Source organism: Nitrospiraceae bacterium, assembly GCA_020632595.1.
Taxonomy (GTDB): Bacteria; Nitrospirota; Nitrospiria; order Nitrospirales; family UBA8639; genus Nitrospira_E.
The window spans coordinates 173,014-230,414 of sequence record JACKFF010000001.1; the positions used below are offsets into that span (position 1 = coordinate 173,014).

At 51.7% G+C, this 57,401-nt stretch carries 60 protein-coding genes (2 of these 60 only partly in view); 44 read left to right on the forward strand and 16 right to left on the reverse strand.

The features are described 5' to 3' along the window. The 5 genes from H6750_00775 to H6750_00795 form a co-directional block, all read left to right on the forward strand. Positions 1-93, forward strand: the end of a protein-coding gene (locus H6750_00775; protein MCB9772844.1) for an archease. Its footprint begins 342 nt before the window's first position; the window shows 93 of its 435 coding nt (coding positions 343-435); its start codon lies off the left edge, out of view; its stop codon occupies positions 91-93. A 250-nt stretch (positions 94-343) separates the two neighbouring features. Then, positions 344-1,774 (forward strand): RtcB family protein, encoded by a 1,431-nt coding sequence (locus H6750_00780; GenBank protein ID MCB9772845.1) that lies wholly within the window; start codon positions 344-346, stop codon positions 1,772-1,774. A 74-nt stretch (positions 1,775-1,848) separates the two neighbouring features. Next, positions 1,849-2,232, forward strand: coding sequence for a hypothetical protein (locus H6750_00785; protein MCB9772846.1), 384 nt, complete (start codon positions 1,849-1,851; stop codon positions 2,230-2,232). 52 nt (positions 2,233-2,284) lie between these two features. Next, entirely contained in the window at positions 2,285-4,696 is a 2,412-nt protein-coding gene (gene ppsA, locus H6750_00790) for a phosphoenolpyruvate synthase (GenBank protein ID MCB9772847.1), read from the forward strand. A gap of 102 nt (positions 4,697-4,798) precedes the next feature. Then, positions 4,799-5,113, forward strand: a complete 315-nt coding sequence (locus H6750_00795) for a phosphoribosylpyrophosphate synthetase (GenBank protein ID MCB9772848.1) — start codon at positions 4,799-4,801, stop codon at positions 5,111-5,113. Between the two features lie 220 nt (positions 5,114-5,333). Here H6750_00795 and H6750_00800 read toward each other — a convergent pair whose 3' ends face one another. Beyond that, complete coding sequence (locus H6750_00800; GenBank protein ID MCB9772849.1) at positions 5,334-5,723, reverse strand: cytochrome c; 390 nt, start codon at positions 5,721-5,723, stop codon at positions 5,334-5,336. Positions 5,724-6,610: 887 nt separating this feature from the next. Here H6750_00800 and H6750_00805 point away from each other — a divergent pair. Next, entirely contained in the window at positions 6,611-7,108 is a 498-nt protein-coding gene (locus tag H6750_00805; protein MCB9772850.1) for a PDZ domain-containing protein, read from the forward strand. A gap of 428 nt (positions 7,109-7,536) precedes the next feature. Here H6750_00805 and H6750_00810 read toward each other — a convergent pair whose 3' ends face one another. Then, positions 7,537-7,977: a helix-turn-helix transcriptional regulator gene (locus H6750_00810; GenBank protein ID MCB9772851.1), complete on the reverse strand. Its 441-nt coding sequence runs from the start codon at positions 7,975-7,977 to the stop codon at positions 7,537-7,539. Positions 7,978-8,081: 104 nt separating this feature from the next. Between H6750_00810 and H6750_00815 the strand changes: the two genes are divergently transcribed. The 3 genes from H6750_00815 (at position 8,082) to H6750_00825 (ending at position 11,052) form a co-directional block, all read left to right on the forward strand. After that, positions 8,082-8,309 (forward strand): hypothetical protein, encoded by a 228-nt coding sequence (locus H6750_00815; GenBank protein ID MCB9772852.1) that lies wholly within the window; start codon positions 8,082-8,084, stop codon positions 8,307-8,309. Positions 8,310-8,501: 192 nt separating this feature from the next. Next, positions 8,502-10,157, forward strand: coding sequence for a sigma-70 family RNA polymerase sigma factor (locus H6750_00820; protein ID MCB9772853.1), 1,656 nt, complete (start codon positions 8,502-8,504; stop codon positions 10,155-10,157). A gap of 694 nt (positions 10,158-10,851) precedes the next feature. Further along, positions 10,852-11,052: a hypothetical protein gene (locus H6750_00825; GenBank protein MCB9772854.1), complete on the forward strand. Its 201-nt coding sequence runs from the start codon at positions 10,852-10,854 to the stop codon at positions 11,050-11,052. A gap of 222 nt (positions 11,053-11,274) precedes the next feature. Here H6750_00825 and H6750_00830 read toward each other — a convergent pair whose 3' ends face one another. After that, a complete protein-coding gene (locus H6750_00830) occupies positions 11,275-11,685 on the reverse strand; it encodes a hypothetical protein (protein MCB9772855.1) in 411 nt (136 codons plus the stop codon). Positions 11,686-11,909: 224 nt separating this feature from the next. On the opposite strand from H6750_00830, the gene H6750_00835 reads away from it, so the two are divergent. Beyond that, positions 11,910-13,298, forward strand: coding sequence for a nodulation protein NfeD (locus tag H6750_00835; GenBank protein MCB9772856.1), 1,389 nt, complete (start codon positions 11,910-11,912; stop codon positions 13,296-13,298). A gap of 164 nt (positions 13,299-13,462) precedes the next feature. Here H6750_00835 and H6750_00840 read toward each other — a convergent pair whose 3' ends face one another. Beyond that, the gene (locus H6750_00840) at positions 13,463-14,923 is read right to left on the reverse strand and encodes a hypothetical protein (GenBank protein MCB9772857.1); all 1,461 of its coding nucleotides are present in this window, start codon (positions 14,921-14,923) and stop codon (positions 13,463-13,465) included. A 341-nt stretch (positions 14,924-15,264) separates the two neighbouring features. Between H6750_00840 and floA the strand changes: the two genes are divergently transcribed. From floA to H6750_00860, 4 genes are all read left to right on the forward strand, one after another. Continuing rightward, positions 15,265-16,242 carry a flotillin-like protein FloA gene (gene floA / locus H6750_00845; GenBank protein ID MCB9772858.1) on the forward strand — a complete coding sequence of 326 codons (978 nt, stop codon included), beginning with the start codon at positions 15,265-15,267 and terminating at the stop codon, positions 16,240-16,242. A gap of 7 nt (positions 16,243-16,249) precedes the next feature. After that, on the forward strand, positions 16,250-16,603 hold the full coding sequence (locus H6750_00850; protein ID MCB9772859.1) for a hypothetical protein: 354 nt from the start codon (positions 16,250-16,252) through the stop codon (positions 16,601-16,603). Positions 16,604-16,983: 380 nt separating this feature from the next. Then, a complete protein-coding gene (locus H6750_00855) occupies positions 16,984-18,369 on the forward strand; it encodes a TrkH family potassium uptake protein (GenBank protein ID MCB9772860.1) in 1,386 nt (461 codons plus the stop codon). Next, on the forward strand, positions 18,366-19,073 hold the full coding sequence (locus tag H6750_00860) for a TrkA family potassium uptake protein (protein ID MCB9772861.1): 708 nt from the start codon (positions 18,366-18,368) through the stop codon (positions 19,071-19,073). The genes H6750_00855 and H6750_00860 overlap by 4 nt, the downstream gene beginning before the upstream one ends. 171 nt (positions 19,074-19,244) lie before the next feature. Here the strand turns inward: H6750_00860 and H6750_00865 are convergent, their stop codons facing one another. Beyond that, positions 19,245-19,529: a hypothetical protein gene (locus tag H6750_00865; protein MCB9772862.1), complete on the reverse strand. Its 285-nt coding sequence runs from the start codon at positions 19,527-19,529 to the stop codon at positions 19,245-19,247. A 68-nt stretch (positions 19,530-19,597) separates the two neighbouring features. Here H6750_00865 and H6750_00870 point away from each other — a divergent pair, with 68 nt between their 5' ends. Both H6750_00870 and H6750_00875 read left to right on the forward strand, forming a co-directional pair. Continuing rightward, complete coding sequence (locus H6750_00870; protein ID MCB9772863.1) at positions 19,598-20,350, forward strand: DUF72 domain-containing protein; 753 nt, start codon at positions 19,598-19,600, stop codon at positions 20,348-20,350. Positions 20,351-20,428: 78 nt separating this feature from the next. Continuing rightward, a complete protein-coding gene (locus tag H6750_00875) occupies positions 20,429-20,788 on the forward strand; it encodes a hypothetical protein (protein ID MCB9772864.1) in 360 nt (119 codons plus the stop codon). Positions 20,789-20,890: 102 nt separating this feature from the next. Here H6750_00875 and H6750_00880 read toward each other — a convergent pair whose 3' ends face one another. Continuing rightward, the gene (locus H6750_00880; GenBank protein ID MCB9772865.1) at positions 20,891-21,205 is read right to left on the reverse strand and encodes a hypothetical protein; all 315 of its coding nucleotides are present in this window, start codon (positions 21,203-21,205) and stop codon (positions 20,891-20,893) included. Between the two features lie 214 nt (positions 21,206-21,419). On the opposite strand from H6750_00880, the gene H6750_00885 reads away from it, so the two are divergent. The 3 genes from H6750_00885 to H6750_00895 all read left to right on the forward strand — a co-directional run bounded on the left by H6750_00885 (position 21,420) and on the right by H6750_00895 (position 25,736). After that, entirely contained in the window at positions 21,420-22,706 is a 1,287-nt protein-coding gene (locus tag H6750_00885) for an MFS transporter (protein ID MCB9772866.1), read from the forward strand. Positions 22,707-22,795: 89 nt separating this feature from the next. After that, complete coding sequence (gene polX, locus H6750_00890; protein MCB9772867.1) at positions 22,796-24,523, forward strand: DNA polymerase/3'-5' exonuclease PolX; 1,728 nt, start codon at positions 22,796-22,798, stop codon at positions 24,521-24,523. Between the two features lie 34 nt (positions 24,524-24,557). After that, complete coding sequence (locus H6750_00895) at positions 24,558-25,736, forward strand: site-2 protease family protein (GenBank protein ID MCB9772868.1); 1,179 nt, start codon at positions 24,558-24,560, stop codon at positions 25,734-25,736. Positions 25,737-27,220: 1,484 nt separating this feature from the next. On the opposite strand, the gene H6750_00900 is transcribed toward H6750_00895, so the two are convergent. Both H6750_00900 and H6750_00905 read right to left on the reverse strand, forming a co-directional pair. Next, positions 27,221-27,787, reverse strand: a complete 567-nt coding sequence (locus H6750_00900; protein ID MCB9772869.1) for an HPF/RaiA family ribosome-associated protein — start codon at positions 27,785-27,787, stop codon at positions 27,221-27,223. Between the two features lie 114 nt (positions 27,788-27,901). Beyond that, positions 27,902-28,819 carry a phosphorylase gene (locus H6750_00905; GenBank protein MCB9772870.1) on the reverse strand — a complete coding sequence of 306 codons (918 nt, stop codon included), beginning with the start codon at positions 28,817-28,819 and terminating at the stop codon, positions 27,902-27,904. Positions 28,820-29,324: 505 nt separating this feature from the next. Here H6750_00905 and H6750_00910 point away from each other — a divergent pair. After that, entirely contained in the window at positions 29,325-29,744 is a 420-nt protein-coding gene (locus H6750_00910) for a CBS domain-containing protein (GenBank protein MCB9772871.1), read from the forward strand. A 244-nt stretch (positions 29,745-29,988) separates the two neighbouring features. On the opposite strand, the gene H6750_00915 is transcribed toward H6750_00910, so the two are convergent. Then, positions 29,989-30,531 carry an acyloxyacyl hydrolase gene (locus tag H6750_00915; protein ID MCB9772872.1) on the reverse strand — a complete coding sequence of 181 codons (543 nt, stop codon included), beginning with the start codon at positions 30,529-30,531 and terminating at the stop codon, positions 29,989-29,991. Positions 30,532-30,875: 344 nt separating this feature from the next. Between H6750_00915 and H6750_00920 the strand changes: the two genes are divergently transcribed. The 4 genes from H6750_00920 to H6750_00935 all read left to right on the forward strand — a co-directional run bounded on the left by H6750_00920 (position 30,876) and on the right by H6750_00935 (position 34,171). Further along, entirely contained in the window at positions 30,876-31,235 is a 360-nt protein-coding gene (locus H6750_00920; protein ID MCB9772873.1) for a response regulator, read from the forward strand. Positions 31,236-31,277: 42 nt separating this feature from the next. Beyond that, complete coding sequence (locus H6750_00925; protein ID MCB9772874.1) at positions 31,278-31,559, forward strand: DUF2892 domain-containing protein; 282 nt, start codon at positions 31,278-31,280, stop codon at positions 31,557-31,559. A 376-nt stretch (positions 31,560-31,935) separates the two neighbouring features. Further along, positions 31,936-32,853 carry a universal stress protein gene (locus tag H6750_00930; protein MCB9772875.1) on the forward strand — a complete coding sequence of 306 codons (918 nt, stop codon included), beginning with the start codon at positions 31,936-31,938 and terminating at the stop codon, positions 32,851-32,853. 61 nt (positions 32,854-32,914) lie between these two features. Then, complete coding sequence (locus H6750_00935) at positions 32,915-34,171, forward strand: 6-phosphofructokinase (GenBank protein ID MCB9772876.1); 1,257 nt, start codon at positions 32,915-32,917, stop codon at positions 34,169-34,171. A 183-nt stretch (positions 34,172-34,354) separates the two neighbouring features. Here the strand turns inward: H6750_00935 and H6750_00940 are convergent, their stop codons facing one another. The 4 genes from H6750_00940 to H6750_00955 form a co-directional block, all read right to left on the reverse strand. Continuing rightward, positions 34,355-34,708 (reverse strand): hypothetical protein, encoded by a 354-nt coding sequence (locus tag H6750_00940; protein MCB9772877.1) that lies wholly within the window; start codon positions 34,706-34,708, stop codon positions 34,355-34,357. A gap of 81 nt (positions 34,709-34,789) precedes the next feature. Continuing rightward, positions 34,790-35,437 carry a CBS domain-containing protein gene (locus tag H6750_00945; GenBank protein ID MCB9772878.1) on the reverse strand — a complete coding sequence of 216 codons (648 nt, stop codon included), beginning with the start codon at positions 35,435-35,437 and terminating at the stop codon, positions 34,790-34,792. A 108-nt stretch (positions 35,438-35,545) separates the two neighbouring features. Continuing rightward, positions 35,546-36,823, reverse strand: a complete 1,278-nt coding sequence (locus H6750_00950; GenBank protein MCB9772879.1) for a pentapeptide repeat-containing protein — start codon at positions 36,821-36,823, stop codon at positions 35,546-35,548. 141 nt (positions 36,824-36,964) lie between these two features. Next, on the reverse strand, positions 36,965-37,873 hold the full coding sequence (locus tag H6750_00955; GenBank protein ID MCB9772880.1) for a universal stress protein: 909 nt from the start codon (positions 37,871-37,873) through the stop codon (positions 36,965-36,967). Positions 37,874-38,280: 407 nt separating this feature from the next. Here H6750_00955 and H6750_00960 point away from each other — a divergent pair, with 407 nt between their 5' ends. From H6750_00960 to H6750_01030, 15 genes are all read left to right on the forward strand, one after another. Then, the gene (locus H6750_00960; GenBank protein MCB9772881.1) at positions 38,281-38,853 is read left to right on the forward strand and encodes a universal stress protein; all 573 of its coding nucleotides are present in this window, start codon (positions 38,281-38,283) and stop codon (positions 38,851-38,853) included. Then, a complete protein-coding gene (locus H6750_00965) occupies positions 38,854-39,225 on the forward strand; it encodes a hypothetical protein (GenBank protein MCB9772882.1) in 372 nt (123 codons plus the stop codon). A gap of 59 nt (positions 39,226-39,284) precedes the next feature. After that, positions 39,285-40,271, forward strand: coding sequence for a cation:proton antiporter (locus H6750_00970; GenBank protein ID MCB9772883.1), 987 nt, complete (start codon positions 39,285-39,287; stop codon positions 40,269-40,271). Next, entirely contained in the window at positions 40,272-40,475 is a 204-nt protein-coding gene (locus H6750_00975; protein MCB9772884.1) for a hypothetical protein, read from the forward strand. A 185-nt stretch (positions 40,476-40,660) separates the two neighbouring features. Next, positions 40,661-42,139 (forward strand): F0F1 ATP synthase subunit beta, encoded by a 1,479-nt coding sequence (locus H6750_00980; GenBank protein MCB9772885.1) that lies wholly within the window; start codon positions 40,661-40,663, stop codon positions 42,137-42,139. Positions 42,140-42,177: 38 nt separating this feature from the next. Continuing rightward, a complete protein-coding gene (locus H6750_00985) occupies positions 42,178-42,582 on the forward strand; it encodes a F0F1 ATP synthase subunit epsilon (GenBank protein MCB9772886.1) in 405 nt (134 codons plus the stop codon). Further along, complete coding sequence (locus H6750_00990; GenBank protein MCB9772887.1) at positions 42,575-42,913, forward strand: AtpZ/AtpI family protein; 339 nt, start codon at positions 42,575-42,577, stop codon at positions 42,911-42,913. Before H6750_00985 ends, H6750_00990 begins: the two co-directional genes overlap by 8 nt. After that, positions 42,906-43,217: an ATP synthase subunit I gene (locus H6750_00995; protein ID MCB9772888.1), complete on the forward strand. Its 312-nt coding sequence runs from the start codon at positions 42,906-42,908 to the stop codon at positions 43,215-43,217. The genes H6750_00990 and H6750_00995 overlap by 8 nt, the downstream gene beginning before the upstream one ends. Next, entirely contained in the window at positions 43,207-43,908 is a 702-nt protein-coding gene (locus H6750_01000) for a F0F1 ATP synthase subunit A (protein ID MCB9772889.1), read from the forward strand. Before H6750_00995 ends, H6750_01000 begins: the two co-directional genes overlap by 11 nt. 34 nt (positions 43,909-43,942) lie before the next feature. After that, positions 43,943-44,224 (forward strand): F0F1 ATP synthase subunit C, encoded by a 282-nt coding sequence (locus tag H6750_01005; GenBank protein MCB9772890.1) that lies wholly within the window; start codon positions 43,943-43,945, stop codon positions 44,222-44,224. Positions 44,225-44,228: 4 nt separating this feature from the next. Beyond that, complete coding sequence (locus H6750_01010) at positions 44,229-45,038, forward strand: F0F1 ATP synthase subunit B (protein ID MCB9772891.1); 810 nt, start codon at positions 44,229-44,231, stop codon at positions 45,036-45,038. Continuing rightward, on the forward strand, positions 45,031-46,584 hold the full coding sequence (locus H6750_01015) for an alternate F1F0 ATPase, F1 subunit alpha (protein MCB9772892.1): 1,554 nt from the start codon (positions 45,031-45,033) through the stop codon (positions 46,582-46,584). Before H6750_01010 ends, H6750_01015 begins: the two co-directional genes overlap by 8 nt. Continuing rightward, a complete protein-coding gene (locus H6750_01020; GenBank protein MCB9772893.1) occupies positions 46,581-47,513 on the forward strand; it encodes a F0F1 ATP synthase subunit gamma in 933 nt (310 codons plus the stop codon). The genes H6750_01015 and H6750_01020 overlap by 4 nt, the downstream gene beginning before the upstream one ends. Before the next feature lie 13 nt (positions 47,514-47,526). Next, complete coding sequence (locus H6750_01025) at positions 47,527-48,396, forward strand: polyphosphate kinase 2 family protein (GenBank protein ID MCB9772894.1); 870 nt, start codon at positions 47,527-47,529, stop codon at positions 48,394-48,396. Between the two features lie 95 nt (positions 48,397-48,491). Continuing rightward, a complete protein-coding gene (locus H6750_01030; protein ID MCB9772895.1) occupies positions 48,492-49,187 on the forward strand; it encodes a VIT family protein in 696 nt (231 codons plus the stop codon). A gap of 354 nt (positions 49,188-49,541) precedes the next feature. On the opposite strand, the gene H6750_01035 is transcribed toward H6750_01030, so the two are convergent. Beyond that, complete coding sequence (locus tag H6750_01035) at positions 49,542-49,688, reverse strand: hypothetical protein (GenBank protein ID MCB9772896.1); 147 nt, start codon at positions 49,686-49,688, stop codon at positions 49,542-49,544. Between the two features lie 157 nt (positions 49,689-49,845). On the opposite strand from H6750_01035, the gene H6750_01040 reads away from it, so the two are divergent. Next, positions 49,846-50,715: a cation transporter gene (locus H6750_01040; protein MCB9772897.1), complete on the forward strand. Its 870-nt coding sequence runs from the start codon at positions 49,846-49,848 to the stop codon at positions 50,713-50,715. 101 nt (positions 50,716-50,816) lie between these two features. Here the strand turns inward: H6750_01040 and H6750_01045 are convergent, their stop codons facing one another. After that, positions 50,817-52,772: a PAS domain S-box protein gene (locus H6750_01045; GenBank protein MCB9772898.1), complete on the reverse strand. Its 1,956-nt coding sequence runs from the start codon at positions 52,770-52,772 to the stop codon at positions 50,817-50,819. A 180-nt stretch (positions 52,773-52,952) separates the two neighbouring features. Next, positions 52,953-54,320, reverse strand: coding sequence for a sigma-54-dependent Fis family transcriptional regulator (locus H6750_01050; GenBank protein ID MCB9772899.1), 1,368 nt, complete (start codon positions 54,318-54,320; stop codon positions 52,953-52,955). A gap of 475 nt (positions 54,321-54,795) precedes the next feature. On the opposite strand from H6750_01050, the gene H6750_01055 reads away from it, so the two are divergent. The 4 genes from H6750_01055 to H6750_01070 form a co-directional block, all read left to right on the forward strand. After that, positions 54,796-55,659, forward strand: a complete 864-nt coding sequence (locus H6750_01055) for a universal stress protein (protein MCB9772900.1) — start codon at positions 54,796-54,798, stop codon at positions 55,657-55,659. A gap of 235 nt (positions 55,660-55,894) precedes the next feature. After that, positions 55,895-56,350 (forward strand): Hsp20/alpha crystallin family protein, encoded by a 456-nt coding sequence (locus tag H6750_01060; GenBank protein MCB9772901.1) that lies wholly within the window; start codon positions 55,895-55,897, stop codon positions 56,348-56,350. Between the two features lie 195 nt (positions 56,351-56,545). Next, a complete protein-coding gene (locus H6750_01065) occupies positions 56,546-56,899 on the forward strand; it encodes a hypothetical protein (protein MCB9772902.1) in 354 nt (117 codons plus the stop codon). Between the two features lie 70 nt (positions 56,900-56,969). Then, a protein-coding gene (locus H6750_01070) for a universal stress protein (protein ID MCB9772903.1) crosses the window boundary here: on the forward strand, positions 56,970-57,401 show its 5' portion. It continues 567 nt past the right edge of the window; only the first 432 of its 999 coding nucleotides appear in the window; it begins with the start codon at positions 56,970-56,972; the stop codon falls past the right edge of the window.

The window sequence follows — 57,401 nt, forward strand, 5'->3', positions numbered from 1 at the left end:
GCCGTAGAAATCAAAGGGGCCACCTATACCGCCTTATCTGTCAGGAAGATTGAGGGAAACGGCTGGGTTGCCCAATGTGTCGTGGATGTCTAGGAGCCTTTCGGACTTAGGAGATCGAAAGCGAAAAACGGCTGAGCGAGCCCAGATTTTGACGGTTTTGCAGCCCCCCACAGTGGGACTATAGGCCAAGAAAGCGGTGGAATATGGACCGCCGAGGCACTTTTGTAGCCGATTCTTCCGAAGTCCGACAGGCTCCTGGTCTTGTCCGTTGAACATAGCATGCATGCTGAGCCGACGCTGTCAACGTACCCATTGATTCACCATTTTTTGTCCGACAAACCGTATGGACCTGAATCTCTTATCCCGTGTCTCTGCGTATGAGTGGCACATTCCTCAGAAGGGAATTATGCGCGTGCCGGGAATTATCTATGCAGATGAGTCACTCATCCGTGACATGGATCTGAAGGTGTATGAACAAGTCGTCAATGTGGCCACACTCCCGGGAATTGTCCAGGCCTCGTTTGCCATGCCCGATGCTCACTGGGGCTACGGGTTTCCCATAGGCGGAGTCGCCGCCTTCGATCCGCAACAGGGTGGTGTGGTATCTGCCGGCGGTGTGGGGTTTGATATTTCCTGCGGCGTACGGGCCCTCTATACCGGTCTACGTGCGGACGATATCACGCCTGTGAAAGACAAACTGGCAGACCTCTTATTTGCACAGGTGCCCGCTGGTGTGGGGAGTACCGGTCGATTGCATCTGAAACCCAAGGAAATGGATGACATGCTCGCCGGGGGCGCCCAATGGGCGGTTCACCGGGGCTATGGGACGGCAACAGATTTATCGCACATTGAAGAGCACGGCTGCATGACAGGGGCAAAACCCGCGTACGTATCTGATCAGGCCAAGAAACGCCAGCAGGACGAAATGGGCACGCTAGGATCAGGGAATCATTATTTGGAAATTCAGGAGGTCGTGGAAACTTATCACGATCCTCTGTCGGAAAAGCTCGGTATTCATTCCGGGGACATCCTGGTCAGCATTCATTGCGGATCTCGAGGGCTTGGGCATCAAATCGGCACCGAATACCTCAAGAAAATGGTGGTGGCGGCAAGCCGGTTTGGCATTACGTTGCCGGACCGCGAACTGGCCTGTGCCCCGATCGACTCCCCCTTGGGCCAGGAATATTTAGGGGCCATGCGAGCGGCGATCAATTGTGCCTTAGCCAATCGTGAAATCGTCACGCATTTAGTGCGTCAAGCCTTCTCGGAGATCTTTCCTCAGACATCCCTACCGCTGCTCTACGATGTGTCACACAACACCTGCAAAATGGAGGAGCATCAGATCGGCGGCCGGATTCGGCGCGTCTTTGTCCATCGAAAGGGTGCCACGCGTGCGTTTGGTCCGGGACATGCGGCCATCCCTCCTGATCTCCAAGCCTTCGGTCAACCGGTTCTTATCGGTGGAACCATGGGTACAGCCTCTTATCTTCTGGTCGGAACGGAGGAAGGCATGGATCTGGCCTATGGGTCCGCCTGCCATGGAGCAGGACGCAGTATGAGTCGACACCAAGCCACCCGACAATGGAAAGGTCAGCGGGTGATTCAAGAATTAGCGGCTCAGGGAATCCTGATCAGAAGTCCATCCGCACGAGGGGTCGCCGAGGAAGCCCCGGGTGCCTATAAAGACGTCACCGCCGTGGTCGATGCGGCTGAACAGGCGCACTTGGCCCGCAAGGTAGCGAAAATGCGCCCCTTAATCTGTATAAAAGGATAAGGACTCGACAATCTCAAACGACTACAACCAGGGCATCGCATTCGCATCATTCATCAACACAAAGGGAATTTGTTATGGATCACGCTCAACGAGAACAGAGTCTTCTCAAGATCTTAGAAGCCTTCACGAAAGGGTTGACCACCTTAAAGGAGGCGATTGCCCTCGTCCATTCCGCGAACAATCAACTGCCGGCAGGCGAACCACGAAAAGCCATTCAAAAAAAGATTGAAGAAGCGGAACGGACGATCCAGGTTGGTCATGCGGCTATGGGGCAATCCCTCGGCTTTCAACTCTGTCACTGCACATGGCCCCCTCAGGTGATGGCAAGCAGCCACTATTCAAATGAAACGAAGGTTGAACAATTCACCTGTCCCAATTGCGGGAAAAAGCTTTCGCTTTCCGGTCGGCCGGCACCGGGTACGGCTATGGCCGCCTTTGACCCTTATGATGTGTATTAAGGGGCAGTACCCTTTTATTGGTTTTGAAATATAAACAAGGAACGTCCCTGGTATGAAACCGCCTGCCTCAACAACTGAATCCTACATCCTCTGGTTTGAAGAAATTGGCTTACAGGATATCAATCGAGTGGGAGGCAAAAATGCCTCTCTTGGCGAAATGTACCGGGAGCTGACTCCCCAGGGGGTCAGGATTCCCAACGGGTTCGCCATCACGGCTGAGGCCTATCGCTATGTGCTTCGTCAGGCCGGACTCGACTCAAAAATACAACAGATCCTGGGCGATCTGGATACCGGGGATATGTCCAACCTCCGTCAACGAGGGCGACAAATCCGACAGGCGATTATTGGTGCCACCCTTCCTCCAGCATTGGAACAGGCCATCGAAGAGGCCTATGACCGATTAAGTACCCCATCAACCGGAGGAGCCGACGTCGCCGTACGGAGCAGCGCGACAGCGGAGGATTTACCGGATGCCAGTTTTGCCGGACAACAAGAAACTTATCTCAATGTGCAAGGCCATCAGGCGCTCCTTGAAACCTGCAAGCGATGCTTTGCGTCCTTGTTCACCGACCGGGCCATTTCTTATCGAGTCGATAAAGGGTTCGACCATCTCCAAATCGCGCTGTCTATCGGCGTGCAACAAATGGTGCGCTCCGATCTGGCCACAGCAGGCGTGCTCTTCACGATTGATACGGAAACGGGATTCCCCGATGTCGTTCTAATCAACGCCTCCTATGGGCTTGGGGAAAATGTCGTGCAAGGCGCCGTTAATCCTGATGAGTATTATGTCTTTAAGCCCACCCTCAAGCAGGGGTTTCAACCGATTCTTCATAAAATTGCGGGAAGCAAGGAATTCAAACTGATTTATGATATCGGAGGGAGCAAAATGGTCAAAAACGTGCCGGTCTCCCCCGATGACCGCAACCGTTTTGCCATGAACGATGAGGAAATTCTGACGTTGGCCCGATGGGGGTGCCTCATTGAAGACCATTATAGCGCGAAGAAAGGCCGGGTTTGTCCCATGGACATCGAATGGGCCAAGGACGGACAGACGGGAGAGCTGTTTATTGTTCAAGCCCGGCCCGAAACGGTTCAGTCCAGAAAAGATCCCGATGTGATGGAAACCTATCACCTGACCAAGCGAGGACAGGTTCTCATTGAAGGCCGGAGCGTGGGAGAGAAAATCGGGCAGGGCCCGGTTCGGGTCATCACCCATGTCCAACACCTTCAGGACTTTCGAGCAGGAGACGTGTTGGTTACGGACAAAACCGATCCGGACTGGGAACCGATCATGAAAAAAGCGTCGGCCATCGTGACCAATCGAGGAGGACGAACCTGCCATGCGGCCATCGTCAGTCGGGAACTCGGCCTTCCGGCTATTGTCGGGGCAGAGCGGGCGACCGACGCCCTCAAGAACGGGCAATCGGTGACGGTGTCTTGTGCGGAAGGGGACACCGGCTTCGTCTATGAAGGCCGGCTCCCGTTTGATGTCGAGCGGGTTTCTTTAAAAAATTTGGGTCACCCCCGCACCAAAGTCATGATGAATATCGGAAATCCTGAAGAAGCCTTTTCGCTTTCCGGCATTCCCAATGACGGCGTCGGGTTGGCACGCCTGGAATTTATTATCAGCACCTTCATAAAAATCCATCCCTTGGCCTTGCTGGAGTATGGCCACATAAAGGATGCCGCCGTGAAAGCTGAGATTGATCGTCTCACCACTGCGTATCCCGACAAAAAACAATACTTCATCGACAAACTCTCTCAAGGGGTCGGCATGATCGGGGCAGCCTTTTATCCGAAAGACGTCATTGTCCGCATGAGCGACTTTAAGTCGAACGAATATGCAAATTTAATTGGCGGCCAGAAGTACGAACCGACAGAGGAGAACCCCATGCTCGGATTTCGTGGCGCATCCCGCTACTACGATCCCCGTTACCGGGAGGGCTTTGCCTTAGAATGTCAGGCCATGAAAAAAGTCAGGGAGGAGATGGGGCTCACCAACGTGAAGCTGATGATTCCATTTTGCCGGACAGTTGAGGAAGGCAAAAAGGTTCTCGAGGAGATGGCCAAACACGGACTGAAGCGTGGCGACAAGAGTCTGGAAGTCTATGTAATGTGCGAAATTCCGAGCAACGTGATTCTGGCCGAAGAATTTGCCGGGATCTTCGATGGGTTTTCCATCGGCTCAAATGATTTGACACAGTTGGTGCTGGGAGTGGACCGGGATTCAGAAATCGTGGCCCATGTGTTTGATGAGCGTAACCCCGCAGTCAAAACATTCATCGCCCAGGTCATAAAGGCCGCCAAAACCAAAGGGCGAAAAATCGGCATCTGCGGCCAGGCCCCCAGTGACTATCCCGAGTTTGCGCAGTTCCTTGTGGAGCAGGGCATCGACAGCATCTCCTTGAATCCCGATGCTATCCTCAAAACCACGGTCAAAATTCTGGAAATGGAACAGGCTTGAGATAAGAATTGATCCAAAGGCGCCTCCTTCGAAATGGTGACCCAAGAACGGGGCTATCACTCCCCCACGTAGCCACGAAAAGAGAAAGGAGCCATAGAACCCATGTCACATCCTGAATATATGACCATGACCGAAGCGTTAAAGGGACTAAGGAGCCGGGGCTTTACCACCAACTTTGCCTTTCTTCATCATGCCTTTTGTGCTGTCGAAAGCGGAAAGACATTCAAACCGGAAGAACTCACAATCCGTGAGCATCATCGGTTTGAAGGCATCAGTGATCCCGATGATGAGTCGGTGGTGTATGCCGTCGAAACGCATGATGGTTTGCGGGGAACCATTGTCGATGCCTATGGCATCTACGCCAATTCGGAACTTGAGGCGTTTTTGGAAAAGGTCAACATGCGTGAAGAACGGTAACAAGGCTTCCGAACGGAATGACCGTCATTCCACTTGGCCCTCCACCTTTCGTAGGTGCAATTAGATTTTGACTATGCCCCCTCCAGGTCTTCACTAGATCAACCTCATTGACCTATCCGATTGCGCATTCAACCGGATTGCAGTCATGTAGGAAACGGAATCTACGTGAATCGGGTGCCCCTCTCCTTAACACTTGGGAAATGGCCTGAGTGCTTCCCTCTTAAGACGGGTCCGCAGCACAGGCGTTTTGGCACGCGTCAAGCTGATACTGCACAATGGCCCATATTTGCTCATCTGAAAGCAGATAGGTAAAAGGCATATGGGATGTCCCTGGCACACCGAATTTAATTATGGAAAAAAGTTCTTGTCGGGTGAGGGGACGTCGCAAAGGGGTCTGACCATGACAATGGACGCACCGGGCAAGCCCCTCATATAAGGCCTTACCCTGTTGTATGCGTTCTAATGGCGGGGCCGAAGGGGTCGTCCTTTCGATTTCCTGTGCAGTTGTGATCTTGCCGGGTTCAACGATACAAAAAGCCACCATCAACACAAAAGCCAGCATTCCCCCAAAACCGTTTTGACCCATCCCGCCCATTTTGATCAATCCCATCAGAGTATTTTCCAACTGAATCACCCAACGTCAAGTTCGTCATACAGGCTTCGAAAATTGGAGTTAGCCATCTGGTCAACCATCCTGCCCTCGAAGAATCAGTGCATTCCTCTAATCGATCCGCCAAGTTTTTAGCGACATACCGGACCTGTGCCGTTTGAGCCGTCTAGTCCGACCTACCCGTTCTTATGCCACCGGTCCGGAGGCCCTATCGTCGAATTTCCCGGCTCCGCAGAAGGGAACCCAGTTAACATTAAAAGGACTTTCAGGAGATTTCCATTGGTTACTTTATAGTACCTACTTTACTTTAGTAACTAGTTACTTATCTTAACCAATAAAGAGGGCCGAGACAAAATGTTTATAATTTAACTGAAGGTGACAAAATGGGAGAATGCGAACGCTGCAGAGGATTCATGGTGAGAGACAGTGTTTTTAACGTGGACGGGCAATTTCTAGAAATTGAAATAGGGAGATGTCTCAATTGTGGCCATGTTGTTGATCTCAATCTTCTGAAAACCCGACAAATGGAAAAGAGTAATATGACTTCTAATCAAGAAGAGGTCTTGGTCTAGACACCTCATTCTTCTTATCATTTCGAGTGGTCTCATGAAAACCGGAAAGGGAATTGCCGATGGTAGAAATTTTCGGAGAACTTAGCTTTCAGTACTTACTCATGGCCATGATCCTGGCCGGCTTCTTTTGCGGACCGTGCTTGGCCGCCAGGATGATTCCGTTATTCAGGCGTAGACTAACGCAACATCCCCATGGATTCCGGTGATTCGTGTGCCTAAAAACAGCGCCCTTCATGAATTTGATCAAGAAGTAAAATTCTTTTTTATTTGGGTAAACCAATTCGTGCAGGAATCTGTCCGGCTATAAGGGAGGTAATGATGAACATGATTCGTCCGACTATCCAACCTCGAATCCACCGGCTCGGCAGACGATTTGTTCACGTCGGTCAAGGGGTGATTGTGAGCATGATCTTGGCTTTCTCGTTGGGAACCCCCTATCTGCTTCACGCTGAAACCGCTTCTCACACCATGACCAAGGAACAGGCTATAAAACTGGGAGAAGATTTCGGCATCATCGTCGGAGAAGTGGACGAGGAAATACGAGATTTTCTGGGCTTAGAGCGCGCAAAAGGCGTGGTCGTCTTTGAGGTGATCGGGGGAAAGCCTGCGGCCCTTGCCGGCATAAAACCCCGGGCCCTCATCAAGGAAATTAATTCTGTCGAGGTGACCACCCTGGAGGATTTCGGCCTGGCTCTAAAGGACGCGTTGCCCACAGAAAATTTTTCCGTGGCAACCTATGAACCGTCTGACCCCGACAACCAGGGTATCAGCGGGGGAATTAACTTTCACTTTGTCCGGGTTGAAAAAAGCTAAACCGGCTAGGATTCCTTCCTGAAATCAGGAGCGGACTTCACACTTCAAAAACCGGAGTTGGCAGGATTTCAAAAACAAGATAAGTACTTTTCTATCCGGATTCCTTCATCTCTCTCCCTTTCGATTTTATCAGCTGCATTCCTTTTTTTCTGTGAGAATCATCAACTCAGGAAGATTTCCAGCGAAAGCTGTCCGGGTCTGGCCCGATATACATGCCCTCGATTTGAGGTAAATCACCTTTCCACGACACTCAAAGCCCCACGAGGATATTACGCATTCCTTCCAGCAAGTGATTGTGTGAGGAGGCTTACTCGGCAGATAACTTTCAGAATGATTTTACTGAGAGTTGTCTCACATTCCCGCGGAAAATTTTTCATGTCCGGTTGAATGCCAAGACCAAAAGAATCTTTGGAGAAAATAATGTGTACCTATTTTTTCCGTTCAGTTTTTTCCTTTTGGGAGGGAGGAATCCTGGAATACTGAGTTACCGTTTTTCTTCCTTTTGTCTCTTTCCCCTGAATGTTGGTGTTTGCAGTCTTTTTGGTCTCAAGATCCTGCCATCGGCCGGCTAATGTATTAATTTGATCAAGAATCGTGGTGAGTTCCCGGCCTTCTGGCGTGAGCCCATAGGTCACCTGGGGAGGAATGGTCGGGGCTTGGTGACGAAAGATAATTTCAGCCCTTTCCAACGATCGCAACCGCTCCGTCAACATTTTTGAGGAAATGCCCGGCATTTGGCGCTTGATCTCGCCAAAACGGGTTTCCCCATTGTTATGCAGGCGGCAGAGGATGTAAATCGTCCACGGTCCGGCGAGAACACGAAGAAGGGAATCCAACGGACATCCGAAGGAACTGGGAGGCAATTTCATGGTTACTTTATAGTACCTACTTTACTTTTGTAACTAGTTACTTATCATAACTAGCATGAGGGTCAAGGTGCAAGTAAACGTTTCCAAAAGGAGGGAACAATTTTATGACAACTGAACAGATGGGTTCAGAGATGATGAAATGCCAACGCTGTAATGGGCTGTTAGTACGAGATAGCATTTATAATCTCGAGGGGCAGTTTCACCTTCTAGAAGTATTGAGGTGCCTCAACTGTGGAGAAACGGTAGATACGACTATTCTCAGAGCCCGGGGAATAGAAATTAACCGGAGTGGGAAAAAGGAACTCCAGTTTGCCTCAGGGCACGTCAATTGAGAGAAATGTTTGACGGGATCCGACTGGGGGAGGACGACTCTGAATCCAAACTGGAAAAGAAACCGGAATCAAGGGATTTTTGGATATGGGCGTGGAGTATGAGTGGAATGACCAGTGCGAAGGATTTGCATCATGCGCCAGGTACGAATGGCTTTCGAGTGATTATTAAGCGCAGGAGAAAGCGAGGCCACCATGGCATCAAATGAATTGTTACATCGACCCTTGCAACCCTCGGAAAAGAAAAACCGGACCTTAAAAAATTACTCCCTCCAGCAGGATGGCCTGATGCATTCATCCGGTGCTTCTATGGAATTATCTGCCTCATTTCAGTCTTTTCCCTCCTCTTCTTTTGTGGAAAGGGACCGAAAGACCGGCATGAAGATGCCAGACTCCTATCCTGATGAATTCATGGATCCTACTCATCAACATCATGAGGACCCCCTCACCGCCAACATGACGATCCCTCTCTTCTTGAAAGACATTGGTCGAGTTCCGCTGTTGACACGAGAGACCGAACTCCAGCTTGCTCGACAGATCAAAGAGGGTGCCAATAACCTGGTCGCCACTCTTTTCAGTTTACCCGTCATCCTTATTCGTCTCCTGGGTTTTCGAGATCAATTGCACACCGGAGATCTCCGCGTCAGTGATCTGGTCATCATGAGTTCCGAAGCTGGGTCAGAAGGCGAAACTCCTGCATCCGGAACCCGACACGAGGCAGGACAAAATTTCCACAAGACTCTCAAGCATCTTGATGCGATCGCTCGGTTAGCCAAACCATTTCTGTCCCATTTTGCGCAACGTCCGGCCATGCATGGTACCGCGCCCGATAATTTCCGTACCTCTGCTTCCTTTAAAAAACCTATTCAACAATTGGTAAAAAGAATAGCTGCCCTGAACCTGCGCCCGGACATACAGGAAAGCCTGATTCAGGGAATTCAAGGGATTAAAGAAGAGATTCTTACCCACCAACAGATCCTGGATACCAGCCGCCGCAAACAACCCGGGAATGCCTCCAGAGAAGCTCTGGCACGTCTTCGGGAGATCGAGAAGTCTCTTATTTTGATGCCGTACCAGGAATTTTTGCGATCCTGTGAAATCCTTGATCAGACCGTCGCCCAGGTTCATCAGGCAAAAGCACAAATGGTTGAAGCCAATCTGCGATTAGTCGTGAGTGTGGCCAAGCATTATACGAACCGCGGGTTACATTTTTTGGATTTAATCCAAGAGGGCAACATCGGGTTGATGAGAGCGGTCGATAAATTTGATTATGCACGTGGCTATAAGTTTAGCACCTATGCCACATGGTGGATTCGACAGGGCATTACCAGAGCCATTGCCGAAAAAGGGAACACTATTCGAAGGCCCGTGCATATCTATGAAATTACCCAAAAAATCAAGAAGACCTCCCAGCATCTTACTCAACGGTTAAGACGGACGCCGACTCTTCAAGAACTGGCGGAAACCACCGGGCTACCTGTTGCAAAAGTGCAAGGAATCTTGGAGGGCTCCTATGATTCCGTTTCCCTGGACTCCCCGTTGGATGAACAGGGTGAGGGTACACTCGGAGATATTCTTGAGGATCACGAAGCGCCTTCGCCGTTAAAGATTTCGGAGGAATACAGCTCGAAAGCCGCCATCTCCCGCCTCCTTAAAGCGTTGAACCCACGTGAAGAACGCATTCTTCGCATGCGGTTTGGCATCGGGTACGACGAAGAATCCACATTGGAAGAAATCGGACAAACCTTAGGGGTTACTCGAGAACGGATTCGGCAGATCGAAACCATCGCCTTAAAAAAATTGAGGGAACCGGTTGTTCGACAACATTTAGAGAGTTTACTAAACAATTAAGCGTATTGATTTCATTTCACACCGGACCAATTCCCTCTATCCACGTTAGGGAAAAAGCATACACATGTCATTCCCATAAAGGCGAGAAACCGGATCACCGTTTACGTTTCAAGCTTTCTTGTCCAGACCTCACATCGAAAATATAACCTCGTACACGCGGTCAGTGACCTCCGTAATTTTCAAGCAAGAGATTTTTTTGATGATAGTGAAGGTGCGCCCTATACCCTGCTTAATTGTGACACTTCATGTGTGCCCACACTTGGTAATCAGGCGTTAGCTCCTCTCCTCTCCTTTCCTTTGACTTGCTTGGGGAGCCTTACACCAGAAAAGGCCATTTCCCCCCTCAAGGTAAGCATTCTTGCCTATCATCTGGGAATTTTCGGCGATGCCATTTTTGTGAGGATTTTTTCTTGTTGGGGAATACGGACAATTCCGACCAGTGAAATTCCATACAACCCATGGCCTTCCATAATGGATCGATTTGGCCACACGACAACGTTCTCATTACCTCAGTGATGAGTCGCTATGGATGGACACAAGGTGTTGACCGACTCTGGGAGGAGAGTTTGATCTAAGTATTCCTGCGGATCTTCATCGACTCCCTGAGTTGATCTGCAGGTTTTCTCGGAAACCTGGAGAATGTCCAATCCTCTATCCAGTCACCCGTGCTCCTCAAACATGAGCAGCCGGGGCAGTGATTTTACGGTTGCAGGCCTGTCTGGGCATTCCCTTTCACGGTACCGATCGGGAAATACGATTCATTCATCCCTCTTTTCCCGAATTTTTACCGGCCATCCAGATTGAAATTTTTCGCATAGGAAATGTTTTGGCTGATCTGGAAATTACACGGACAGAATCAGATGTCATGATCAATGTGACGCGACAAGATGACTGAGCATTGTGACAGTCAGATGACACGATTTCTGTTTAGTATTCCATTCAGTAATTGAACATACGCGTAAGGGCAAAGGATCACCATAATTTTGGACAACATGAAATCTTCTCACCAGAGACTATGGTTTGCAGTTCACCACAAAATGCAGGTAAAAATCCTGACTTTGCTCGCTTATAGTCTGCTTCTCCCCTTTTATATGAGGTAGGTGAATGCGATCCTTACTCATTCTTTTCCACATTTGATTTTCAATGATTCAATGTTATCAGACATGTCTAAATCCCCTAAATCACTGTTTCGTTGATTTGCTACAAAGACGACTTCGGGTCCGGAAAAATCTGGCTCCTTATACGCATAAACCATAGCATTAGGTCCTACAATCAGACTTTCAATTTCATTATTCCAACTCTGGCCTGCGACATCTTCTAATGTGGCTGACTGGAAAGGGCCCATGACTTTGACATGGGGATCATCAATATCGAAGTCGGTATCCTCAAATATCTCTGCCCAACAATTCTTATCGACTGCCTGCATTTCCATATCACTCATACCGGCTATCATATTTTCCTGACCGTAGGCCATTCCCGCCATGAAGGTCAGAGCCAATGCCCCGTTAAACATGTGAGTGAATTTCATTTGACACCTCCGTATTAAGTAATAAGGTCAATTTGAAAATGAATTCTTATGGCACATATTATCCTTGGCTAAAACTCTTCCACACTGGATTTTAATGATTCGATCAGATCAGAGATGTCTAATGGACGGAAATCACGATATTCCCGAAACACAAGCACTCCCTAGGCATGCCATCGCTTGGATCCCGGCAAACAAGGTATTATAGAAGGAGAGGAACCTGAATTATGCGGGCAGAAATACGACTACACCAGGTGTTTTCCGCGCTGGCAATTTTTCTGTCTGTTTTCATGGTATTCGTTGTGAGTCAGGCCGACACGCAAAAGCCCGTTGTCTTTGTGGCCCCCATTGAGGGAGTTATTGATCTGGGGCTCGCGCCATTTGTGCAACGGGTATTAGACGAAGCCAAGGCCGCTGAAGCCAAAGCCGTCATATTAAACATTAATACCTTTGGCGGTCGGGTCGATGCCGCCGTGCTGATTCGTGATGCGCTCCTGAACTCCAAAGTGCTCACCGTCGCGTTTATCAATAAACGAGCCATCTCCGCCGGAGCGCTTATCAGCCTGGCCTCCGAAAAAATTGCGATGGCAGACGGCGGCACTATCGGTGCTGCCACGCCGGTGCAGATCGGTCTCCCGGGTTCACCGGCCCAACCGGTTGAAGAAAAAACCGTCTCGTATATGCGCAAAGAGTTCCGGGCAACCGCTGAGCAACGGAATCGCCCCCCGCTTATCGCCGAAGCGATGGTTGATGCGGATGTGGAAGTTCCAGACCTGGTTAAAAAAAGTAAACTGTTGACTCTCACCACCAAAGAAGCGTTACAGGCCGACATCGCGGACTTCCAGGCCAATTCGCTGGAGGCTGTGTTACAATCTGTGAACCTCGCTGATGCTGAGATTCGCTACGCGTCAGAAACCTGGGCTGAGTCTCTGGTGCGGTTCCTCACACATCCCGTGGTCAGCTCCTTATTGATGACCGTTGGGATTTTGGGAATTATGCTGGAAATGCGGATGCCCGGCTTCGGGGTTCCCGGCGCCCTCGGGCTCATCAGCCTTGCCCTCTTTTTCTGGGGGCACGGGCTTGTTCAATTAGCCGGATTGGAAGAATTTCTACTGGTCGGACTGGGCCTGATACTGGTTGGACTGGAAATTTTTGTCATCCCCGGCTTTGGCATTGCCGGAATCTTAGGAATCATGGCACTTATGGGAGGACTGGGGCTGAGCCTCATCGGGACCGGAGCAACATGGGACTTCATGCTGTCCGCATTGGGGCAAGTTGCCCTTTCAATTCTGGTGGCCATCATCGCCGCCCTCATTGTTCTGCGCTATTTCCCACGCCTTCCATTTGGAAGGCGACTGATATTGGAGACCAATCTTCAAGCTCAAGAGGGATATGAATCGAGTCCGCCAGAAGACCATCGCTGGCTGGGAAAACAGGGAATAGCCGTTTCAGATCTTCACCCTTCCGGCATTGCCCGTTTTGATAGAGAACGAGTGGATGTGGTATCCGACGGAACCTTTATTGATGCCGGGCAACCTCTTGAAGTCGTGCGCATCGATGGGAATCGGGTGGTGGTTCGACTCGCACCACCCCAATCCGAAAAAGAGACGGTCTGATCAAACGAGAAGCCTTGAGATTCATGCAGTTTTCTTGAAATCAGTGGCTATTATGTTGCGCACTCGTGGCTTCTCCTTTCGTATCGCGCCGTGACCGTTTCAAGTTTATTTACGTCTTCGTTTTCCATCTAACTTCTATTCCCCGGGAAAAACCGTCATGGTTCTCATTTTTCAGTTTCCTGCTGAAATATTTCCCGGAATATGATCTCTGCAGCAACGGCATGGCCCTTTTTGTTCCAATGATCATCGTCTCTGAGATATAAGAGTTCCTTGTCTCCATAGGTCGAGAGAAATGGGAGCAAATTGAGCGTTCTGAATCCCTTCTGCTCAGACAGCGTGGCGATGTAATCGATAAAATGAGGTTTGTCGGATATTGGGGGGAAATTTTCATAAAACCGTCCGTGAAGCCTTACAGCCGTCGGAGCAATGACCACAATGACATTGAAGGAAAATTCTTTTCCCAATTGCGCCATTTCTTCAAAAACTTGATCTAAACGTGGTCTGTTGGGGTGATTCAAAACATAAGAAAATGGTTTCCCTGCCCTTTCTATGTATTGGGGAACGAACAAGCGCGGTCCAAGGTTCGTAGCATGATAGAGAGGAAACCAAGATTGTATTCCGTCAATGATGTTTTGGTTAGACCGGTTTTCCTGCAAGGATGGAATCCGAAAAACAATGTCTTCATCACGTATTTTCGTGATCATCGCTTGCTCTTTGATGAGAAAGGGAATTTCGTGCAAACTTTGAAGAACGGTTCCCTCAATCAATTGCTCCATATGACTGGGATTGTTGGGATTAGGGAGACGATTTTCTCCATGGCTATCTTCAAGATCGTTTCCCTCATAGATCATCCAGAGTAGTGTATGGATTTTCATAGAGTTTCCCGAGGTTTCTATCAGATATTTCAGTAGTTCGAGTTCTTGTTTTGGGGAGGAATCATGTATTCCCAAATTGTAAATCGGCCGGTGCGTGGCATCTTCGAGAATTCCAACCCAGGAGTGTGCGGAATCAATAGCCCATCCGAAGGTAAAAGAATCTCCAAGTGTAAAAATGTCAGCTTGGTCCAATGGGATAGTATTCCGAAATCCGTGCTGGTCGATGATACACGAAAATTCCTGGAGCTCGAACACAGATTTGGCAAGAGTCGGTGATTGCATCAACTCGGGACTATATAATACCCCATAGTGAGTCCCACTGACCGAAAAATTGGCTTTATGTAATCGGAAATTGCGATCTGTGGGATAATAAAGGGGAGGATACAATTCCCTCCAGGTCATCGCAGAATCAAATGGTCTCGATTCCTCCAGACGAGGTTTTCCGACGGACTGGGACTTGAGATGGATAGCATATATGATGTCCACAATGAAAAGGCTACCCAATGACACACACACTACTAGGCCGAAGTTTACAAGCTGCTTTGAGGAGATCATCCCGCGAAGCATGATGGTTCGTATTACAATGAAGAACACGCCAAGAGCAACCGGAAAGGAGAGGCCTATCAGGCCCAGCCCTATGCCCTTGCCGCCGATAGACCGGCCCAAAAACATCACCAGGACAAAATATAACCACAACAACCCAAGACTGGTAGTCGCGAACACCATCGCGTAGCTTTCCCTTTTGTTCATAGGTTCCCTTTCAGGGATAAGATCTTTTCATAATGGTCAAAAAAAATGTGGGTCCTGGACCAAGATAGAGATGTCACCATATTAACTCCACCTGATGTCTGTTGATTTTTCATTGAATTGGATCGGCATACGAATCCAGAAGGGTACGAAGGCAGAAGGGCTAAAAACTGCTCAAATTCCTGACCATTGTTGTTATACTTTATACTGGTTCTCTGTCAAGGCTGGATTAAAGTCTTGTCCATGAAGTCCTGGAAAATTCCCCAATTGGAAATCATTTCTCTACACGTGTCCCATTTTTCCTTCATTGACGGATTTTCACAATCAGAAAAGGACCTAGCATAATGGAAATTGAAACACAGGCATTCGGTTCTCTTGGACTCCTCATCTTAGTGCTGGTGCTCCTGTTTGGCTTTCTGTATGTCATTCCTATTCCCCTTTGGATCGCCGCATGGGCCTCAAACGCCTATGTTGGACTCTTTACCCTGGTCGGCATGCGGTTGCGCCGGGTTCCCCCAGTCACCGTGATCAACGCCAGAATCAGCGGGGTCAAGGCCGGGCTCGATATTCCCGTGAACGACCTGGAAGCTCACTTTCTGGCCGGGGGCAATGTGGTCAAAGTCGTCAATGCCATGATCTCAGCCGACAAGGCCAATATCCCCATGACTTTTAAACGCGCCGCCGCCATTGACCTGGCCGGACGCGACGTCCTGGAGGCCGTCAAAATGTCGGTCCTTCCGAAAGTCATCGAAACTCCCCGTATCACCGCGGTGGCTAAGGACGGCATCCAGCTCATCGCCGTCTCGCGGGTAACGGTTCGGGCCAATATCGATCGCCTGGTCGGGGGAGCCGGCGAGGAGACCGTCATTGCACGCGTGGGAGAAGGCATGGTCAGCACGATCGGATCCTCGGCCACCCACAAGGACGTCCTGGAAAATCCGGATCATATTTCCAAAAATATTCTGGGAAGAGGATTGGATGCCGGGACGGCGTTTGAAATTTTGTCCATTGATATTGCCGATGTGGATGTCGGAGAAAATATTGGAGCGAAGTTGCAAATTGATCAGGCCAATGCGGACAAGCAGATTGCTCAAGCCAAAGCGGAAGAACGACGGGCCATGGCCGTCGCGCTGGAACAGGAAATGCGGGCCCGTGTCGTCGAAGCGGAAGCAGAAGTCCCCAAGGCCATGTCTGAAGCCTTTCGTCAGGGAAATTTAGGAATCATGGATTATTACCGGATGAAAAATGTGCAAGCCGATACGGCTATGCGCGGGGCCATTGCCGGAACGGAAGAGGAATCTCCCGGGTCTTCAAAACCATGAGAAAACTATGAGCATCGAAGCACTGGTGTCATTTATTGTCTTTCTCTTTCTGTCGTTACTCGCTCTGGCTGTTCGATGGTTGAATGAGAGAATACGGCGAGACATGGCGCTCAGGGATTTGAAGGATCTGTTTCTTCCCTCCGATGATTCCGGAGAGAAGGGTGTCCGTGAGGCACTCGGCACCACACCCACTCCGTCCTCAAAATCGAAAGAACCCATTCAAAAATTCAGACCAATCACCTCACCCACACGCCGGACCGCCAGTCGACTTCGCCTACATAATAAAGCGGACCTTCGTCAGGGCATAATCATCATGACGGTTCTAGGCCCATGCCGGGCGCTGGAACATCCCGATGAGTAGACAACTGTTTTTATTGAGGCTCACAAGCTCACACCCATCGTCTGCACCAGATATGTGAGGCAAGAGACAAGAGCCCCAATAAATCTCGGTCGAGGCTATGTTCCCGAATTCACGGTTAACTTCCTTTCTTTTCCCGAAACCGCCAAAAGCCGACACGGCAACGAACTGTCCCGGCAGCCATCCGGTCAAAGGAAAACCGCGTTCACTCCGATTGCACCCCGCCTGCCAAAACCGGGTTCCTCTCCATAAGGAAAGCATAATGGCCTATTCGAAATGGTCTAATTGAGGCATAACACCAGATGGCCAATGAAGGTGTGACCACATTAAGCTACCCCGTCCGCGGTCCAGTCATTCTCAAATACCTTGGGCAGCTTGGTCTGATGCTGGCCATGCTGACCATCCTGCCATTGAGCGTTTCTATTTTTTGGGGAGAATATGCCATCAGCGGGCGATACCTGGTTGTCATTCTGACCTTAGCGTTGCTGGGCATTCCTCTCTCCCGTCTTTCCGTTCCCATCGCTCTCCAAACGAATGAAGCGCTGACAATCACCGCCCTAGCCTTTTTTTTCTCCCCCCTCTGTATGACGTATCCTCTCATGGCCTCGGGGCTATCCTTCCAGGATGCCTGGTTTGAAGCCGTCTCGGGAGTCACCACCACAGGGCTCTCCGTGCTCTCCTCCGTGGAAGATCAATCACCCTCCCTGCTCTTCGCCCGTGCGTGGATGCAATGGTACGGGGGATTAGGGATTGCCATCCTTTCTGTCGCATTGCTCATGGGACAAAGCATCGCTTCAAAGAAATTGGTGGAACCGGTGCCGGGAGAGAATTTTGTTACCACGACCCGGACACACGCACGCCGGGTCCTTGGGGCTTATGTTCTCCTGACCTTGCTGGGAATGGTGGTGCTCTTGGGCCTTCAAGTGAACCCCTTTCATGCGATAACCCTGACGCTGACAGCAATCTCCACAGGAGGGTTTTCCCCTTTCAATAACAGTCTGGCCGGACTCGATTCACTACCTGCCACATCCTTTCTACTCCTACTGTGTGTGTGTGGATCAATCTCCCTGCCCCTCTTCGTCTATACGTACCATCATGGTTTCCGCCGGCTGATCTCCGATGTGGAATTACCAGCCCTTCTGGTGTTCTGTAGTCTGGCCGGCTTGGTCGTCGGACTTTCATTGGGGCAACACACCAATCTAGGTTGGACCAGCGCCCTGGCCCATGGGGCGGCCTTGGGGGTGTCCGCTCAAACCGGTACCGGCTTCAGCACCCTTTCGCTGACGGAGATCGATCAAACCTCCAAATCGTTGCTCATGGCCTCAATGCTCATCGGTGGAAGCGCCGGCTCAACCAGTGGGGGGATTAAAATTTTCCGTGTTCTGATCATTCTGGTGCTGATTCGCGTAATCCTTCAACGGGCCTGTGCTCCTCCTCACGCCGTGATCGAACCCTGGCTGGGAAATCGGCGGTTGGAGTATGAAGACCTCACTCGTGCCTTGCTGCTCACGTTCCTGTTTATCGCGGTGATTTTTTGCTCATGGATCCTTTTTCTCGTTGGGGGATACGACCCCCTCGATGCCCTCTTTGAAGTCACGTCGGCAACCGGAACCGTGGGATTATCTACCGGCATTACCGGCACGGAACTTCCTGGATGGCTGAAAGGGGTGCTCTGTTTTGATATGCTGGCCGGACGACTGGAAGTTATTGCGCTTTTGATGGTGTTATACCCGGCCACCTGGCGAGAAAGGAGAACCCGAGCGCAATGAGAGCGGTATTTATTGGAGCCAGCTCATTGACCGTGATGACGGCGGACATTCTCTTAAAACGAGGGCACGAAGTCGTCATCGTCGAAAGCAATAAGGAACGGATCAATGAACTCAGCAAGGATCTCGATTGCGGGTTCGTCCATGGTGACGGAACCACGCCGGCCATTCAACGAGAAACAGACCCCGAGCATTCAGATTTTCTCTTTTGTTTAGTCGGCAATGATCAAGCCAACATTATCGCCAGCCTGGTCGGACGGTCCCTCGGGTTCCCGCGCGTGGTCACTAAAATTGTCAATCCGGAATTTGAACACATCTGTTTGGAGCTGGGCCTTGAGGAAACAATCATTCCGTCCAGTACCATGGGGCGGTATTTAGCAGACAAGTTCGCCGGGCGGGATTTACTCGAACTATCAGGGATGATCAAAGATGAGGCTCGCGTCTTTTCCTTTGTCGCCCGTCCGGAAGACGAAGGTCCACTGGAAAAGATTGCTATCCCGGGGCAACTTCACCCCATTTGTCTCTATCGGGATCATACCTTTATCCTGCCCGAAAAGGACACGGAGGTAAAGAAAGAGGATGAAGTGGTGGTGATTACTCACCAGAAATTTCTGGCCCAACTCAAAGATCGTTGGGCCGTGAAGAAAGAAAGGCACCAATCCTCTCTTTCAGGTGGCCAGGAGAATCCGGATGAAACACCCGCATAAGTTCTGGAAACGTCACAACGGACATGGAACATCCTGAACGTCATGTGCAGACAGTGTCAGATCTAGGGCAAACAGGTTGCGTGTTGAACACGAAAGGCCTTTCGGCAAATCGTCATCTCGCTTCCTCGTTATTCCCGTCATGTGTAATTAGGCATCTTTCTTGGTTTCGTTTCAGATGGATTCCCGCTCCCAATCTGCGGGGATGACAGACGAAAGTGTCATGCCCGACGTGTTGTACACGTCCTTCTGTTGAATTCCGTCACTCCCGACCTTCGTTATCGGGAGTCCATCCTGCTGACGAAGACGTGAAGCGTGAGGAATGAGAAGCCATAAACCTTGAGACACCTGGCGTGAGGGAGTTGCTCCCGGTCGTTCCCCACAGACAAAGAGATGAAGGAGGCTTTTTCGATCGAAGGACTGACGGAAAGCATGTTGAACCGAGACTTCCCAAGTCATTTACACACACTAGCTCAACACTCGATTATCCGCTTGGTGAATGGTTGTTCAGTATGACATGAATACCCATGAAGAACATCGGCAGAATCCATATCGGGACTTCAGGCTGGCATTATCCTCATTGGGTGGGACCTTTTTATCCCTCCGGCATGGCCAGTGACGAGTTTCTCCCGTTCTATGCCCGCCACTTCGGCACTGTTGAAATCAACAACACGTTTTATCATCTTCCTGCCCTTCACACCCTGAGAGAGTGGGAAAAAGAAACACCCAACAACTTCCTATTCACCTGTAAAGGCAGCCGGTTCATCACGCACATGAAAAAGTTGAAAGATCCTGAGAAGAGCATAGAACGATTTTTTGAGACCATCACCGTGCTGCGCCACAAACTGGGACCAATCCTCTTTCAGTTGCCACCACGTTGGAGAATGAATGTGTCCCGGTTGGAAGAATTTTTGAAAGCGCTACCCACACCATTCCGCTATGCATTCGAATTCCGGGAAGAAAGCTGGTTCGCACAACCCGTCTATGACTTGCTGACCAAATACGATACGGCCTTTTGTCTCTATCACCTGGCCGGTCGATGGTCACCGGAAATCGTCACCACGAATTTTGTGTATATCCGGCTTCATGGCCCCGGCGAAGCCTATCAGGGAAAGTATCGTGCCCCAACTCTTCGGCTTTTGGCCAACAAATGTCACACGTGGGCCCAATCCGGAAAAGATGTCTACTGCTATTTCGACAACGACCAAGACGGGTATGCTCCGATCAACGCGCTCGCCCTACAAAAAAACGTAGAAGCCTTGCGGGAGAAACCCTCGTAAGCGCACAGGACCGCCACTTGAGAACAATCCTAAGAAAGTCCGTCAAGAAATCAACGCCGCTGAAAGGAGAAGAAGCCCATGACGGAAGAACCTTTTGTCAATTTCGAAGGAACCTGGAAAAACCAACATCAGTCCATTTTAGAATTGACGGTGGTGGAAGGATTGGTCAGAGGACGATTTCAATCAGGGGTCGGAGAGGATGGGCAACCACTCTGGGCAGAGGTCAATGGCCGCATTCTGGGGGATATCATCACCTTTCATGCGGTGTATCCACTCTATCGGACCATCGTCACCTGGATTGGGCAACACATGGTGGAAAATGGGATTGGGAGTATTCACACCCAATGGCTGCACGCGACGGACATTAAGGAGAGAGAGGAACACGAATGGATGTGGTACTCCAATCGCATTGGTTCCGATGTCTTCACAAGAGTCTGAACCATCATAGGCATAAAGGAACAAACCAACTCATTCCCCAAACCCCATCCGATCAGCTTGATGCCAGACTGAGTTGTTTCGTGGACCATCCCCAACGTCGAATCAGGATAAAAACCCCCAGGTGGTCTTGAGTTGCGCCGCGGGTGGATGGTAGGCCCGAATTTTCCGAAACCCCTCACAATCATCTTTTTCCTGTTCGGGCCAAATTTCAAAATGCTCCCTGGTTGGAGGAGTCATCGCTCGCACATAATCCCACACATCTCCATCACTAAAGACCACGATCCTCCATCCATCGCTCGTCTGATATTCAACCTTGCCCTCTAAAATATCTCCAGCGACTAATTCCACGCTGGCCTCCTCACGTTCAATTCGCTGAAGTTCATTGAAGGCGGCATCGCAAAAGTCTTCTCTGGTCATTGAACTCCCTTTATCGATAGGATAACCATATCAACTGTATTCATGAAGTCTTGCCTTTGGGGTCGGTTTAATAAGGACTGCTCCCAATCAAGGAAAGGTTCAAAGGGAAAATCCTGTCCCGCCAAGAACCCAACAGAAAATAGTACAAATAATCAGGAGGCAAGTCGAGAGAACCATTCTCACAACTTTTCTACTATCGTGATTCACACACATCATGCCTCCCGCCACCACCTTCAGCAAATCCACTTTGTTTGCCATTTCCTATCTTCTTCTGACGGTACTTTTCTTTCAGCTCGGATCAGGGCTCCAGGGCATCCTTGTGCCCATTCGAGCTCAATTGGAAGGCTTTTCCACCCCTTCAATCGGTCTATTGGGAACCGCATTCTATTTGGGCTTCGTCATCGGCTGCCTCTTGATCCCCACCCTCATCCAGCGAGTCGGGCATATCCGGGTGTTCTCAGGATTCGCCGCACTGGCCGCCACGGCGTTTCTTCTCCATGATTTCGTGACCACCGTTCCAGTCTGGCTCGGATTACGGGTAGCCATTGGATTTTGTTTTGCCGGCCTCTACATGGCGATTGAAAGCTGGTTGAATGACCAGGCGACGACCCACACCCGCGGACACATCCTCGGCACCTATATGTTTGTGAGCTGGGTGGCGGTGATCGGCGGTAAATTGCTCTTCGCCTGGATTAACCCAGGCGGGTTATCTCCCTTCGCATTGGTCAGTATTGGAATCTGTCTTGCCGTGATCCCGGTTGCATTTGGAACCGGTCCGGCACCCGCGCCAGCCACGGAAAACCCTCTTCGCCTCCGTGAACTCTACCGGATCTCACCTGTGGGTTTTGTCGGGTGTTTGAGTGTGGGCGCCACGAATGGGGCGTTTTGGACGCTGGGGCCAATCTATGCACAGTCCCACAGCCTTACCCCGCTCCAAATCGCTCTCTTCATGGGTGCAGCCGTTTTCGGCGGGGCACTCACTCAATGGCCGTTGGGACGCTGGTCGGATTGGATGGATCGTCGCCGGATCATTGCAGGATCATGCCTCACCGCAGCACTGGCCGCAGGGGCCTTAGCCATGGGAGACCAGAGCCATGAACTCATCATTCTGACCCTTGCCCTTGTATTTGGGGCGGGGGCCCTCCCTCTCTACGCGCTCTGTCTGGCCCATGCCAACGACTTCGCGCCTCCCGAAAGCTTCATCCAAGTCAGCCGCGATTTGCTGATGGTCTTTGGATTTGGAGCTATTGTCGGTCCCTATCTCGGGGCATGGTTCATGACCATAGGCGGACCCATTGGCCTCTTTCTCTTCACAGGGAGTATTCATTTGTCCTTGACCGCGTACACACTGATACGTATTTGGAAACGCTCGCCGGTACCTGAAACAGAGAAAACGGCTTTTGTCAGTGTCCCAAGGACCACTCAAGCCATTTTGACCCTTGATCCCCGTTCGGAGGAGACAGGGCGTATGGCCTCCACTCAACCGGTCAAGGAGGAATAACGTCGGTCTCGCGACCTGTCTCAACCTGATAGCGAAGAACATGTATACTTCATAAATAGACATGTCATCATAGGAGACGGTCTGCAGCCATGTCCGTGCACAACACCGAGATTGCCGAAATGTTCAGCCGGCTGGCAGAGCTTCTGGAAATCCAAGGGGCCAATCCCTTCAGGATTCGAGCCTATCGTAAGGCCGCGCAAACCATCGAAGGGCTACCACATAGTGTGGCATCGATGTTGGCCGAAGGTTCGGATCTTTCAGACCTTCCTGGTATCGGAGAAGATCTAGCAGCCAAGATCCAAGAGATTGTGGAAACGGGTCATCTTTCCCTTCTTGACCAGGTCAGTTCCCAACTACCCGGGCAACTGGCTGACCTGGCAAAAATTTCGACACTTGGCCCCAAGCGCGTGAAAATGCTCTACGACACACTCGGCATCCAGGACCTGAAGGGACTGGCCAAGGCCGCCCGATCCGGAAAAATCCGGGAGCTTCACGGATTTGGGCCAAAAACCGAAGAAAAAATTCTCGCAGAGACGGACAAACGCTCAGGCACAGAGCAGCGAATCAAAATCAGTACGGCCGAAGAGTTTGCGGAGCCGATCCTCGACTATCTGAAAAGCGCGAAGGGAGTGAAAGACGCCATGATTGCCGGCAGCTATCGCCGGAGAAAAGACACGATTGGCGACCTCGATATTCTGGTGACATGCACACAGGCGAAAACCATGATGGACCACTTTGTGGCCTATGAGGAAGTTGAGACGGTCGTCTCCAAAGGCCAGACCCGGGCAACCGTCATACTCCGATCCGGTCTCCAGGTCGACTTGCGAGTCGTTCCCGAAGAAAGCTACGGGGCCGCTCTGCAATACTTTACCGGTTCTAAAGCGCACAATATCGCGGTCCGCTCGTTGGCGGTTAAAAAAGGGCTCAAGATTAATGAATACGGAGTCTTTCGAGGAGAAACACGTATCGCGGGACGGACGGAGAAAGAGGTCTATGCCCAGGTCGGTCTCCCTTACCCTGAGCCGGAGCTACGAGAGAATTGGGGTGAAGTGGAAGCCGGGCTCCATCATGCCCTCCCCCACCTCGTCACACTCAACGATATCCGTGGCGATCTGCATGTGCATTCCAAAGCCAGCGACGGCCATTCCACTATTTACGACATGGCCCTGGCCGCCCAAAGTAAAGGGTATAACTACCTTGCTATTTGCGACCATTCCCAACGCGTGACAATTGCCCACGGCCTTGACGCCAAACGCCTTGCCTCACAGATCGAGGAGATCGACAGGCTCAATCAGACACTCAAGGGTTTCGACATTCTGAAGGGGGCCGAAGTGGATATCCTGGAAGATGGGTCCCTGGATCTCTCCGACGAACTGCTACAACGTTTGGACCTGACGGTGTGCGCCATCCATTACAAATTTAATTTGCCACGGGCGAAACAAACCGAGCGCATCATTCGGGCAATGGATCATCCTGCTTTCTCTATCCTCGCACATCCCACCGGCCGCATGATCAATGAGCGGGAACCCTATGAGATCGATATGGAACAAATCATGGCCGCGGCCTTGGAGCGGGGTTGTTACCTGGAGGTCAATGCCCAACCGGTACGCCTCGATTTGAATGATCGCCACTGCAAAATGGCGAAGGATATGGGAGTGAAAGTGGTCATTTCCACCGACGCGCACCGGACCACCGATCTGGATTTCATGCGCTTCGGTGTGGGGCAAGCCCGTCGGGGTTGGCTGGAGCCGGAGGATGTCCTGAATACCCGCAGTCTTAAAGAACTCAAGAAATTTCTTCGCCGGACATCATCATGAACCATCGCTCAGGCGGTTGATAAGGTTCCCACCTATGCTCAAGCGCACAGTCCCCCTGTTTCAACTGCTGGGATTCAAGGTCGGCATCGATTGGACCTGGCCCTTTCTGGCACTGTTGATTGTCTGGTCACTGGCCATGGGATTCTTTCCGCATGAATATCCGGATTTGCCGGAATCCACCTATTGGCTGATGGGCATTTCCGGGGCCATCGGACTATTCGGGTCTCTCATCCTGCATGAGTTGTCTCACTCCCTGGTCGCAAGACGATACGACATTCCCATTACCGGCATTACCTTGTTTATTTTTGGCGGAGTGGCGCAAATGGACAAAGAGCCGCCCAATGCCACATCCGAGTTCCGCATGGCCATTGCCGGGCCACTGGCCAGTTTCTTGTTAGCAGGAGTGTTCTATGGCGCGTACGCGCTAGGACACCTGCTTAGCCTTCCTCTTCCGGTTTTTGCGGTTTTCGGGTACCTGGGATTTATCAACCTGGTCCTGGCCGTGTTCAATCTTTTTCCGGCCTTCCCCCTGGACGGAGGCCGCATGTTTCGCGCGATGTTATGGCACTGGAAGCGCGATCTACAATGGGCGACACACCTGGCCTCCCGCATCGGATCGGGTTTTGGATTCCTTCTGCTGTTCCTGGGCGTCCTCAATATCCTTCACGGCCGGCCATTGAATGGCATATGGTTCTGCGTGCTGGGCCTCTTCCTCGACCGGGCCGCCAGTGCCTCCTACGATCAACTGCTCGCCAGGCAGGCTTTCGAAGGAGAACCGATCCAACGGTTTATGGCAACCGATGTCGTGACGGTTGCACCCGATCTCTCCATCCGGGCATTCGTGGACCAGTACGTCTACCGGCACCTCCACGATATCTATCCTGTGATCAACCACTCACAGCCCGTAGGCTGCATTCACGCACGTCACGTCAACAACTTGAATCGCGAGGAATGGGACTATCGCACCGTCAATGACCTTCTCATTCCGTTGAATGATCACAACACCATTGCTCCCCATACCGACGTCATGCAAGCCCTCTCACTGATGAACCGGACCGGAAACAGCCGGCTCATCGTCATGGACAAAAATCGTCTCGTCGGTATTGTGGCCTTGAAAGACATCTTGAAATTTCTTTCGTTAAAGCTTGATCTGGAAGGAACCCGATACCCTGCAACTCCCCCCCTCAACAAACCGGAGACAACTGTCAAATAATTGCTCTCCTGACCTTCTGCGTATTCCTCTTCTAAGCAACCTGAGAGTTTTCCTCTACTATCGTTATTAACATGACGCCATGGTGATCCCGATCCCCGGCGACTTGCCAGCCGGCATTTCAAACCCAGGGCAGATTGTTATGGGACCTGCCTCTGAGGCTGTCACGACCAGCACCCCCGTAAGCCCATAAGGGGTGGGACATTCTCAATCAAATTGTGGTAAAAATTTCTCTCGCCTATCATAGGATCAGTTGATAGGCGGTTAAGCACATTGGGACAAGGCAATGGAGGGCCTTTGAGGATGATGGAAGCCTCAAAGGCCTTTTTTTGTTCAACTTCAACAAAGGAGGGACTCCACGTTTGAACCGGAGGTTGTTTTCGCAACACATCCATTAGCCGGGACGAGGGCTGGAAGAGGAAGAAGAACAATCCTCAATCACAAGCAGGAAGTGACAAAGCTTACCGAATGGTCTCGGCATAGCTCTTACAATTATACACACGGAGGACTCAAATGAGGCACCTTTCACCAAACAAGACCGTTTTTGGAATAGCCCTGGTACTTGGAGGTCTGACCGGAATCTTTCTAACCGGGGAGGTATCTGAGGCTCAGAAGCTCCCATTTTTCAATCGGAATGTTGTCCTTTTGGATTGCGTCGAGAACGCCACAAACAATTTTGTGGTAGATAATATGTCTTCAACCGTTGATGTGGAAATCAATAGAGGGCTGGATTGTGCGGCAGCTGTGCAAAAGTTATTGGGCAAGGGTTATGTGTTGGGACCCGGAGCCGGAGGTGTGACATCAGGTGAGGCAACCTCACTGGATCACTTCTTGATGCTATTTCTTCTAAACCCCAATGATTTGCTTGAGCGAAGGATCGACCCTCAGACCTTAAACCCTTCACGAGATTGCTTTGCTGGACAGAACTCCCAGGGATGCTCCACATATATTCAAAGGCCGGAAACACAAAACCCGACCGTGAATAGGCCGGCGCCCCTAAGCCCGATATTACAAAGTCCTCGAACCCCGATATTACAAAAGCGTACCCCTTAAAGCCCGCTCGGCAGAGAAACACCCGAAGCCCGACCGCATTACACGGCCTCGGGCTTTGGTGTGAACCGGTTATCTGGCACTGAAAGAGCAGGATCCGGGATTGGGACTGAAATGGCCTAGCCGGGTTGGACAGATCGGGAACCAGCACTCGCTGAAAGAAGGCCGGCTAGATGTGATCACCTGAACAGCAGAAGTCGAACGTTCAGCCGCCCAAGCCGGATCGTATTCTTTGCCAAATATCCTTCTGCGGAATGTGCAGGGAGCCCAACACGATTACACTACACGTGCATGAACATTATTTACAGGTTCAATGCGCAAAAATCCACACAGGCATTTCCACGGAGCAGAAATTTCCTGCCACTCCCAAACACCAAGCTTCCTCTCAAAAGAAGAAAAATTCGTCTAAAATCACTGTCTTTCTTGATCAAACCGCTTCAAGAAAAGGCAGCTTTATCGACGGCTCCCGGGACACTGGGAAGCGGATTAACCGTGGTTGCCTGTGGCCCCTTCTCCCCATCTTCCACATTGAAGGAGACCTCCACCCCATCCTCAAGCTCCTCGAATTTCATGCCGTGTACCGCATTTTTGTGAAAGTAGACCTCGCCTCCTCCGTCCTGGAGAAGAAAACCATATCCTTCATTGGGAAATAATTTAGAGATCACTCCGCGTAACGGAATAGGCGGGACCCGAATTTCTTTGGAGGCCCGTTTGTCCCGAAACTTCTTAACTTCGATGGCCATGGCAAAGAATGCCGCGCGGATAGCCTCTTCGAAGGTCTTTTCCTCTTTTCTCGCCGTCAGAGTATGCCGTCCAGGCATCGTGACGACCACAAGGGCTTCGGCCACATTTTGGGATTTTTTGTGATGGGCGTTTTTTGTGAGTGTTACCCGCCCATGGATCAGATCCTCATGGCCGGCCTGGAGATCGGCCATCCGACTTTCAATCTCCGTTTTCCACCGTGGGGTCATTGTCACATTCCGACTGTCAATTTGAAGATCCATAGTATTTTCTTCCCTCTCGATTTGAGTATTAAAGACAACAGACACTCACATCACCACAAACCGCGCTTCCAGTATACTCATGGACGCTCACGAGGGGAAACATGAAACATTCCCCTAGCACAAGGCCACGTGACGAAGTGCGGTCATTGGCCCACAGGTTTTCAATCGATCAAGCTGCGCCTCATTCTTCACCAAAAAGCCTCCGGCAAATCCCAGGGCATTCACGGAAATGTCTTCAAAACATTCTGTGGACCGTGGCACCAATAACATCCACTGCCGTGTGACCAGTAAATTGTAAGGCCCAGGGCTTCTGGTTTTCCCTCCAGGTCCACGGTCAGGCAAGCCAAGAGTCTGCAACATTTCCAGATATTGCTTCAGCAATTCTTGTGCCCCTTTCAAGGGAGAATCAATCCATTCCGGTTTCATCCGGACCAACACATGGGAAAAAGGGAGCCCGGGAGCCCTCCCAATCGTCCCTTCGAATCGGACGGTTTCCAAAAGAGGTTCAATAGGAAGATGGGCGAATTCAGCGGTCAGGGGAAGTGGGACCATTTGCAAATGCTTATGTCGTTGACTCGCGCCAGCGGCTTCCCCCGCGTTGTAAAAAGCCAATCCTTCGAACTCGGCCAAACACAATAACACAGCTTCGATATCACTCAGCGTGAGGAAGGATTCCTGTTCCTGAAACGATCGCGTCACCATGAGGATGTGATGATCCAGAACGTTAAATTTATTCAACAAACACACATGGGTATCGGAAATATCCGCCACAAACAGATCCTGATCGTAAGGCAGAAAGGGGTTCTGATCTGTGTTGGCAGCCTTGGAAGCATGCCGTTGATCGACCTTTGCCTGCACCTTCCTGACCAGATTGGACACAATTCGTATCAGAAAAATAACCCCGGCTTGTTCCACCAACTCAAAACGGGTGGGAATCGTACGTATCGCACCTTGGTGCATGGCGTGAGCGGTTCTGGCTTGCACCTTGGCCTGCAGGGTTCCTGGTTCAAAGCCGTGAATGATAACAGACATGCTTATTCCCCGTCTTACGATGGCGCCATCCCTATCAAATGGGGGACCTGACTCACATGGACATCTTTCTTGAGAGCCGACTCTCAGCTTCCATAAAGAGGTGCTGATTTTTGCTCAGACTACCTCTAGTCTGCCAGATTCAGTTAAACCTTCAAAACATCAAAACCGGTTTTCCCAATTATGAGTCGGAAATCATGATTAGCGGCCTGCCGAATGCCCTTTCAGACACAGCCCCTGGCGGGCGGCCCTGATTTGTTTACACTTTTTCTCCTGAATGCCTCCCCACATGAGACCTCAGGCCTCACCATTTTGTATAGTCATCGTTCGCATCCAACCCATTCATAGCAGAGAGAGGATGGTGACAGAGAGAATCGCGAGAAAAACCAGGAAATCAAATAGCCCGATGTTTTGCTGGAACCCCTGTGCGAGATTTAAGATACACATCCATATGGTCCTATCCAGGATTGCCTCATAGGAAATTTCTATTCATCTATTAGGAGGTTTTATGGCTACACCGAATCTTCATATTAAGGCCCGTGATCTTATGCAAACCCGCATGGTCGCGGTCACTCGTCAGTATAGTGCTCGCGACCTCTCGATTCTCATCCATTCGGGCACGTTTAGCGGAGTCCCTGTTATCGAACCGGGCAATCATCTGGTGGGAATGGTCACCGAATTTGATGTATTGAAAGCCCTGGTCGAGGGGAAGGATTTGCACGAGCTAAAAGCCGAAGACGTCATGACCACAAATCCGGTGACGGTTGAAGAAACCGCAACAGCACAGGAAATCGTCAACCACATGATCAAACATCAGATTATCCGCATTCCCGTCGTACGTGATGGCAAGCTTCTCGGTATGATCTCCCGCACAGACTTATTGAATCATCTGATTGATAACCATTTAATTAATGTCTATGGAGGCTAGCAACCGGGGGGAGTTAATTTTCCAAGCCTCGAGGAGGCCACATCCTCCTCGAAAGCCGGTCACGTTGAAGGCTGCTCCGGTTCCCAGGGGCGTCGTCTTTCCCGACCCCCCTCATCCACCTGTCTTTTCCCATCTCTAGAAAAATTCAAGACAGAGCTGACGTCATGCATGGGGAAAGGGGCCGGACGTCGATCTCTTCACCAATGCCTGCTGAAAGAGCCATGGGGGAAGACCATAAATATCCTCAGAAAGCGTAACTCAGTTCAAGCATGTGCAAGTCTACACCACGACTCTTTCCATAAATTGTCGCATCAGACATGTGATGGAATCGCCAGCCCACAACCATGTGCCCTGGAAGCTGAATACCCACACCAACGTGTGCAATGAATTGAAACGGACCACCAATATCTTGACGGCCAAACTTCCACTTGCTGATGAGCGCTCCTCCGACTCCGCCATCAATAACCAACCACCAACTTGGAATTTTTAAAGCCAGACCAGGGGTGAGCGTTGAGATAAAACCGAGATCCCCGGCTCCCCTCAACGCACCAGCAGTACCCCAGACTTGTGAACGCACCTCCCACCCGGACATACCTTCCCACCTCCAGGGAAGTCCCATGATGCCAAAGACGTCAAATTGTTCAAAATCTTCCTTTTCGCCAGGCTGTAGGCCGGCCTCTTTGAAGTTCATGCCACCTCTCACCCCAAGGGCGACCAATTCAATGTCTTTCGCCCATCCGGTTCCCGAACAACCCAAGAAGCAAACCAGCACTAATAACGCCCTCATTAACTTACGACTCCTTTTGAAAAATATGACGACACGTTTGACGGTGACCGCTCATCAGAACGACATACTGCCCAACCCCAGCAAGATTCTCATTGTTGTCGTCAAGGGAATTGAATGAATATTACAAAATTTTCAAATGAAAGGCCCCTTCACAATCAGACTCTTAGCCTGAAGAAATTGAGGACAAGCGCAACACCTCTCCAAAGCTGAAATGAGGATTTTTGCGCCACTTTCCGGTGTTGGAAAATTTTCTTTCCTAAAAAATCAAAGTCCTCTCTTCCTTTCATTTTGGCACAGGTCTTGATGTCTCCAGATTGTACAATATTTTAACGGATATCTCTTGTATGTTACTCATCGCCACCATTGACCCCATCTTGCGAAAAAATCTACAGCAGACCTTAACGGAAAGGGGCGACCCCTTTCTTTTGCTGGATGAGGGGGAAAATATTATTGAATCGGTATTATGTCATAACCCTTCTCTGGTCGTGGTGGATTTATATTTGACCCAGCCGAGCGGTCTGGAAATTTTACGTCAACTCCGTGAAAAGGGATTCTCAGGAAAGGTGGTGGTATTGGGAGGACAATCGAATCAAAGCCTCGCTCCAGAAGCCAGTCAACTGGGTGCCATTCAAATTATTGGACGTCCGTTCAACGCCAACCAGGTACTGGGCGCAGTGCGGGTCGCCAGTGGAGACTTAGACTAAATGACCGACTAAATTGGCCTTCTCCATCTGAAGAGGTGTGATATGAAAAAGTATCGTAACATCGGACACCATGAACGAGTAATACGCGTCGGGGTCGGGTTTCTCCTGCTTGCCTTATCAGGATTTTCTTTCCTACCGGGGTGGGGGGATTTAATCCTCATGATTGTCGGCCTTATCGCCTTGTTGACCGGCATTATAGGATACTGCCCGGCGTGGCAGGCCTTGGGCATAAATACATGCCCACTCCAAAAACCTGAGCATCCGCTTTCACGCTCTAATCCGACAGGTCACGAACAGGCGGATGCCTCATCCCACCGATCGTAAAGAAGCGGAGTTTCAACCTGATGATCACACTCCCCGGCAGGAAGAACAAGATGAGAATGATTTCTGAATTGTTCTGCGGAGGGAATGGTCCGTTAACGATTTGAAATTTAAGGACAATTGGCGCCAATTATTGAGACTGATCACGATCATCAATCACAGAGGAAGGCGGGGCCACCACATTAAGGTTCCCCACATGCATGATCCTTTGACGCGATTAGCGCTTGAATGCCATATGCTCCGAGGTTGAAGTCCAACAGGTGTCGCTACTCATAAACCGTCACCTCAACCATTCCAAGAAACGTCCACAAATGCTTCTAGCAGATAACACGGAGCCTCATCCCACAGTCTGGTGGGGTCCCCATAACGCGAAGGAAACATGAAAACTCCAACCGCGCCAGTGAAATACAAAACGATTTTGATTCCTGTGGATGATTCGTCACAGGCGAAGGAGGCTGTTCGAAGCGTACAGGCTTTGTCTCTTCCGGAACGCGTGCTGCTGCTCCACACCATTTCCATACCTCAACTCGCCTATCCGGGAACAGGGATGAGTGTCGGTCATGACTTTTCCGGGGCCGCGGAAAAGGCGTTGCGGGAAGAAGGCGCTCGAATCCTCGAAAAGGCCGCTTCCCTTTTGCCACCCGAATGCGGGAAGGTCTCTCAACACCTTGAAATTGGGATTCCCGCTTCGGTCATTCTCTCGATGGCGCAGCACGAATCGGCGGATCTCATCATCATGGGGTCGCGCGGTCTGGGAACCATTAAAGAACATCTGATTGGAAGCGTCTCCCACCGGATCGCCACCCACGCATCGTGCCATGTCCTTCTCGTCAAGGCTCCCGTTATCCCGTTCAACAACATTCTTCTTCTCATCGAACATCCTCTTGATGCCGGATGGGCCATTGAGTTTTTATCCCAGCAGCCTTTTCGAGTCACGCCTCATGTCTCCGTGCTGCATGTCATCCCCTTTGCCCAGCCTCTTCTCCCGGTTAGCGCACTCCTACCTGACTCCTGGAAGAAAGAACTCCAGAATGGAGGAGCCCGTTTAACGAAAGACGTTTCGGACAAACTCTCAAGCCTGGGGTATTCCGTAGAGAGTATGGTTGAACCAGGGGCTCCTTCCTCAGTCATTCAACGACAGATCTCACGGCTTCAACCCCAGTTAGTCCTCATGGGTACTCCCGGTCGTTCGCCGCTTCAACGACTGGCACACGGGAGTGTATCTCATGCGACCATTCATCACTCCCCCTGCTCCGTGCTCTTGATTCGTGAACCAACTTCACACGCTCCGGCTTGATTACTCGAAGAGCCTCTCCCTATGATGGTATGCTATAATCTTTAGCGCGAGAAACGATACCATGGATTCCCCATCTCCTAAATTCGCCATTCTAGTCGGGGGCGGACCTGCTCCCGGCATCAATAGTGTGATTGAAGCCGCCACGATTCGAAGTCGTCTCTGTGGGGTAGAGGTGATCGGGATTGAAGATGGATTCCAATGGTTGATGAAAAGCGACCTCTCCCACACGCAAACTCTCACCCGCGAAACGGTCAGCCACTTGCACTTTCGTGGTGGCTCGTTATTGGGCACATCTCGAGCCAATCCGACCAAACGCCCTCAAGACTTATCAACCACGTTGACCTCCCTGCAAAAATTGGATGTCACCGGCCTTATCACGATTGGCGGGGATGATACAGCCTTTTCCGCATTAAAACTCGCGGAACTGGCCAGTGGGCGATTGCACGTTGTTCACGTGCCCAAAACGATTGATAACGATTTGTGCCTTCCCCATGGCATGCCGACCTTCGGGTTTCAAACGGCCCGGCACATGGGAGTCGAGCTGGTCAAAAATCTGATGATTGACGCCCATACCACATCCCGATGGTATTTTGTGGTCACCATGGGACGTAAGGCCGGACACCTGGCCTTAGGCATTGGTAAAGCGGCAGGGGCGACTCTGACGCTGATTCCTGAGGAATTCAAGGGGACCACACTCAAGCTTGGTCACTTAACCAACATTCTGGTGGGAGCCATGACCAAACGTCTGGTCCAAGGCCGCTCGGACGGCGTGGCCGTGTTAGCTGAAGGACTGTCGGAGTTTTTGGATCAGGACGACCTCACCCTCCTAGGCGGAGTTGAACGAGATGAACATGGCAATATCCGGCTGGCGGAACTGGATATCGGAAAGGTCCTGAAGGAAACCGTCACCCAAAAGCTGAAACACTCTGACATCAAGATCACCATCGTGTCCAAAAATATCGGCTATGAACTTCGTTGCGCCGACCCGATTCCGTTCGACATGGAATACACTCGGGACTTGGGGTATTGCGCCGCCCAATTTCTTCTGGATGGAGGAAATGGCGCCATGGTGTCCATCGTGAACGGACGCTTTACCCCCCTGCCGTTTACAGACATGGTGGACTCCGCCACAGGCCGCACCCGAGTGCGCATGGTCGATGTCGAATCGGAATCCTATAAAATTGCCCGTGCTTATATGGCCCGCTTAGAACCGGAAGATTTGGCACGCATGGAAACCGTTACACAGTACGCCGAAATTTTACACATGACTCCCGACCAATTCCGTAGTACCTTTGACACGATCGTCAATTCCTCCTAAACATTCACGGCATTTTCTTCCCACTGCCTCTTTTCGTATTGGCCACTCTCTCCTTAAAGGGCAGAGACTGGCACTCAAGCAAATTGTTGCCTAAACCACAGGCCGGCCATAGGAGACTGAACGCTTAGACAAAAAAAGAGGAAGGAGCCGATTCTGGGCAGAGAAAAGACCAAGGACGTGTGGTTATTGATGCGTTTCGTGTTTGTAGAGGGATTCCGACACATCCATCGAGAATCCCCCCTCATCTGTGAGCACCAACCCTCCATCCTGGTCCAGACTGAATCTCATTGAATCCAAGAGGGCCGTCACCGGCAATTGATACACAATAAGGGTCCCTGAGACAATCGACATGACCTTTGTGCGAAGGTCGGACTTCTTTTGCATGTTTCCGCTGAACATATCTTTGACAAACGTATAACCTTTCACCTTGACGATCCCGGCTTCATAGATCAGCACCTCTCCCACAAAAAACCGGGGCGAATCTTTTTCAAATAGTCGGCGATGGACGATTAACAATTTCTCTCCTTGGTTTAGCATGCGTTTCCTCCTTTAACTCGGCAAAAGGATAAGAGAGGAATTGTCCGCTTCCTCACCCTTGGGCTAAAAAACCCCTTTCTCTTATACCCATTGGTCAAAGTCGGGATGGGCAACCAGGGCACGCAGAATATCGCTTCTGGTAATCATGCCCACTAATAAGCCCACGACTTCAGACACAATCGGCAATGCGCCAATGTGTTCCTCCAACAACACTCTCGCCAGTGCGCGAAGCTCCGTTTCAGGGGACGCGACGAGGACCGGGCGACTGACCAGACTTCGAATAGAACCTCCGGCTTGTGTATGAGACGCGGTTTCTCCCGAAAGAACCGACTCCATGGTTCCCCGGAACAAATCGCGATCGGATAACATCCCGACCACGACGTCCTTTGCATCGAGAATAGGAATGTGTCGAAATCGCTTGGAATGCACCACAGCCCAGGCTTGGGAAAGTGAGGACGTCACAGAAAGCGTGACGACAGGAAAGGACATGATGTCCCTGGCAAAAATCTTTGCTCGGGAAGATTGCGTGAACGATTCAACTTGTTCATATAAGCGGGCCTGCAAGGGAGATGGTCCGGTATTCTTCTGAGAAACCGAAGGAAGGTTTTCGTGCCCGACCTTCACCCGGCCAGCGGGAGAGGCCTTCGAAATTTTCTCGACATGTCTCTGCCGGAACGAACCCGGCACATAGGGGACCCGCATGCCCCCCGGCTCAAATAAGGTGAACATTCCGACACTCCGTGCCCGATTGCCTGGATTCACACTCTATACTTGTACATGAGACATTGAGCATGCTTGTCGAATTCCCACCGTTTTGTGAGGCCCAAATTTTCGTCCTCAGCGCAGGCATGGCGACGGTCCCAGCAATCCTTCCGGCAACCGGGTTCGTGCATCGACACAAGCCTGATTCAGTTGTGCCTGGTTTAATCCTTGGGCATACCGAATGGCCACACCCTCCAAATGCGTGCCTTGAAAAGAGGCTTTTTCGAGATTCGCTCCCCGAAGATCGGCCCCGTACAACCTCGCCCCATCCAGTTTGGCCTCTTGCAGATTGGTACGGAACAGCACGGCAAATTCCAGATTGCTCTGTGAAAGATCCGCTTCAACCAGGTTCGCCCACGAGACATCGGCGCCTTCCAGATTTGCCCCGTGCAAATTCGCCTTCGCAAGATAGGCTTCATCCAATGTCGCCCGCAAGAGATGGCTATTCGCTAAATTCGCCCCAAGCAGGTCGGTATTCTGAAAACTTGCCCCGGCGCAATTGGCTCCTTCGAGATTGGCCTGAAACAGGACGGCCCTGTCCAAATTCGCTTCACGGAGATTGGCATGCGTCAGCACGGCCTCATTCAGATTGGCTAAACCCAAATCCGCACCGGACAAATCGGCCGAGCGAAGATCGGCTTCTTGCAAATTGCTTCGGTTTAAATCCGCATCCAAAAGTTTGACATTGACGAGTAAGGCCCGCTGAAAACTGGCTTCTCGGCCATCCACTCGAATAAGAGACGCCTCCGCCAAATTGGCCATTTCGAAATCCGCCCTGACCAGATAGGCCTCCTCCAAATCGGCGCCTCGTAATATACCCAGGCGGAAACGGGACTCTGCGAGATTCGCTTCTCGCAGATCGGCTCCTGTGAAATTGGCCTGGGTCAAATCGGCTTTTCGAAAATCCGCCAACCGTGCCCTAGCACCTGAGACTGTGGCTCCGCGCATATCCACCGAGTAGAAAGAAGCTTCGGTGAGGTTAGCTTTTTGAAAATTCACATGGACTAACTTGGCTGTGGTGAACACGGCACGCGTCAGATTGGCCCCTTGAAAGTTGGCCCCGCTCAAATCTTCTTCCCGAAAATCGACCCCGGACAGATCGGCCCCGCATAAATCGGCCTGCACCCCTTTGGGATCTTGATGGTCGGCGAGCCAACGGGCATGTGCGGCAAACATCCGGGTCAACGTCTCTTCCGGAACCTGTTTGCCGAGGAATGCCCCATGACAGTCAGGGGAGTTGCCTGTAAGGTCACCGGACACATCCAGATGCTCCCCATAGGCTCCGGAGGCCATCAGCCATCCGATGAATACGACCCCCATCAACCCTTCGATCCACGATCCTCCTGGTTTCATCGACCTCATATGCACATGGCCTGTCTTTCCTGTGTTCAACAATATCCCTCCTTTATGTTTATCATGTCGGGTCAAGTCCGCGCTTCCCCAGATGGTCCTCTATGAAGGCAGACAAAACATTCGGCATTCATGCGATTAAGGTTAATGCCGGACGACCAGCACGGAAGAAGGCGCATACGCGCTCACCCATTCCGAGACACTTCCCATGGTAAATCGTTCCACACCCGTCAGCCCTTTGGAACCCATGACCACCAATTGGGCATGACAGGCTGGAACCGACTCGACGATTTTCTCCCGTGGGTTCCCCTGAAGACGTTCTCCCACCACCTGAAACCCTTCCTTAAGAAACAATTCTCGATATTGCTCAAGGCATTCCTGAGCATGCTGCCGAAGAGGAGCCACCATGGCCTTCAACCGTGATTTCGGAAATAGCTTCTTAGACGCATCCGTCAGGATATCGGGCACAACCGACACCAGGTGAAGGGTCACCTCTTCAGGAGACAACCATTCTTTCACCTTGTTTGCCGCAAACTTGGATGGCTTGGACCCGTCCAGGGCGAGTAAGACCGAGACCGGTACATCGAGTGGACTTTTGACCGTCAGGACGGAGCTGGGCCCATGGGTCAGAATCGTCCTCGAAATACTTCCAAGCAGATATCCCGGGAGATCGTTCATTCCGCGTGATCCCACAACCACCAAGTCAGGCCGACTCCGCTCGGCATAGGTAATAATTGAATCAGCCACATGCCCTTTCACCAAGGCCGTCTTAATCGCCGCGAAGGGTTTGGTCGTGGCCTGGCTTAAGGCCACTTCGATTCGGTGCGCACAACCCGTCAAGACCTTCTGACCCGCTGCCTCCAGTTTTTGAGAAATATCTTTGGTTCCTGACTCATGCTTTCTGGGTCGCTTCACCCCACCCCCTCTTAAGATCCGTGGATCAACCGCATGCAACAGCACCAACTCGCTTACCGAATGGCGAAACAGCTTGCCTATGCACTCCAGGGCCCAGAGTGAAAACTCCGATTCATCAACCGCACACAGGATTCTCATTGGCTCGTCTCCTCCATCTCATTCCCACAGAACACTTCGCACAAGTCCACTCTTTATGACGACACATTCTTTCACTCGCAGGAATCCTGCCAAGTGGAAAAGCATTTGCCTGATATTTTTCTGGCCGGAAATTTGAAATTTACATGAAAAGAAAACCTCAAAACCGTTCACCCTATTTCCACATGCCCTTTTTTGGGACTATTTTCCTTCATCATGGTGTAGCTTTTTTCCGCTTTTCCCGGGAGCCCAAAAAACGTAATTGGGCACGAGCCAGCCTTTTGGATCGTCTACGTCTCACTCAAACCCTATTCTCAGGAAGAGAACATGGTCTGGCATTTTCTTTGCTGAGTCCTCATGCATTATCGTAAATATCTACGCTATGACAACCACATCACGAGGTCAACAACATGGGTGACGGTTTGTTTCAAAAAATTCTGATACCCGTCGATTTTGCTCCATCCTCACGGGAGGCGTTTCTGGTAGGTCTTCGTCTCGCACGAAGTTTTCAATCAGAGGTCATACTCCTTCATGTCATCGACACCAAATCCCTTAATGCCCTGAACGCTCTTGGGCTCGCGCTGCCCTCGGAGGAGAAAGTTCAAAAAAAACGATTACATCATCAGGCTCGTCTTCTGGCACGGGGCCTGCTGGCATTGCCTGAAGCCAAAGGGATAAAAATCACGCGTTTACTCAGCGAAGGGAACCCTTTTATAGAAATTGCCCGCATGACACGAACAGAACAGGTCGACCTTGTCGTCATGGGTAGTTATGGCGGGCAAACAGGGGATATTACCAGGATTTTTTTTGGCAGTACGGCAGAAAAAGTGGTTCGCACCGTGACATGTCCAGTGCTTTGCGTCCCGCATCCTTACCACAAACGACAGCCCTTCACCGATGTTGATGCGGTATCCAACCCGCTCAAAACGGACACGAAAAAGAAGCCCACCAAACCCTCATCCGTTTCAAGAAAAAGGAAATAATTGCCGACGACGACCCCAACTCTCTGCACCACCCAAACGCTTCCGGTTGACCGGGACGGCGGTTCCACTCCTAGCCGACTCTCCTGTCTCCTCTCCCTTTCGTCATTGATGCCCTATGGACGTCAAACAACGTCCCTCCCCACGATTCCCTCCATCCCCTCTTCTCCCTTTAACCTGAGGATTTCTTCTCCCTTATCCACACGCATGCCCGGCAGGGTCTGTCGCTCGCAGCGGGGTGGGCTCAAGCCCGCCACTCATCACAGCCCGTGGCTTGAAGCATTCGACCTTCTTACCCAAGACATCAATATGATGGCCCGCTCATTCAAGCAGGAAGGGAAGATACTTGGATTGAAGGTCATCGGTTCTTCTTGAGTTCGGTTCCATATCAAATCCGTCATTAACCACGTTGAGCATTTCTTGAGCAAAAACCGATGGACGACATCCCCCAAATACTGGTTACACTTGGCGCCATATTCCTATTGGGACTATTCACGGACCTGTTGGGACGCCGGACTTTTTTACCACGAGTCACACTCTTGCTCCTGGCCGGATTTGTCATTGGTCCCGCGGGGTTCAATGTGTTGCCGGACTTCAGGGAGGATTGGTTTCCGGTTGTCACCAATATCGCCTTGTCCATGGTGGGATTTTTGATCGGCCACCATTTGACGCTTCGATCTCTTAAAAAAAGGGAGAAACCGGTTCTCTGGATTTCTATTGGAGAAGTGGTCGGAGCAGCGGCAGCCATGTTCCTTGGTCTTCTCCTGATGGGGTTTCCTCCGGAAATCGCTCTTCTTCTTGCAGGCATTGCTCCTGCGAGCGACCCTGTGGCCACCATCGATGTGATCCGGGAGGTAAAAGGCCAGGGAGAATTTTCTCAAACACTGGAAAGTGTTGTGGGCATCGACGATGCCTGGGGGCTCATCGTATTCAGTTTTTTATTGGCCATGGCTCAGGCGCTATACGGAAAGGGAGAGGGATGGGACATTGTTCTCCTCGGCATTTGGGAAATTGGTGGAGCCTTACTGCTGGGACTCCTTTTGAGTATCCCTATGGCCTATTTAACGGGGCGACTTCAACCAGGAGAACCCACTCAAGTCGAAGCCTTGGGCATCGTCTTCTTATGCGGGGGAATGGCCGTATGGCTGCATGTGTCATTTATAGTAGCGGGAATGATGCTGGGGGCAACGGTGTCAAATTTGGCGACTCATCACCGACGCCCTTTTACGGCTATCGAAGGAATCGAGTGGCCCTTCATGGTCCTGTTTTTTATTTTGGCGGGAGCCTCACTGGAATTGGAATCCTTGCGAGCAGCCAGTGTGCTGGGTCTCGCCTATATTCTCTTGCGCCTGCTCGGGCTCGTGGGGGGAGCATGGGTAGGCGGTATCATCAGTGAGGTCCCACATGTCTGGAGAAGATGAATGGGGATGGCCCTTTGGCCTCAGGCCGGCGTTGCATTGGGCATGGCGCTTCTGGCCAGCCAACACCTACCCGAACTCAAGCAGGTCATTCTTCCCGTGACGATTGGATCAACCATCGTCTTCGAACTTATCGGACCTGTCATGACCCGGAAAGCCCTTATTAAAGTGGGCGAAGGTCACACGCACACGTCAATCGGGCCCTGACTATCAAACGAAAAATGCTTAGATTGGAAACATTGACTCATATGACCGCTAAGGAGTTGAATTGAAGAACATGCTGAGGGATCCTTCACCCACAGGACGAAACATAAGGCCGGATCCCTCTTGGAAGCACAATGGCTCAGGCCAGGCGCTGCTTCAGTAGAACCGGAAATTCAGGGAGTCAACGCATGGAGCATACCACCATCCCTTCAAATCTTGGCGCGGTCGTCTCCGTGCGCGGCAGCGTGGTGGATATCCGGTTCGATGACCATTTACCGCCTATCTACTCATTATTGCGCACAGGACAGGAGGGTCGAATCGCCATCGAGGTGTTAGCCCAACTCGATGCACATCGCGTGCGCGGCATTGCGCTGACGCCCACACAAGGCCTCGCGCGCGGCATGGTCGTTGAAGACACCGGCGGACCGCTGATGGCGCCTGTCGGGAAAGGCATTCTCTCCCGCATGTTCGACGTATTTGGAAATTCCATCGACCGGGAGCCGACACCAACAGAGATTCAATATCGTACCGTCCATCGAGCCCCGCCGGACTTATCCCGGCGCTCCACCAAATCCGAGATCTTCGAGACGGGCATCAAGATCATTGATGTGCTGTTACCGCTGGAGCGCGGAGGCAAGGCCGGTCTGTTTGGTGGAGCAGGCGTGGGCAAGACCGTCTTGCTCACCGAAATGATTCACAATATGATCGGACATCATCAGGGAGTCAGCATTTTTTGCGGGATCGGCGAACGCTGCCGTGAAGGAGAAGAACTCTACCGGGAAATGAAGGAAGCCGGTGTGCTGTCGAATATGGTGATGGTCTTCGGTCAGATGAACGAACCACCGGGCAGCCGGTTCCGTATAGGCCACGCGGCACTGACCATGGCGGAGTATTTCCGTGACGACGAGCATCGGGACGTCCTGCTGCTGATCGATAACATTTTTCGGTTCATCCAGGCGGGCTCGGAGGTTTCAGGGCTGATGGGACAGATGCCATCACGTCTGGGCTATCAACCCACGATGGGAACCGAATTGTCCCGGTTAGAGGAACGCATCGCCAACACCGACTCCGGAGCCATTACCTCGATTCAAGCCGTGTATGTGCCTGCAGACGATTTCACCGACCCAGCGGCCGTGCACACCTTCTCGCATCTTTCCGCATCCATTGTGCTTTCACGCAAACGGGCCAGTGAAGGGCTTTACCCGGCCATTGATCCTTTGCAGTCAAATTCAAAAATGGCCACGCCGGGCACGATTGATGAACGGCATTACCGCATTGCGCAGGACGTCAGGCGGACACTCGCGCAATATGCGGAACTCAAGGACATCATCGCGATGCTCGGCTTGGAACAACTGTCCCTGGCGGACCGGAAAGTCGTCGCTCGCGCCAGACGTCTTGAGCGGTTTCTCACCCAGCCGTTTTTCACGACGGAACAGTTCTCGGGCCTCAAAGGACAGCTCGTCAGCCGCAAGGACGCCCTGGACGGTTGTGAACGCATCCTTCGGGACGAGTTTAAGGATTGCCCGGAACATGCCCTTTACATGATTGGCAGAATTGAAGATGCCCAGAAACAGGCGACATCGGGCAAACCTCCTCTTCAGGAGGGACCGCAGGCCACACACAAACCCGCGGGCGACCCGACACTTAATGCGAAACACGAACGGTAAATCGAAGTCACCGTCCCATTCGCAACCGGAGGTCGGACATGCAGCCGAGGCTCATGACTCTGAAAATTCTTCTGCCGTTCAGGATTTTTTCCGAACAGAACGCAGTAACACGGATCGTTGCAGAGACCCGTCAGGGCGCGTTTGGTATTTTGCCTCAACGGCTGGACTGCGTAGCGGCGCTTGAGCCGGGAATTCTGATTTACGAAACCAATGGGGATGAAGAGCAATATGTGGCCCTCGACGAAGGAGTGCTGGTTAAAAATGGCCTGGAGGTGTTGGTCTCCGTCAGGAACGCCATTGCCGGAACCGACCTCCACCAATTGCGGAAAGCAGTGGAACGTGAATTTCTGACCCTGAACGAAGAGGAGCAGAGCCTCCGTTTCGTGATGACCAAGTTGGAAAGTAGCTTTGTGCGCCGCTTCGCGGATTTTCGCCATGACTGAGAACCCGGAAAAGCAGCCTCTCAGGGAAGAGACGCCCATGGCCCGGCAGGTCGGCACGAAAGCTGCGCGCAAACTCAAGGCGCAGCGTCACACGACGCGGACCATTTGGTTTGGATTGGGGATGATGGGGCTGATCGGTTGGTCGGTGGCCATTCCGACGCTACTGGGCGCATCGCTCGGTCTCTGGTTGGACAAACAGTATCCCGGACCCCACTCATGGACACTCACCCTGCTCTTTATCGGCCTGATCATCGGTTGCGTGAACGCGTGGCATTGGGTGACCAAGGAGGACCAGGAAATTCGTGCCGAACAGGAGAATCACCATGAATGAAATTTTTATGATGGTGCCTGCGCTGGTAATGGGCATGGGGCTCGGAGGGATGTTTTTTGGCGGCTTATGGTGGACGATTCGGAAAGGGCTATCGTCCACACAACCGGCATTTTGGTTCATCGGCAGCCTGCTGATACGAACCTGCCTGACCTTGGCCGGGTTCTATGTGGCCTCGGATGGCCATTGGGTGAAGCTGCTGGTATGCCTCCTCGGATTTACCATGGCACGTCCGATTGTAACCCGGCTCACCGGCTTAGCCGACAATTCAATCCGGCCGGAACAGGGGCCCAGCCATGCACCTTAGCCCGGACGACATCATTCTCTGGCAATACGGTTTCATCAAGCTGAATGCCACCATTGCGTTCACATGGGCTTTGATGTTTGTGTTGGTTGTTGGATCAACCGTCATGACACGAAATCTTTCCACGAGCCTGACACGGTCGCGGTGGCAGAATCTTCTGGAAATCGTGGTCACGGCTATTGAGAAACAAATTGAAGAGGTCGGCCTGAGTCAGCCACGGAAGCATCTCAGCTTTCTCGGAACAATCTTTCTGTTCATCGCTCTGGCCAGCCTCTGTACGATCATTCCCGGGTACGAGCCGCCGACAGGATCCCTCTCCACCACCGTGGCGCTTGCACTGTGCGTCTTTATCGCCGTCCCGCTTTTCGGGATTGAGGAGCAGGGAGTTGGGGAGTATCTCAAGTCTTATCTCAAGCCGACGGTCATCATGTTGCCATTTAACATTATCAGCGAATTCTCGCGCACGCTGGCCCTGGCCGTCCGCCTGTTCGGCAACATGATGAGCGGAGCCATGATTGTGGGCATTCTCCTGACCATCACGCCCTTTATCTTCCCGATCGTCATGAGCCTGCTCGGGCTGCTCACCGGGATGGTGCAGGCCTATATCTTCAGCATCCTGGCCACGGTCTATATCGCTGCCGCGACACGAACCCAGCAGCATGGAACGCTTTCGGATTCCGGAGCACAAGATTGACACACACGTCACCACACCAAAAGGAGACTCTTCTATGGACAGCATGACGCTCATCGCTATGGCATCGATTATCACAGCCGGCCTCACCACCGGTTTTGGCTGCATTGGACCCGCACTGGGGGAAGGAAGGGCGGTTTCATCCGCCTTGACTTCGCTGGCCCAACAGCCCGATGCCTCAAACACGATCACACGAACGCTGTTTGTCGGCCTCGCCATGATCGAGTCCACAGCTATTTACTGTTTCGTGGTCTCGATGATTCTGATCTTCGCCAATCCCTTTTGGAATCACGTTCTGGCCCAGGCCGCAGGAAAATGAACCGATGTTAATCGATTGGTTTACTGTTATCGCGCAGGCACTCAATTTTCTAATCCTCGTATGGCTACTGAAGCGTTTCCTGTACAAACCCATCCTCAATGCTCTGGACGCGAGGGAGAAACGGATCGCCGCCGAACTCGCAGACGCCGATGCCAGAAAAGCCGAAGCCCGACAGGAGCGCGACGCCTTCAAACGCAAAAACGAGGAGTTCGACCAGCAGCGTGCGGCACTGATGGCCAACGCGGTGAATACCGCCACAGCCGAACGTCAACAACTCATTGACCACGCGCGGAAGGAGTCGGACGTCCTGCGGACCCAGTGGCAGGAGGCGCTGAAGAGCGAGCATCAGCACCTCAGTGAAGAACTCACCCGCCGGACACGAGAGGAAGTTTTTGCCATCGCGCGTAAAACATTGGCGGACCTCGCCACAACGAATCTGGAAGAACAAATGGCCGACGCCTTTATCCGCCGCTTGCACCAACTGAATCCTGTGGAGAGAAAAGAGCTGGAAGCGGCATTCAAGGCGGCCTCTCCCCCCGCAATCGTGCGCACCACCTTCCGCCTGTCTGCCACGCAGCAGGCGGCAATTGAAGATGCGGTCAGGGATGTGCTCGCCATTCATACCCGCGTCCAGTTCGAGACAGCCCCGAATCTGATCAGCGGAATCGAACTCACGGCAAATGGACACAAGATTGCGTGGAGCATCGGGCATTATCTCGCATCGCTTCAGCAACACGTCGGCGACCTCCTGGACGTACGCCCAAAAGCGGCAACAAAAGCCGCAGTGCATCCCGAACACCATGCCAATGAATAACCCCTTTAAAAACCTGTACAGTCTCTTCGACACAACCTTTGCGGGTATGAGCCACGCACGCGAAGACTTTGCACCCGGCATGACAGCCCACGAGATAGGGAGAATCACCAACGTCTCCACCGGTATCGCCAGGGTGTCCGGACTGCCCGGCGTGGGGTTTGAGGAGGTGCTGAAATTTCCGGGTGATGTATATGGTATTGCCTTCAACGTCGACGAAGACGATATCGGCGTCGTGCTCCTTGGCGACTATTGGCAGTTACATGCGGGTGATGAAGTCGAACGGAGAGGACACGTCATGGACGTGCCGGTATCTGATGGATTAATCGGACGGGTCATCAACCCCTTAGGACGGCCTCTGGATGGCCGCGGGCCTGTGGTTTCCACCGAGCGTCTGGCTATCGAACGTCCGGCCCCGCCCATCATGAATCGTGCTCCCGTCACGGTGCCGCTACAAACCGGCATCAAGGTCATCGATGCACTGATTCCCATCGGGCGAGGTCAACGCGAGTTAATTCTTGGGGACCGGCAGACGGGCAAAACGGCCATTGCCGTCGACACCATTCTCAACCAGCGCGACCAGAATGTACTCTGCGTGTATTGCGCCATCGGCCAGCGCGCGTCCGGAGTGGCGAAAGTCGTGGCCACCCTCCGCGAACAAGGAGCGATGGAGTATACCGTCGTCGTCGTGACCGAAGGCAATGACCCACCGGGGCTCGCCTATATCGCCCCATATGCCGCAACCAGTATTGCAGAGCATTTCATGGAACAGGGTCGCGATGTGCTGATTGTCTATGACGACCTGACGCATCACGCCCGCGCCTATCGTGAGCTGTCCCTGCTTTTGCGTCGCCCACCCGGTCGAGAAGCCTTTCCCGGCGACATCTTCTACATCCACTCGCGCCTTCTGGAGCGCGCCACCCACCTCCGGGAAGAACTGGGTGGCGGGTCCCTGACTGCCCTGCCCATCATCGAAACCGAAGCACAAAATATTTCCGCCTACATTCCGACCAATTTAATTTCTATCACGGATGGGCAGATCTATCTCTCACCTTCCCTGTTCGAATTAGGGGTGCTCCCTGCCGTCGATGTCAGTCGATCTGTTTCCCGTGTTGGAGGCAAGGCCCAACGGACGGCCTACCGGTCCGTCGCAGGAAATCTCAAGCTGGCCTATGCACAATTTGAGGAGCTGGAAACCTTCGCCAGATTCGGTGCCCGGCTTGATGAGGACACCAGAAAGATTATCGAGCACGGACGGCGGATCCGCGCCATCCTCAAACAGCCTGAATTCACCCCGATGTCCGTGCCCGCTCAAATCACCTTGCTATTGGCGTTGACCGATAAATTGTTCGATCCTGTGCCGCTTGCCCAGATGACGGAGGCCGAACAGGCTTTACACAAGGCATCCCTCGACATCCCGTTTGACTTGTGCAAACGACTGGAAGGCATAGATAAATTGAAGGCCGAAGATCGTGAAGCAATTATTCGGATCGCCCGTCAAGCACTGGCATGCTTTCAACCCACGCCGGAACTCAAGGAGAAGACATGAGCGATACCATGGTCAGTTTGCGGCGACAGATCGACGGAGCGGGTGATCTCCAATCCGTTGTCCGCACGATGAAGGCCTTGGCTGCCTCGAGCATCGGACAATACGAGCAATCGGTGAGCGCATTAGCCGACTATGCCCGCACGGTGGAACTGGGTTTAAGCGTCTGTTTTAGGGAAACCCCGCCGGCGGGCTTTTTGGGAGAACAGAAGAAGATACAAAAGACAGGTGCGATCGGCGCAGTCGTGTTCGGTTCAGACCAGGGACTGGTCGGCCAGTTTAATGAGGTGATTGCCGATTATGCGGTCAAGACCTTGGCCGCTCGGTCTGGACGTCATACGGTATGGGCGGTGGGCGAGCGCGTGCAGTCGCGCCTGGCAGACGCAGGTCTCCTACTAAGAGGATTCTTTCCGGTCCCGAACTCCATCAAAGCCATTACGCCACTTGTCGGAAAGATTCTCCTGGAAAGCGAAGCCGCTCATAGCCGGGGAACGATCCACGAACTCCAACTCTTTTACAACCGCCCCACCTCCAGAGCAGTCTATGCACCGGTCAATCAGCGCCTGCTGCCACTGGACGAAACCTGGCAAAGCGAGTTGGCCATACTCCCGTGGCCAACGAAAAACCTCCCAGAGGTTATCGACAGTGGCGGGACCACGCTGCTGGCGCTCATTCATGAATATCTGTTTATCTCTCTCTTCCGAGCATGCGCCGAATCTCTGGCCAGCGAAAACGCCAGCCGACTGACCGCCATGCAACGCGCCGAGAAAAACATCGACGAGCTTCTGGAGGACCTCAATCGGCACTTTCACCAGTTGCGCCAACGTGGCATCGACGAGGAACTCTTTGACGTCATCTCCGGCTTTGAGGCCCTGGCCGACACACCAGCCACCAGGGATTACCAGGCAAATGACCCACACATCGAACCATGAAAGAAGAACAACCATGAACATTCAGACCAAAGGACTCCGCATAGCTGAAGGCACAACAGTCGACCTCAGCAAAAGGCCAACCAGGGTAAAGGATATCTATAGTTCGAAAAAACAATACAAACAGGCTCTCAAAAAACATATTGAAGAACTCAGCGACCTGCAACGACTCCTCTATGCGTCGAACCGTTATGCCTTGCTGCTAATTTTTCAGGCTATGGACGCCGCAGGCAAGGACGGCGCAATCCGGCACGTCATGTCCGGAGTGAATCCACAAGGGTGCCAGGTGTTCAGCTTCAAGCATCCCAGCGCTGAAGAATTGGACCATGATTTTCTGTGGCGCACCACGCAATCTCTGCCTGAACGCGGACGCATCGGTATCTTCAATCGTTCCTATTACGAGGAGGTTCTCATCGTGCGAGTGCATCCGGAGATTTTGTTGAGCCAGGGGTTGCCGGACGAATTGCTTGACGAAAAAAATCTTTGGCAAGACCGGTATCGATCCATCATCGACCTGGAGAGCCATCTCTACCGCAATGGCACGCGAATCATAAAATTTTTCCTTCATCTTTCAGAGGAAGAGCAGCGAAACCGGTTCCTTCAACGAATGGATGAACCGGAAAAGAACTGGAAATTCAGCCTGGCCGATATTAAGGAACGAAAGTACTGGAAAGAGTACATGCAGGCCTATGAGGCCTGTTTAAGCGCCACAAGCACAGAGACGGCGCCCTGGTATGTCGTGCCTGCCGATGACAAAAAGAACGCCAGGCTTATCATTTCACATGTGATCGTCGAAACATTGAAGAGTCTCAACATGAGTTACCCGACCATAACCAAGGCGCGCCAGAAAGAATTGCAGTCAATCCGTAAACGCCTGGCGAAGTAACATTTGAATTTCCAGCATAGAGGGCCCAAGAGAGATTTTCAGCTTTTTATAAACCCTTCAGCCGTGAGTCCCTGCGTATAAGGGATACTCGATTCATGCCGATACGACATAGGGAACGTCACCGAACTGACCGCATCGGATGGCTCCGGGCAGCGGTCCTGGGCGCCAACGACGGGATCGTGTCGACAGCCAGCCTGTTACTCGGAGTTTCGTCGGCAAATGCCACGCACAGTGATGTCTTGATCGCGGGAGTGGCCGGCCTGGTCGCCGGAGCCATGTCAATGGCGGCCGGGGAGTATGTGTCGGTCCAATCACAGGCAGATACCGAAGAGGCCGACCTTGCTCTTGAGCACACGGAACTCCTCTCGGACCCTTCAGGTGAGCACAAGGAACTCGCCGCGCTCTATGTTGGGCGGGGTCTTGAACCAGCACTCGCCAAGCAGGTCGCCACACAACTCATGGCCCATGACGCCATCGGGGCGCATGCACGCGACGAATTGGGCATTTCCGAAAACCTGAGTGCGCGTCCGATTCAGGCCGCCCTGGCATCTGCCGGAAGCTTTGCCATCGGAGCCGCCTTACCTCTGGCGATCGCGACGATCGTCCCCAAGGCTGTCTTGATTCCCGTCGTTTCCGGGACCTCACTGGTGTTTCTGGCGGGGTTAGGAGGATTAGCCGCTCACGCGGGCGGTGCGTCGGTGATGACGGGAGCCCTACGCGTCACATTTTGGGGTGCACTGGCCATGGCACTGACCGCAGGAGTCGGAACATTCTTCGGTTCAACGGGGTAAATGAGAGCAAGCGAACCCAAGCTGGCAGGCCTTCACTGACTTCGCAAGGGTTCCGGACTCTGGATAGGGAGACCATTTACAGAATACTCCGGAACAGGGCATCATGACGGATTCAGACGCAGGATCACACCGCCAGATTTTGCAACGCATTGCCCATCGGGCGACCAAGATCCCTACCGGAAAGAAGAATTCAAGTTTCTTGCCGCCTATTGTACCCCGAAGGAACCCGATGCCGAGAAAGTCGAGCGCCTGGTACGGAAATCAGCCGCTGCATTGCTGCTGGAATCCAAGGTGGGACAACGGTTTGAGGCCGTGTTCACAGGTGCCTCCAAGAAAAGAACATGGGTGAGACTTCTACCACTGACAGTCGAGTAAAAACTGGTATACGGTTTTAATGGCCTCGATGTGGGTGAGCAATTGCAAGTCGACCTTATCGTCACGAACGTGGAACGGGGATACATCGATTTCGCCAAGGCTGGACCATAACGGTTTCGCCTCCATCCGCACCACTCTGCTGCACCTGGGAGAATTCCCTCTTCGGTTCTCGATCACCAGCAACCTTCTTGTTATAGTGAGGCCGGTATGCAGCCGATGATATCCACGTTTTCACCGGCCCAACAAATCCGCCTTTCTTAGCCTTGAGCGTTGTACGCTATCCATGAGCCGTCTTGGAGAAATTCGCCGGATTCTCTGGTGGATTCTCATTTTAAATTTACTGGTCGCCGCCGCAAAGTGGGGCTATGGCGTCATGACGTATTCATTAGGTCTGCAGGCCGACGGCCTCCATTCCACCTTTGATGGCCTCTCGAATGTGATTGGATTGATTGGACTGTGGCTGGCGACGGCTCCTCCTGATGCCAATCATCCTTATGGTCATAAAAAATTTGAGACCCTGACAGCCGGAAGTATTGGCGGTTTTCTGGTCATGACCTGTCTCTATCTCCTGTGGAAAGCCTATCAGTCATGGACCTTGGACCTGCACCCTCAGGTAACCGGGATCAGTTTTTTCATCATGATCGGAACCATGGGGATCAATATCTTCATCGCGCAATGGGAACGGCGGAAAGGCACTGAACTCAGAAGCGATATCCTCACAGCGGACTCCTATCACACAGCGAGTGATGTCCTGACATCATCTTCCGTCCTGGCAGGACTCCTGGCTGTGCAAGCCGGATATGCCTTCGTTGATCCTTTGGTGGCGGTCCTGATTGCCGGCGTGATTGCCTGGACAGCATCCCTCGTGCTCAAAGACGTCCTGTCTTCCCTAACAGACGCGGTTCGATTGGACCCTGGGGAAGTTCACACGGCTGTGATGTCGATAGCCGGCGTCCTGCATTGTCACGATATCAGAACACGCGGGCTGAACCACCATGTCTTCATGGATCTCTCGGTTCACGTTGATCCAACCCTATCAGTCGAAAAAGCTCATGGGCTCGCGACCCGGATTGAGGAGCATCTCATTGATCATTTTGAATCGCTGGAAGACGTGGTCGTCCATATCGAACCGGAAGGACACGAACGGGGATGATGGGAACCCTGAGGGGCAAATTATGCGGACGGAGAAGTCAAAGGTCAGGAGAAAAGGGAAAAGTCGCATTCAACAGATTCAATCTTCGCCTCCTCTTCAACCTACGCCTCACCCCTGAGGTCTTCAAAATACATGGGCAGGGAAACAATAAAGGTTGTCCCCTGCCCTGGCACACTCGTCACACGGATGGCACCTTGATGTTCCTGGAGAATGCCATGAACCACGGTGAGTCCTAAGCCGGTCCCCTCCCCCACGGCCTTGGTAGAAAAAAACGGATCAAAAATCTTGGCGAGTTGCTCCTGAGGAATTCCACTCCCGGTATCCTGCACAGTCAGTTCAACCGTGTCATCGGTCGGGTGAAGAGCCAGGCTCAGAGTGCCTCCATCGCCCATCGCCTGGCAGGCATTCAAAATTAGATTTAACAATACCTGATTCATGTGATCCGGATCCGCCAAGACTTTTGGCAAGTGAGGGCTCACGGTTTTTTTCACCTGAATATGCTGTTTACCCAATCGCTCCTGCAGCACATCCAGAACATCGATCATCACGGCCTCTAAGTTCACAGCCTGCCGAACAGCCGGACGTTTTCGGGCAAAGCTTAATAACTGATTCATAATTTTGGTAATGCGTTCCACCTGGGTCACAATGGTTTCCAACCCCTTCCTGGTGCGCTCATCCTGAGCTTTACGCATTAACAATTCCGCTCTCCCCAAAATCACATTCATGGGTGTCCCGATTTCGTGGGCCATGCCCGACGCCAACGTGCCTAATTCGGCCAATCGTTCCGTTTTTCGCAACTGATCCTCCAACGCACGTTGTTGAGTAATATCCACCACGTACCCTTCAATCCCGACAACCTCGCCTGCTTCTGAAAAGATCCCACACCCCTGTTCCCACACCCATTTGACGGATCCCTCCACTGTTCGAATCCGATAGCTGGACTGAAACGGCTTACGGTCCTTGAGTGCCTCCTGCACCTCCTGCCAGACCCGCTCGCGATCTTCTTGAAACATCACATCCCGGCCATACGACACCTCTCGAGACTGGACAAATTTTTCAGGTGGATATCCTGTCAGATCCTGACAACTCGGGCTGATGAACTCCAAGGTCCAATCCCGGTCATTTTCGCAGCGATAGACCATGCCCGGCAGATTCTTCAGAAGGGTCGATAAGGTTCGTTGGGCCTCCTGCAATTCCTGTTCGGTCGCCACCCGTTCCGTCAAATCCATGATAATGGCGAGGAAGACCCGACGACCCTCCGCCTGTAAATATTGAAGATGGACTTCAACCGGATACGTCGTGCGATCTTTTCTTCGATGGGATGTCCGGAAATTCACTTGTTCCCGTTGACCGGTCTGGAGAAGTCCCAACAACTCCAGAAACTGATTGTTCGAAAGATCCGGTTTCAAATCCAGCGGTGTCATCGTGCACAATTCTTCCATGGTGTATCCGATATTTTCCCTCGCGCCTTTGTTGACTTGACTAAATCGCAGAGTCGTGGCATCAAACACATAAATTTCATTGACTGACTCCTCAAGAATTCTCCCCAGGTAAGACAACCGCTCTTCATGTTGCTTTCGCTGGGAAATATCCCGAAGAATCACCGTCAACCATCGCTTCCCCCCACGTTCGGCTTGAGAAATCGAGGCTTCCAAAGGAAAGGTCTCACCATTCCCTCGCAGTCCGGAAATTTCCATGTTGGCCCCCATCCGTCTGGACGTTGCTCCGGTTTCAGCAAACCGGCGGATGTGTTCACGATGGGCGGACCGGAGCGGAAGCGGAATAAAGCGGTCGAGGGTATTCCCCAGTGCCTCTTGCGCCGAACACTGAAAAATCTCTTCAGCGGCGGCATTAAAGATGACAATCCGTTGATTGTCATCGATGATGATAATGGCATCCATGGCCGAATGGATGATCCCTGCCAGTTGCTGCTCAATTGCCTCTAACCCGTCCCTGGCTTCCTGATGCATCGCCTGGACGGCTCGCAGTTCTGCCAATTCCTGACGGAGTGCAAATACTTCCTGATGAAGATCTGGCGGTCGTGAATCGTGACTCATCGATTAACCGGGAGGATGTTTCTGAAAAACAGAAGACTAAGGTTCAATGCATGAATGAATGAGACAAAGACCAATGAAATATCGCTTGCCGGGCCAAATCCGGAAAAAGAGGGAGCACTCCGTGAACAACAGGAGGGAGCGCACCATGACTCAGCGTGATCATTCGGGCTCTTGGTGCCTTCATACCACGTCCTCCATTTCAGCCAGCTTGCGATATAACGTCTTTCGATCAATGCCGAGCACATGCGCCGTTTGATATTTATTCCCACCCATTTTTTCCAGCACCCGCCGGATGTAAGACTTTTCTAATTGCTCAAGGGGAAGTAACCGCTCCGCGGCATCACCGATCAACTGTCCATCTCCTTGGATGTTCCGAATATTGGAGGGAAGATCATCCAAACAAATCTTTTTCCCTTGCGTCAGGGTCGCCGCACGCTCGAGGATGTTTTCTAACTCTCTCACATTACCCGGCCACTGATAATCCATCAGCCGGGCCATGGCCGGCTCTTCGACACTTTCAATATGTTTTTGCTGCGCAGTGACACTTTTTTGAAGCAACCCCTGAACCAGAACAGGGAGATCCTCTTTGCGATCCCGAAGAGGCGGTAAATGCAGTTCAATCACATTCAGCCGGTAATACAAATCCTCCCGAAACCGCTTGGCCTTCACCTCCTCACGTAAATGCACGTTGGTGGCGACCACCAACCGGACATTGATTGAGGTGGAGCGCGTGGCCCCTACCCGCCGGATTTCCCGCTCTTGGACAGCACGAAGCAACTTGGCTTGAAGCATCATGGGCATTTCACTGATTTCATCCAAAAACAACGTGCCATCGTGAGCCTCTTCAAATAAACCGGGTTTATCCGTCTTCGCATCCGTAAAGGCGCCCCGCACATGGCCAAAAAGTTCGCTTTCCAACAACAGCTCAGGAATGGCCGCACAGTTCACCGGAACAAAAGGCGCGGCCTTACGCTGGCTATTAAAATGAATGGCTTTGGCCACAAGCTCTTTTCCAGTCCCACTTTCTCCCGTGATTAAAATATTCGTCTGTGAATCGGCCACTCGTCGGATCAGATCAAAAATTTCTTTCATCGGTTTGCTTTTCCCCAGAATCTGGTCAAAGGAAAATTCCCGGCTGACCTGTTGCCGTAATTGCTTGACCTCCTGGCGAAGCAGCGCCTCTCGCATGGCTTTCGCCACCGTCACCGTTAATTCATTGCTCTTGATGGGCTTGGTGAGATAGTCGAACGCGCCTTGCTTCATCGCATCAACGGCCGACTCAACGGTGCCGAATGCCGTCATCATGATGAGATTCGACTCCGGATGCTTTCGAAGGACATGATCCAATAATCCCAGCCCGTCCATGCCTTTCATCCGTAAATCCGTCACGACCACGGGAAATTTCTCCGTTTCCATCCGGATAAGCGCGTCGTGACCATCTGACGCCACCATAACCCGATAGTGCTCCTCCTCAAGAATATCCCGCAGTAATTGCCGCATTTCGGGTTCATCATCGACGACTAAGACAGATGGAGAATCATTGATCATTGCCATATTCCTTGTTTAACTCAGTAGCCTGAGACCACGATTTATCAAAAAAAAACCGCTTGAGCTCACCCCGGTTAAGATACCCTTCCCTTCGGTGACTCCCTTATCACGTCCCGGCTTAGCCACGAGAGACAACCTAAATATTCCAAAACTGTAGACTTTTTCACCAATCAGAAATATCTCAACTGTAGCAATTTGCATCACCTGGTCCAACTCAAATCCTGGTAGATCGCCACATCAGTCAATCAGGGATGACCCTCTCCCTACCCCCCAACCATGCCTTGTCACGAAGAGGGAGAGCCTATTCACGTGATTGTTCGTCACCGCGATTCCCGGTTTTTGGTATCAGACCGTACCCTGGAAAATCAGGGAAAAGCGCACCTCTCTGAAGATTAGGTTGAAACATAATGGCATTCCTCTTGCTGTCACTTAAATGGGTTAAGGCAAAGAGAACAACATTGAAAAGGGAGATCCCATGAGAATTGTGGTTCCAGTTGATGGTTCATCCTGTTCCACCTCTTCTGTTCATGCCCTTGCACATTTTACGCCGCCTGAAGAATTGACCCTGGTTCATGCTCTCCACCTACCAGATTTCAACTATCCGATGATTACGCCGGATCTTCGAACCGAGGCCCAGGAAGAAATCAAAGACCAATTGAGAAAAGAAGGGGAGGGAATTCTCGATGAGGCGCAGAAACACCTTCCTGCCGATTTCGCTCATATACAGAGGGTCCATCAAATTGGACATCCGGTCGACGTGATTGTGGAAACGGTACGATCCGCACAATCCAACCTGATCGTGTTGGGAGCCAGGGGTCTTGGCCCAGTCAAAGAACTGATTCTGGGGAGCGTGTCTCATCGGGTCCTGATGCATGCGCCGTGTTCAACCATGATCGTCAAAACCCCCATGACTCAGTTAAAAAAGATTCTTCTCCCCATTGAGGGTCCGGAAGACGCAAAGGCGGCGTTACAGTTTTTAGCCCTCCAACCTTTTCGACAACCGGTTGAGGTCGAGGTGTTTGCCGTCTGGCCACAACCCCAATTGTCATGGCCCGCCACAGTCGGACAATCGGACCGACTGGAAGCTCAAGCCATAGAAGAGGCCCAGGAACGCATGAAAGCCATCACTGACCGGCTCACCCGGATGAACTTCGCCTGCCAAGCGCATGTCGGGATCGGCGATCCCGCCTATGCCATCCTCGAACAACGTCACGCCTCCCAATCCGACCTGATCATGATGGGCATGCATGGCCGGGGAGGATTCTCCCGGTTTTTGATGGGGAGCGTTTCACATTCCGTAATACACCAGACCCCATGCCCCGTCCTGATTGTCCGGTAAGCTTTCAGGAACGGGAGAATCGGATTCCTTTTTCCTGTTGATGACATCTGCCACAGACCTGGTCGCTTTGAATGTGGCGCTTTGCCACGAAGGATGGAGAGCAACGAGTTTTTCCAAGGCTTTTTCATTAAATTTCAGTCCCCCTTCCCTCTCAACTGTTGGCATACCCATTGCTGTGTACACATGTAGGTATGCTCCATATATTTCTTCCAGGGTACAAAAAGGAGGTTATGAGATGAGTGCCATTACACGTTGGGATCCGTTTCGAGAATTGGATGAGTTGCAGGGTCGGCTTTCAACTTTGTTCGGCCGATCACCGGTCAGAAAAGAAGGGGAACGTCAAGAAGCGTTGCGCGTTGCCGAATGGGCTCCCCTGGTAGACATCACCGAAGACCCCAAAGAATATTTGGTCAAGGCCGAACTCCCGGAGGTCAAAAAGGATGAAATTAAAATCAGTGTACAGAACGATGTGTTAGTCATTTCCGGTGAACGAAAGTATGAGAAGGAAGAGAAGGATAAAAAGTACCACCGGATCGAGCGAGCCTATGGGAGTTTTTCGCGGAGTTTCACCATCCCCGAAGATGCCGATCCCGAGAAAGTGTCGGCTGAATTCAAGGATGGGGTGTTGCATGTCCATTTACCGAAAAGCGATCGGGCAAAACCGAAAAGTATAGCTGTAAAAGTTTCATGATGAGGAAGCGGGTTCCCCCTTCTGAATTGAAAGGGGAACCCGGAAGCTTACTCTTGACAAGACGATCACGAGCAACCAGTCGAGTGAGACAAGTCAATTCAAGGCAAGGGGGATAATCCACATATGCCCAACTTCTCAACATGCCTATTTCGCAGGGCTTGGATTCTATCCATTGGAGTCTATCTCCTGGCAGGGATGTCCTCGCCCAGCGCGCAGCTCGTCCAAGAAGTGATCGTGACCATTGAGGGATACACGTTTCAAACCACCCAGATGCCTCTTCAACTGGACACAGAGACCATTATCTATATCGCAAACAAAGATACGGTACGCCATGATTTTGGATCAGACATGTTCCTCAATACTCTGACTCATGTCGATAGCCATGGCGTCGTAACCTATGGAAAGGGCGTGGAAGGCGTCCTTCTTGAGCCCGGCCAGGAAGCCTCAATCCGCTTGATGCTGAACCACTCGGGGAGATTCCAATTTCAATGTTCGATTCATAAGGAAATGAAAGGGGAAATTCTTCTCCTGACCGTGGACGCTGTGTAATCGGCAACCTCTGAATTCTCTAAGGGTTGTGGTCGGGTGCCCGAGCTATTAGAATTTCTGAGAGTGCTCTATGGCTTTCACTCTAAGGCGAAAGGCTAATACCGTTATGGTCAAGATCGTCACCCATATCCTGCTTCCTACCGATTTTTCACCAAGCTCCACTCCTGCCTTTCGTTACGCGGTGGAGTGGGCAAAAGTCTTTGAAGCACAACTGACCATTCTTCATGTCCATTCCCTGCAACCGGGGCTGGATATCGACGCCGGAGTCGCCCAACAATTCCTGGATGAACAACGCAAGGTGGCGCGGGAAGAGTTGGACACACTCGTAGCTGAGGCCCGGCAACAAGTTCCGAAAGCATCCATGGAACTGCTGGCAGGCCTCCCCTCTGAATGCATTTGCGAGGTCGCACGGGAAAAAAAATGCGATTTAATCATGATGGGAACCCACGGGTGGACGGGATTCAATCGAGTCTTATTCGGCAGCGTCGCGGAACGGGTGATT

Excerpts from the sequence above, each read along its gene's own strand:
- H6750_00780 (MCB9772845.1), top strand. The coding sequence starts at position 344 with ATGGACCTGAATCTCTTATCCCGTGTCTCTGCGTATGAGTGGCACATT.
- H6750_00785 (MCB9772846.1), top strand. The coding sequence starts at position 1,849 with ATGGATCACGCTCAACGAGAACAGAGTCTTCTCAAGATCTTAGAAGCC.
- ppsA (MCB9772847.1), top strand. The coding sequence starts at position 2,285 with ATGAAACCGCCTGCCTCAACAACTGAATCCTACATCCTCTGGTTTGAA.
- H6750_00795 (MCB9772848.1), top strand. The coding sequence starts at position 4,799 with ATGTCACATCCTGAATATATGACCATGACCGAAGCGTTAAAGGGACTA.
- H6750_00800 (MCB9772849.1), bottom strand. The coding sequence starts at position 5,723 with ATGGGATTGATCAAAATGGGCGGGATGGGTCAAAACGGTTTTGGGGGA.
- H6750_00805 (MCB9772850.1), top strand. The coding sequence starts at position 6,611 with ATGATGAACATGATTCGTCCGACTATCCAACCTCGAATCCACCGGCTC.
- H6750_00810 (MCB9772851.1), bottom strand. The coding sequence starts at position 7,977 with ATGAAATTGCCTCCCAGTTCCTTCGGATGTCCGTTGGATTCCCTTCTT.
- H6750_00815 (MCB9772852.1), top strand. The coding sequence starts at position 8,082 with ATGACAACTGAACAGATGGGTTCAGAGATGATGAAATGCCAACGCTGT.
- H6750_00820 (MCB9772853.1), top strand. The coding sequence starts at position 8,502 with ATGGCATCAAATGAATTGTTACATCGACCCTTGCAACCCTCGGAAAAG.
- H6750_00830 (MCB9772855.1), bottom strand. The coding sequence starts at position 11,685 with ATGAAATTCACTCACATGTTTAACGGGGCATTGGCTCTGACCTTCATG.
- H6750_00835 (MCB9772856.1), top strand. The coding sequence starts at position 11,910 with ATGCGGGCAGAAATACGACTACACCAGGTGTTTTCCGCGCTGGCAATT.
- H6750_00840 (MCB9772857.1), bottom strand. The coding sequence starts at position 14,923 with ATGAACAAAAGGGAAAGCTACGCGATGGTGTTCGCGACTACCAGTCTT.
- floA (MCB9772858.1), top strand. The coding sequence starts at position 15,265 with ATGGAAATTGAAACACAGGCATTCGGTTCTCTTGGACTCCTCATCTTA.
- H6750_00850 (MCB9772859.1), top strand. The coding sequence starts at position 16,250 with ATGAGCATCGAAGCACTGGTGTCATTTATTGTCTTTCTCTTTCTGTCG.
- H6750_00855 (MCB9772860.1), top strand. The coding sequence starts at position 16,984 with ATGCTGGCCATGCTGACCATCCTGCCATTGAGCGTTTCTATTTTTTGG.
- H6750_00860 (MCB9772861.1), top strand. The coding sequence starts at position 18,366 with ATGAGAGCGGTATTTATTGGAGCCAGCTCATTGACCGTGATGACGGCG.
- H6750_00865 (MCB9772862.1), bottom strand. The coding sequence starts at position 19,529 with ATGACTTGGGAAGTCTCGGTTCAACATGCTTTCCGTCAGTCCTTCGAT.
- H6750_00870 (MCB9772863.1), top strand. The coding sequence starts at position 19,598 with ATGAAGAACATCGGCAGAATCCATATCGGGACTTCAGGCTGGCATTAT.
- H6750_00875 (MCB9772864.1), top strand. The coding sequence starts at position 20,429 with ATGACGGAAGAACCTTTTGTCAATTTCGAAGGAACCTGGAAAAACCAA.
- H6750_00880 (MCB9772865.1), bottom strand. The coding sequence starts at position 21,205 with ATGACCAGAGAAGACTTTTGCGATGCCGCCTTCAATGAACTTCAGCGA.
- H6750_00885 (MCB9772866.1), top strand. The coding sequence starts at position 21,420 with ATGCCTCCCGCCACCACCTTCAGCAAATCCACTTTGTTTGCCATTTCC.
- polX (MCB9772867.1), top strand. The coding sequence starts at position 22,796 with ATGTCCGTGCACAACACCGAGATTGCCGAAATGTTCAGCCGGCTGGCA.
- H6750_00895 (MCB9772868.1), top strand. The coding sequence starts at position 24,558 with ATGCTCAAGCGCACAGTCCCCCTGTTTCAACTGCTGGGATTCAAGGTC.
- H6750_00900 (MCB9772869.1), bottom strand. The coding sequence starts at position 27,787 with ATGGATCTTCAAATTGACAGTCGGAATGTGACAATGACCCCACGGTGG.
- H6750_00905 (MCB9772870.1), bottom strand. The coding sequence starts at position 28,819 with ATGTCTGTTATCATTCACGGCTTTGAACCAGGAACCCTGCAGGCCAAG.
- H6750_00910 (MCB9772871.1), top strand. The coding sequence starts at position 29,325 with ATGGCTACACCGAATCTTCATATTAAGGCCCGTGATCTTATGCAAACC.
- H6750_00915 (MCB9772872.1), bottom strand. The coding sequence starts at position 30,531 with ATGAGGGCGTTATTAGTGCTGGTTTGCTTCTTGGGTTGTTCGGGAACC.
- H6750_00920 (MCB9772873.1), top strand. The coding sequence starts at position 30,876 with ATGTTACTCATCGCCACCATTGACCCCATCTTGCGAAAAAATCTACAG.
- H6750_00925 (MCB9772874.1), top strand. The coding sequence starts at position 31,278 with ATGAAAAAGTATCGTAACATCGGACACCATGAACGAGTAATACGCGTC.
- H6750_00930 (MCB9772875.1), top strand. The coding sequence starts at position 31,936 with ATGAAAACTCCAACCGCGCCAGTGAAATACAAAACGATTTTGATTCCT.
- H6750_00935 (MCB9772876.1), top strand. The coding sequence starts at position 32,915 with ATGGATTCCCCATCTCCTAAATTCGCCATTCTAGTCGGGGGCGGACCT.
- H6750_00940 (MCB9772877.1), bottom strand. The coding sequence starts at position 34,708 with ATGCTAAACCAAGGAGAGAAATTGTTAATCGTCCATCGCCGACTATTT.
- H6750_00945 (MCB9772878.1), bottom strand. The coding sequence starts at position 35,437 with ATGTTCACCTTATTTGAGCCGGGGGGCATGCGGGTCCCCTATGTGCCG.
- H6750_00950 (MCB9772879.1), bottom strand. The coding sequence starts at position 36,823 with ATGAAACCAGGAGGATCGTGGATCGAAGGGTTGATGGGGGTCGTATTC.
- H6750_00955 (MCB9772880.1), bottom strand. The coding sequence starts at position 37,873 with ATGAGAATCCTGTGTGCGGTTGATGAATCGGAGTTTTCACTCTGGGCC.
- H6750_00960 (MCB9772881.1), top strand. The coding sequence starts at position 38,281 with ATGGGTGACGGTTTGTTTCAAAAAATTCTGATACCCGTCGATTTTGCT.
- H6750_00970 (MCB9772883.1), top strand. The coding sequence starts at position 39,285 with ATGGACGACATCCCCCAAATACTGGTTACACTTGGCGCCATATTCCTA.
- H6750_00975 (MCB9772884.1), top strand. The coding sequence starts at position 40,272 with ATGGGGATGGCCCTTTGGCCTCAGGCCGGCGTTGCATTGGGCATGGCG.
- H6750_00980 (MCB9772885.1), top strand. The coding sequence starts at position 40,661 with ATGGAGCATACCACCATCCCTTCAAATCTTGGCGCGGTCGTCTCCGTG.
- H6750_00985 (MCB9772886.1), top strand. The coding sequence starts at position 42,178 with ATGCAGCCGAGGCTCATGACTCTGAAAATTCTTCTGCCGTTCAGGATT.
- H6750_00990 (MCB9772887.1), top strand. The coding sequence starts at position 42,575 with ATGACTGAGAACCCGGAAAAGCAGCCTCTCAGGGAAGAGACGCCCATG.
- H6750_00995 (MCB9772888.1), top strand. The coding sequence starts at position 42,906 with ATGAATGAAATTTTTATGATGGTGCCTGCGCTGGTAATGGGCATGGGG.
- H6750_01000 (MCB9772889.1), top strand. The coding sequence starts at position 43,207 with ATGCACCTTAGCCCGGACGACATCATTCTCTGGCAATACGGTTTCATC.
- H6750_01005 (MCB9772890.1), top strand. The coding sequence starts at position 43,943 with ATGGACAGCATGACGCTCATCGCTATGGCATCGATTATCACAGCCGGC.
- H6750_01010 (MCB9772891.1), top strand. The coding sequence starts at position 44,229 with ATGTTAATCGATTGGTTTACTGTTATCGCGCAGGCACTCAATTTTCTA.
- H6750_01015 (MCB9772892.1), top strand. The coding sequence starts at position 45,031 with ATGAATAACCCCTTTAAAAACCTGTACAGTCTCTTCGACACAACCTTT.
- H6750_01020 (MCB9772893.1), top strand. The coding sequence starts at position 46,581 with ATGAGCGATACCATGGTCAGTTTGCGGCGACAGATCGACGGAGCGGGT.
- H6750_01025 (MCB9772894.1), top strand. The coding sequence starts at position 47,527 with ATGAACATTCAGACCAAAGGACTCCGCATAGCTGAAGGCACAACAGTC.
- H6750_01030 (MCB9772895.1), top strand. The coding sequence starts at position 48,492 with ATGCCGATACGACATAGGGAACGTCACCGAACTGACCGCATCGGATGG.
- H6750_01035 (MCB9772896.1), bottom strand. The coding sequence starts at position 49,688 with ATGGAGGCGAAACCGTTATGGTCCAGCCTTGGCGAAATCGATGTATCC.
- H6750_01040 (MCB9772897.1), top strand. The coding sequence starts at position 49,846 with ATGAGCCGTCTTGGAGAAATTCGCCGGATTCTCTGGTGGATTCTCATT.
- H6750_01045 (MCB9772898.1), bottom strand. The coding sequence starts at position 52,772 with ATGAGTCACGATTCACGACCGCCAGATCTTCATCAGGAAGTATTTGCA.
- H6750_01050 (MCB9772899.1), bottom strand. The coding sequence starts at position 54,320 with ATGATCAATGATTCTCCATCTGTCTTAGTCGTCGATGATGAACCCGAA.
- H6750_01055 (MCB9772900.1), top strand. The coding sequence starts at position 54,796 with ATGAGAATTGTGGTTCCAGTTGATGGTTCATCCTGTTCCACCTCTTCT.
- H6750_01060 (MCB9772901.1), top strand. The coding sequence starts at position 55,895 with ATGAGTGCCATTACACGTTGGGATCCGTTTCGAGAATTGGATGAGTTG.
- H6750_01065 (MCB9772902.1), top strand. The coding sequence starts at position 56,546 with ATGTCCTCGCCCAGCGCGCAGCTCGTCCAAGAAGTGATCGTGACCATT.